The sequence below is a fragment of the Streptomyces albidus (ex Kaewkla and Franco 2022) genome (assembly GCF_013870515.1).
Taxonomy (GTDB): domain Bacteria; phylum Actinomycetota; class Actinomycetes; order Streptomycetales; family Streptomycetaceae; genus Streptomyces; species Streptomyces albidus.
The window spans coordinates 1-45,411 of record NZ_JACBXA010000021.1 but is presented as its reverse complement, the minus strand read 5'-3'; the positions used below and the strand labels follow the sequence as shown (position 1 = coordinate 45,411).

Below are 45,411 nucleotides of genomic sequence, written 5' to 3'. Positions count from 1 at the left end.
TCGTTGAAGAAGGACGCGGCGGAGCGCTCACCGCTCTCCACCGCCTTTACCGCCGCGAGGAGTTCGGCTGCCTTGTCGTCCGTCACAGCACGCTCCAGTCCTGGTCGGGGTAGCTGTGCACCGGCGCTGACACATCGTCGAGCGCTCGGCAGATCTCGTCAGGAAGGCTAAGCCCCTCCACTGACAGCGCCTCCAGGAGCTGCTGGGACGTGCGTGCGCCGACGATCGGCGCCGCGACGCCCGGCCGGTCCCGTACCCATGCCAGAGCCACCTGCAGCGGCGAGACGGCCAGCCCGTCGGCGGCCGTCGAGACGGCGTCGACGATCCGGTCGGCCGCCTCGTCGAGATAGGGGGCGACGAACGCCGCCAACTGGCCTGAGGCGCCTCGCGAGTCGGGCGGCGGCTCGGCTCTGCGGTACTTGCCCGTCAGTACGCCGCGCCCGAGCGGTGAGGAGGGCAGCAGCCCGAGGCCGAGGTCCATGGCGGCGGGCAACAGCTCGCGTTCCACGCCGCGTTGGAGCAGCGAGTACTCCATCTGCGTGCTGGCCAGTCTGGTGCGCGTACCGGCGGAGGCGAGCTGCCAGGTGGCGGCCTTGGCGAGCTGCCAGCCGCAGAAGTTGGAGACGCCCACGTAGCGTGCCCGGCCGCTGCTCACCGCGATGTCCAGTGCCTGCAGGGTCTCTTCGAGCGGTGTCGCGGGGTCGAAGGCGTGCACCTGCCACAGGTCCACGTAGTCGGTGCGCAGCCGCTCCAGGGACGCGTCGAGCGCCGCGAGGAGATGGCCGCGGGAGCCGTCGAAGCGCCGGTCCGGGTCGGGCACGCTGCCCGCCTTCGTGGCGACGACGAGGTCCCGTCGCGGTACGAGTCCCTCCAGCAGCCGGCCCAGGAGATATTCGGCGCCGCCGTCCGCGTAGACGTCCGCGGTGTCGACCAGCGTGCCGCCCGCCTCCCAGAATGTCTTGAGCTGATCCGCGGCGTCCCTCTCCCCGGTGTCCCGGGCCCAGGTGAGGGTGCCGAGCCCGATTCGGGATACGCGCAGGCCGGTGCGGCCCAGGTGCCTTGCCTCCATGGGCGTTGAGGTTATCTGCGAGCGCGCGTACAGTCCCGGGGACAGGGACGTTACTGATCAGTAAGGGGGCCCTATGCGGCTCGGCATGAACCTCGGGTACTGGGGCGCGGGGATGGACGCGGACAACCTCGCGGTCGCCAAGGAGGCCGACCGCCTCGGCTATGAAGTGTGCTGGGCCGCCGAGGCCTACGGCTCGGACGCCCCGACGGTCCTCGCGTGGGTCGCCGCCCAGACCGAGAACATCGACGTCGGCTCGGCCATCTTCCAGATCCCCGCCCGCGCGCCCGCCATGACGGCGATGACGGCGGCCACCCTCGACTCGCTCTCCGGCGGCCGGTTCCGGCTCGGCCTCGGCGTCTCGGGACCGCAGGTCTCCGAGGGCTGGTACGGGGTGAAGTTCGACAAGCCGCTCTCCCGCACCCGCGAGTACGTCGAGATCATCCGCAAGGCGATGTCCCGCGAGCGTCTCAGCCACGAGGGAGAGCACTGGACCCTGCCGCTGCCGGACGGCCCCGGCAAGCCCATCAAGCTCACGGTGCACCCCGAGCGCGAGGAGATCCCGCTCTACATCGCGGCGATCGGCCCCAAGAACCTGGAGCAGACCGGCGAGATAGCCGACGGCGCCCTGCTCATCTTCTTCTCGCCGGAGCACGCGGAGGACACCACCCTCCAGCACCTCCGTGCGGGACGCGAGAAGGCCGGCAAGGGCCCCGGGCTCACGGGATTCGACGTCTGCCCGACCGTGCCGCTGGCGCTGGGGGAGGACGTCCCCGCGCTGGCCGACCAGTTCCGTCCCTACACCGCGCTGTACGTCGGCGGCATGGGCAGCCGGAAGCAGAACTTCTACAACCGCCTCGCGCAGCGCATGGGTTACGAGAAGGAGGCCGCCGAGATCCAGGACAAGTTCCTGGCGGGCGACAAGCAAGGCGCGGCGGCGGCCGTGCCCCACGAGCTGATCGACTCCACCACCCTCCTCGGCTCCGTCGACCGCATCGCGGACCGGATGCGCGCCTACGCCGAAGCCGGGGTGACCACACTCTCCCTCGCGCCGTCCGGCTTCACGCTCGACGAGCGCATCAGCGGGCTGCGGGCCGGAGTGGAAGCTCTCGAGCGGGCCGGGGTGGCGTCCTAGCCGGAGGCACCGCGTGCCGGGGGTCCCGCGTCGAGCGAAAGCCCCCGGACATGCCTACGGCCGTGGTGGGGGCTCGGGGGTCTTCCCCGCCACGGCCGTCACGCAGCACAACGCGGCAGCGTCCCAAGGGTTACGCGTCCGGCCGACGGGAGGCTCCGACCGGGGTACTGGGGTGCTCCCGGAGCCCCCGGACGTCACATCCAGCCGCGGCGCTTGAAGACGCGGAACAGCAGGAGGCAGGCGCCGCCGATCAACGCCAGCACCGCCGGGTACGCCCACACCCAGTGCAGCTCCGGCATGTGGTCGAAGTTCATTCCGTAGACCCCCGCGATGGCCGTGGGGATGGCGAACATCGCCGCCCACGCCGAGATCTTGCGCGTGTTGTCGTTCTGGCGGACGCTCATCTGCGCCAGGTTCGCGGAGAGGATGTCGGACAGGAGCCTGTCGAGGCTGTCGACCTGCTCGTTGACCCGGGTCAGGTGGTCGCTGACGTCCCTGAAGAAGGGCCGCGATTCCTCGTGCACGAACGGCACGCCGGGACGCACCAGCCGCTCCAGCGGCTCGGCGAGCGGCCCGGTGGCCCGGCGGAAACCCAGGACCTGCCGCTTGAAGCCGTAGATGCGGCCGGCGGTGTCGCGGCCGATCTGTCCGTCCGGGGCGAAGACGTCCTCCTCCAGGCCGTCGAGGCTGACCTGGAGATCGGCCGCCACCTCCATGTAGTGGTCCACGATCGCGTCGCTGACCGCGTACATCACGGCGGTCGGGCCGTGGCGCAGGACCTCCGGCTCCTCCTCCAGCCGCTCACGTACGGCGCCGAGCGGATTGGTCTCACCGTGCCGGACGGTCACCACGAAGGAGTCGCCGACGAACAGCATCAGCTCGCCCGCGGTGACGGTCGCCGTGGACTCGTCGTAGGAGACCGGCTTGAGCACGAGGAAGAGGGAGTCCGAGTAGACCTCCAGCTTCGGCCGCTGGTGCGCGTGGAGTGCGTCCTCGACGGCCAGGGGGTGGAGACCGAACTCACTCGTCACAAGTTCGAACTCGGCCTCGGTGGGCTCGTGAAGGCCGATCCACAGGAAGGCGTCACCCGCGGCCCTGGCCTCGTCGAGCGCGTCGGAGTAGTCGGACGGCCGCTCCATGCGGCGTCCTTCCCGGTAGATGGCGCAGTCCACGATCACGACAGGTCATTGTGCCCCGATGCGGCACACACAACCACCGCTCCGCCGCCCCGCGCGGCTCGCTTAGGGTGGCAGGCATGCCCACGCTCATCCTCGTACGGCACGGCCGCTCCACCGCCAACACCGCCGGACTGCTGGCAGGCCGCACACCGGGCGTCGCCCTGGACGAGCACGGACTGGCCCAGGCCGCGGCCCTCCCCGGACGACTTGCCGCGCTGCCGCTGTCCGCGGTGGTCAGCAGCCCGCTGCAGCGCTGCCAGGAGACCGTCCAGCCGCTGGCCGAGGCCCGCCCCGGCCTGGCCCTGCACACCGACGAGCGCATCTCCGAGTGCGACTACGGCGACTGGAGCGGGCGGAAGCTTGCCGAGCTGGGCGACGAGCCGCTGATGACCACAGTGCAGCAGCACCCCTCCGCCGCGGCGTTCCCCGGCGGGGAGTCGATGCGCGGGATGCAGGCGCGGGCCGTCGAGGCCGTACGCGAGTGGAACACCCGCATCGAGTCGGAGCACGGAGCGGACGCCCTGTACGCGATGTGCTCCCACGGCGACATCATCAAGTCCGTCGTCGCCGACGCCCTCGGCATGCACCTCGACCTCTTCCAGCGCATCGCCGTGGGCCCGTGCTCGCTGACCGTCATCCGCTACACGGCGCTGAGGCCGTTCCTGCTGCGGCTCGGCGAGACCGGTGAACTCGACTCCCTGGCACCGCCGGAGCCCTCCCCCGAGGAGGCGGAAGAGGAGGCGGCCCGCGATGCTTCGGCGCAGGCCACGGGGCAAGACAAAAGCCGCGACCAGGGCAGCAACGCGACTGTGGGAGGCGGCGCTTAAGCGCGAAGATCGGCTCGCGCAGTAGGGTGCCATTGACCGAGTAGACGTCGACGACAACGGAGCAGGACGTGTCCCGTCAGGTGTTCCTCTACGACCCGCCGGACCGATTCATCGCCGGTACGGTCGGGCTGCCAGGACGGCGCACCTTCTACCTCCAGGCGTCCGCCTCGGGCCGTACGACCAGCGTCGCTCTGGAGAAGGCACAGGTCGAGGCACTGGCCGAGCGCATCGACGAGCTGCTCGACGAAGTGGTGCGTCGCTCCGGCGGGAATGCTCCCGTGCCGGCGGTCGCCCCTACGGAGATCGACGACAAGGAGCCTCTGGAGACGCCCGTCGAGGAGGAGTTCAGGGTCGGCACCATGGCGCTGGCCTGGGACGGCGACGGCGAGCGGATGGTGGTCGAGGCCCAGGCCATCGTCGAGTTGGAGGCGGACTCCGACGAGGATCTCGCCGACGCCGAGGAACGGCTGCTCCAGGACGACGAGAACGGGCCGCCGATGCTGCGGGTGCGTCTCGAAGGCACGATGGCGCGCGCTTTCGCCAAGCGCGCCATGGAGGTTGTGAACGCGGGCCGCCCTCCGTGCCCGCTGTGCAGCCTGCCGCTCGACCCTGAGGGGCACGTGTGTCCGCGGCAGAACGGCTACCGGCGCGGCGAATGAACACGGCAGCTGATTCCGCTTCCTCCCATGGGGAGTTGACGGCTTCGCCGGCGGCCGAGGAGACGCGGCGTCATCTCCAGGCCGGCACTCTGTCCGTACGCGGCCGGATCCCGCACGCTTCGAACGCGGTGCTCTTCGGTGAGGTCGAACACGAAGGCCGGACCGTGCCGTGCGTCTACAAGCCCGTGGCCGGTGAGCGCCCGTTGTGGGACTTCCCCGACGGCACGCTCGCGCAGCGCGAGGTGGCCGCGTACGAGATCTCCCGTGCCACAGGCTGGGACCTGATTCCGGCGACCGTGCTGCGCGAGGGACCGTACGGCGAGGGCATGTGCCAGGCGTGGGTGGGGCAGGTGCCCGGCGCCGCGTCGGACGAGGCTTCCGCTGAGGACGCCGGACCCGCCGACGGCGATGCGGATGCGGATGAGGACGACGACCAGGAGGAGAGCGACGCCGCGGGCGGCCTGGACCTGCTGGCCATCGTCGAGGGCGATGTGCCGGGGGAGGGCTGGAAGGCCGTCGGCCACGTGGACACCGGCGACGAACGGCCGTCCCTGCTGGTGCACGCCGACGACGAACGCCTGAGGCGACTGGCCGTCATCGACGCGGTCATCAACAACGGCGACCGCAAGGGCGGCCACCTTCTCCCGGTTCCCGAGGGCCAGTTGTACGCCATCGACCACGGCGTCTCCTTCCACGTGGACGACAAGCTGCGCACGCTGCTGTGGGGCTGGGCCGGCGAGGAGCTGACCGCCGAGGCCGCCGCAACCCTGCGCGGGCTCTCCTCCGCGGTGGCGGACGGCGCCCCGCTGGCCGACCGGCTCTCCGAACTGATCACCCCCGCGGAACTCGAAGCCCTGCGCAAGCGCATCCACGCGTTGTGCAGGTCCGGTCGGCACCCGCTGCCCAGCGGCGACTGGCCCGCGATTCCCTGGCCGCCGGTCTAGGCCCTGTCTGGCAAATCTCGCCTTGCTCGCGACGACTGGCACGCACATCCTCCCCCGCTTCGCGGGAGGTGCCCCCAGTTGTCGGATTGACCGAGTAGCCCACTACGAGGGCGATCCTCCGCCTTGCGGCTGCACGCACCATCCGCCGCGAGCACCGCCTGCGGCGGACGGCGCCATTTGTCAGACAGGCCCTAGCCGCAGTCCGAACCAGAAGCCCCTGCCGGAACCGTCCCCGCGCGAAGAGCCGTCCCCGCTCGCGGTCAAGAGCGCCCATCAAGCCATTTCCTGATGCCCTGCACGGACCCCGACGGTCCCGTCAGGATGGCCCGCCGCCCTCCGGGTTACGCTCAAGGAATGCATGCCTGGCCCGCTTCTGAGGTCCCCGCCCTGCCTGGTCAGGGTCGCGACCTGGAGATCCACGACACAGCGACCGACGGCCGAGTCACGCTCGCCCCCGGTCCCGTCGCCCGCATCTACGTCTGCGGCATCACGCCGTACGACGCCACCCATCTGGGGCACGCGGCGACCTACAACGCGTTCGACCTCGTGCAGCGCGTGTGGCTCGACAACAAGCGGCAGGTCCACTACATCCAGAACGTCACCGACATCGACGACCCGCTCCTGGAGCGGGCGGACGCCACCGGTGACGAGTGGACGGCACTGGCGGAGCGTGAGACCGCCCTCTTCCGCGAGGACATGACGGCTCTGCGGATGCTGCCGCCCCGGCACTTCGTCGGAGCTGTCGAATCGATTCCGCAGATCGTCCCGATGGTCGAGCGGCTGCGGGACCGGGGCGCCGCCTACGAACTGGACGGGGACGTCTACTTCTCCGTCGACGCGGACCCCCACTTCGGGGAGGTCTCCCGGCTCGACGCGGAGACCATGCGGCTGCTGTCGGCCGAGCGCGGCGGCGACCCGGAGCGGCCCGGCAAGAAGAGCCCGCTGGACCCGATGCTGTGGCGCGGCGCCCGCGAGGGCGAACCTCAATGGGACGGTGCCTCGCTCGGCCCCGGCCGGCCCGGCTGGCACATCGAGTGCGTCGCCATCGCCCTGGAGCACCTCGGGATGGGCTTCGACGTGCAGGGCGGCGGCTCCGACCTCGCCTTCCCCCACCACGAGATGGGCGCCTCGCACGCCCAGGCGCTGACCGGCGAGCATCCCTTCGCGCAGACCTACGTGCACGCCGGGATGGTCGGCCTGAACGGCGAGAAGATGTCGAAGTCCAAGGGCAACCTGGTCTTCGTCTCGCAGCTGCGCCGGGACGGGATCGATCCGGCCGCGATCCGTCTCGTGCTGCTCTCGCTCCACTACCGGGCGGACTGGGAGTACACGGAGTCCGTCCTCGACGAGGCCCGCTCACGTCTGGCGCGTTGGCGTGCCGCCGTCTCGCGGCCGGACGGTCCGCCCGCCGAGACCGTGGTGGAGGAGATCCGGGCGGCACTGGCCGACGATCTGGACGCCCCCGCCGCCCTTGCCGCCGTCGACCGCTGGGTGGCGGCTCAGGAGGCCGGGGGAGGCACGGACACCGGGGCACCCGGCGTGGTCTCGCGTGCCGTGGACGCGCTGCTGGGCGTCGCCCTCTAGGCCAGCCCCGAACTGCCCGGCGCTGTCTGCGACTTGCGTCAGCCGCCCGGAGAAAGACGAAGGGCCGCCCGCTGCTCGAAAGCAGTGGGCGGCCCCTTCTACGCGCTCAGGAGGTGGAGGAAGGAGCGGTCACTCGTCGGAGTCCTCGTCCGGCTCGCTCTTCGGGGGTTTCGCGGGCTTCTCCTCCGACTTGCCGCCGTCCTTCGCCGTCCTGCTGTTCTTGGTGTTTCGGGTGGTGCGGCTGCTTCTGGTGCTCTTGCTCTTGGGGCTCTCGTCCGCGGCGCCGTCAGCGGGCTTGTCCTTGCTGCTCTTGCTGTTCCTGGTGCTCTTGCCGTTCTTGCTTTCCTTGGCGCTCTCGCTGCCGCCCTCGGCACCCTCGTCGTCCTTGGAAGGTCTGGAGCTCTTCGAGCCCTTGGTGGACCTCGAACTCCGGGTGCTCCGCGTGGGCTTGGGGCTCTTCGTGGCTTCGGTGTCCTTGCTCCCGGCGTCGGCGGGAGCTTCGCCGTCGGCCTTCTCCGGTGCGCTCTTCTCCGGCGTCTCGGGGGTCTCTGCCGTCTCGTCGTCGGCAGCCGTCCCGGCGTCTTCGGCGCTCTTGTCGGCCTTGCCGTCGTGCTCCTGGTCCTGCTTGTCGTCCTGCTCGTGCTGGACGTCGTCCGTCTCCTTGCCGTCCTTCGCCGCCGGCTTCGAGGCGCGGCTGCGTCCGCCGCTCTTGCCGCGCTTGTACGAACTCGGCCCGGATTCCCGCGCGTTGCCGCCCGAACCCGCCGGACCGGCCGCCGTACCGCTCTCGGGCCCCCCGTCCCGGCGCCGCAGATAGCGCTCGAACTCCTTGGCGATGGCCTCTCCCGAGGCCTCCGGAAGCTCGGCGGTGTCCCGCGCCTCCTCCAGGGACTGCACGTACTCCGCGACCTCGCTGTCCTCGGCGGCCAGCTGGTCCACGCCCACCTGCCAGGCGCGGGCGTCCTCGGGCAGTTCGCCGAGCGGCACGCTGAGCCCGAGCAGGTCCTCCAGGCGGTTGAGCAGCGCGAGGGTCGCCTTCGGGTTCGGCGGCTGGGAGACGTAGTGCGGGACGGACGCCCACAGGCTCACGGCCGGTACGCCTGCGTGCGTGCACGCCTCCTGGAGGATGCCGACGATGCCGGTGGGGCCCTCGTAGCGCGACTCCTCGAGGTTCATGGTGCGGGCGAGGTCCGGGTCGGAGGTCACTCCGGTCACCGGGACCGGGCGGCTGTGCGGGGTGTCGCCGAGCAGGGCCCCCAGCACCACCACCATCTCCACACCCAACTCGTGGGCGAAGCCCAGGATCTCGTTGCAGAAGGACCGCCAGCGCATGCTCGGCTCGATGCCGCGTACCAGGACGAGGTCTCGCGGCCCTCCCTTGCCGTCCGCGTTGTCGACGCGTACGACGGAGAGCCGGGTCGTCGGCCACGTGACCTTGCGCACGCCGCCGTCGTGCCACACCTGCGGCCTGTTGACCTGGAAGTCGTAGTAGTCCTCGGCGTCCAGCGCGGCGAAGACCTCGCCCTTCCACTCCCGCTCCAGGTGACCGACCGCGGTGGAGGCTGCGTCGCCGGCGTCGTTCCAGCCTTCGAACGCGGCCACCATGACCGGGTCGATCAGCTCGGGTACTCCCTCGAGCTCGATCACCCAGCGCCTCCTTCCGGCCGGGACGAAGCGCCTGCTCCGTGCCCGGCTGCCGTTCCTGTTCCGTGCGGCCACAAGCCTACGGCGTGACGAGGCCGGAGCCGCAGCCCTGGCCGCCCCCGAATGCCTGACCAGGAACCCGCACGGCCTGCACGACCGCTTTCGCCGTCCGCTCCGATCACCGGTCCGGCCGTGCCTTCGCGGGTGCGCTCGTCGTCCCGCGAGCGACCAGCTGCGTCTCCAGCTGCACCTGGGGCTCGGCCACGGCCCTCCGCCGAACCGCCTCGACGAGCAACCGGCCCGCGATCAGCCCCTGTTCGTGTACGGACTGGCCGACCGTCGTCAGGTCGAGCAGCTCGGCGACGGGACTGTCGTCGAACCCGACGACCGACATGCCCGCCGGGACCGCCACACCGGAGCGCCGCAGCGTGCGCAGCGCCCCGACGGCCACGTCGTCCGCCTCGGCGAACACGGCGCTCGGCGGCCTTCGGAGCGAGAGCAGTTCTCCCATCGCGCGGGCACCGCCGTCGACGCCCCACGGCGCCGAGACGACCGCGTCCCGCGCGACGGGCAGGCCCCGCTCCTCCATGGCGGAGCGGAATCCCTCCAGGCGACGGCGTGAGACGCCCTGGTGGATGCCCTCCTCGTCCGTCGTGCGGATCATGCCGATGTGCTCGTGCCCGAGATTGGCGAGGTGGTGTACGGCCTTGGCGGCTCCCTCCACGTCGTCGATGCCGACGCTGGGGTGCCCGCCGGGGCGGGTGCTCGCGCCCACGACCGGGATGCCGAGCTCGCCGAGCCGTTCCGTCTCCTCGTCCGTGAGCGACAGGGCGATGACGACCAGGCCGTCGGCACGGCGCCGTACGGGCAGCGTCCCGAAGAACTCCCGGCGCTCGGCCGTCCCCTCGACGTGGTGGAGCACGATCTCGAATCCGGCGCCGCGCAGCACCTGATGGACGGCCGACAGGACCCGCGCGTGGAACCAGCGGGAGATGAACGGCACGAGCACGGCCACCGAGCCCGTCCGGCCCGTCACGAGGCCGGAGGCGGCGGGTGAGACGACGTAGTCCAGGTCCTCGGCCGCACTGACGATGCGGCGGCGCACGGCGTCCGATACGCCGGACTGCCCGCGCAGCGCGCGCGAGACCGTGCCGGTCGAGACACCGGCGGCGCGTGCGACGTCCGCCATGGTCGCGGACGAGGGGCGCTCCTGACTCATCACGGCAGGCTAGCAGCCGTCGCGCAAGCCTTTTAGCAGTCAGGACTTGACGTGTGCCTTCTTGATTCCCAGGATTGCGCAAGCGCTTTAGCAACGCCGCGGACGGAGACGAGGAGACAGCAGTGCAAGGAACGTGGTGGCGCGAGGCCGTCGTCTATCAGGTGTACGTGCCGAGCTTCGCCGACTCCGACGGGGACGGAATGGGCGACCTGCGCGGCATCACAGGCCGGCTCGGCCACCTCGCGGGCCTCGGCGTCGACGCCCTCTGGCTGACGCCGTTCTTCCCCTCGCCGTGGGCCGACGGCGGCTACGACGTATCCGACTACCGCGGCGTCGACCCGCGGCACGGCACCCTCGACGACTTCCGTGACCTGCTGGCGAGCGCCCACGACCACGGCCTGAAGGTCATCATCGACATCGTGCCCAACCACTGTTCGGACCGGCACCCCTGGTTCACCGAGGCGCTGGCCTCCGCACCCGGCTCGGCCGCCCGCAACCGCTTCCACTTCCTGGACGGCTCAGGGCCCGGGGGAGAGGAACCGCCCGCGGACTGGCAGTCCAAGTTCGGCGGCGGCGCCTGGGAGCGTACGCCGGACGGGCAGTGGTACATGCACATATTCGCGGCCGAACAGCCAGACCTGAACTGGGAGAACCCCGAGGTCGCCGCGGACTTCGAGCGGACCCTGCGCTTCTGGCTCGACCTCGGCGTCGACGGCTTCCGCGTCGACGTCGCACACGGGCTGCGCAAGGACCTGGAGCCACCTCTGCGCGACACCCGCGGCAACGACGCCGCACCGCTCAACTCCCCGCCGCAGGGCGACGACCACCCCTTCTGGGACCGCGACGAGGTGCACGAGATCTACCGCTCCTGGCGGAAGATCCTGGACGCGTACGAGCCGCCCCGCATCGCCGTCGCCGAGGCCGGCGTCAGTGCCGCCCGGCTGCCCCTCTACACGCGGCCCGACGAGCTCCACCAGGCCTTCAACTTCTTCCACCTGCGCTGCCCCTGGGACGCCCGCTCCTTCCGCGAGGTCGTCGACACCTCACTCGACGGAGCCCGCTCCGTGGGCACCCTGCCGACGTGGGTGCTCTCCAACCACGACGTCGTACGGCACGCGACCCGCTACGCGCTCCCCGAAGGCACCGACCTCACCGGATGGCTCGCGACCGACGGGCGTGAGCCCGCCCCGGACCACGGCCTCGGACGACGCCGTGCCCGCGCCGCCGCACTGCTGACCCTGGCCTTGCCCGGGACCGCATACCTCTACCAGGGCGAGGAGTTGGGCCTGCCGGAGGTCGCGGACCTGCCCGCCGGCGCACTGCGCGATCCGATGTGGGAGCGCACAGGGCACGAGCTCAAGGGGCGTGACGGCTGCCGCGTACCGCTGCCGTGGCAGCGGGAGGGATCCTCGTACGGCTTCGGGCCCTCCGGCAGCTGGCTCCCGCAGCCCGAGGGCTGGGGGAGCCACTCCGCCGAGGCGCAGAGCGGCCAGGCCGGCTCCTTCCTTGAGCTCTACCGCACCGCGCTGCGGCTGCGCCGTGGCTTCCGCGGGAGCGGGAGCCTTCAGTGGCTGGACGCGGAGGACGGCGAACTGGCCTTCCGCAGGGGCGAGTCCCTGGAATGCCGGATCAACCTCGGCGACCGGCCGCTGCCGCTCCCGGAAGGCGCCCGGACGCTGCTCACCAGTGACGAGGGCGGTACGGGCGGCGGCATGCTCGAACCCGACACCGCGGTCTGGCTCGAACCGGCACCGAGCAGGGGTTGAACCTGCCGCGACGGGAGGTTCTAGCGTGCCGGGCGTGACCGGGAATGAGCAGCCCGCACGGCGGTGGAGCATCGGCGAGGTGGCGAGGGCGAGCGGCATGACCGTACGCGCGCTGTACCACTACGACGAGGTCGGCCTGCTGAGGGCGAGTGAGCGCACGGCGTCGGGCCACCGCCGCTACACGGAGGCCGACCTGCGGCGGCTGTACAGGCTGCGGGCGCTGCGCTCGCTGGGGCTGTCGCTGGAGGAGATCGCCGGCGTGCTCGCGGCCTCCTCGGACGGGCTGGCGGCGATACGCGACCTGCTCGCCGCCCAGCTGCGGATGCTGGAGGACGAGGCCGAGCGGAGCCGGCAGCTGCGGCACCGGCTCCGTGGGCTGCTCCAGCAGATCGACGACGCCTCGATGCCCGGTCCGGAAGAGTTCATGACGACCCTGGAGATGATCTCTGTGTTCGAGACCTCGTTCACGACGGAGCAGCGGGAGCAGCTGGCACGGCGCCGGGCGGAGCTCGGCCCGGACGCCGTCGAGGCGGCCAAGACCGAATGGGCCGGTCTGGTCGAGGAGTTGATGCGCCACGCCCAGGAAGGGACCCCCGTCGAGGATCAGCGGGTGCAGACCCTGGCAACGCGCTGGGACGCGCTGGCCGACCGGTTCCACGCGCCCGGTGCCGAAGGCGAGCGGACCAAGGCGACCGCGCAGCGCATGTGGGACGAGAACAGCGAGGAGATCGGCCGGAGCCTGCCCTGGCCGACGGAGCGGATGCGTGAACTGCTGCAGTACCTGGAGCGGGCCCGGCAGGCCAGGTGAGTTCCGGGACCCACGTGCAAGACCCCCGGACGGACAGGAGGCCGCCGTGCGGGCTCAACACCCGCACGGCGACCTCCGGTTACGCCGTCAGCCGGACCGGCCGGCGGGCCGGTCCGGCAGTCGGTCAGCTGCGCCGCTCCGACAGGAGCATGCCGACGCGCTCACGCACGTCCTCGGTGTCCAGGCCGCGGATGGTCAGGGTGGTGCGCCGTCGCAGCACGTCGTCCACGGTCTCCGCCCACTCGTAGTCGCGTGCGTGGACGACCTGCGCCCAGATCTCCGGACCGTCGGGGTGGATGCGCTCGCCGAGCGACGGGTCCTCGTTGACCAGCCGCGCGATGTCGAAGGAGAGCGAGCCGTAGTGGGTGGCCAGCTGGCGTGCGGTCAGCGGGTCCATGCGCGGACCCGGCTCCCGCTCCCGGTCCACCAGCAGCCGGTGCGCGACCGCGTTGGGGTTGGAGATGCCCGGCAGCGGGGTGCGCCGCACCAGTTCGCCCACGGGCTCCATGTCCTGCGCGATCGAACCCCCGGGCAGCTTCGCCAGCTTGTTCATCACGGCGCGGCCGATGTGCCTGTACGTCGTCCACTTGCCGCCCGCGACCGAGAGCATCCCTCCGATGCCCTCGCTGACGACGGTCTCCCTCCGGGCAGCCGTCACACCGCCTGGCCCGCCGGGCAGCACCCGCAGGCCCGCGAAGGCGTAGCTGATCAGATCCCGTGAGAGGTGCTCGCCGCGTACGGAGTACGCGGCCTCGTCCAGGATCTGCTGGATGTCGGCCTCGGTCGCCGTGACGTCGCCCGGGTCGCCCTCGTACGCCTCGTCCGTGGTGCCCAGCAGGAGCTGGTCCTCCCAGGGGAGGGCGAAGGTGATGCGGTACTTGTCGATCGGCGTCGCCATCGCCGCCCGCCACGGCGACCTGCGCCGCAGCACGAGATGCGCGCCCTTGGAGAAGCGGACGCTGGGCGCGGCTCCCTTGTCCTCGAGCCTGCGCACGTGGTCCACCCACGGTCCGGTCGCGTTGAGCACCAGCCGTGCGTCGACCCCGAACTCCTTCCCGTCCAAGCGGTCGCGGAGCTCGGCTCCGGTGACGCGGCCGCCCATGCGGCGCAGCCCCGTCACCTCCGCGTGGTTGAGCACCACCGCGCCCGAGTCGACGGCGGCACGGACCGTCATGACGGCCATGCGGGAGTCGTTCATCTGGTGGTCGCCGTATACCGCGACCGCCTTCAGGTTGTCCGTACGCAGGCCCGGGTTGTCGGCCGCCGCCCGGGAGGGGGAGACCAGACGCCCGACGCCGTCGCCGAACGCGGAGAGCGCACTGTAGGCGAACACCCCCGCGCCCAGCTTCGTCGCACCGTGCGGGCCGCCCCTGTAGACGGGCAGATAGAACTTGAGCGGGTTGACCAGGTGCGGGGCCACGTCCTTGGCCAGCACCCGACGCTCGTGGTGATTCTCCGCCACCAGCTTGACCGCGCCGGTCTGCAGGTAGCGCAGACCGCCGTGCACGAGCTTGGAGGAGGCGGACGAGGTGGCGCCGGCGAAGTCGCCGGCGTCCACCATCGCCACCCGCAGCCCCGACTGCGCGGCGTGCCAGGCGACCGAGGTGCCGAGGATTCCGCCGCCGATCACGAGGAGGTCGTACGTCGCGTTGGCGAGCAGTTCCCTGGTCTCGGCGCGGCTCGGGTTGCCGCCGGCAGCCGGATGCGTCCCGAGAGTGGGGACGCTCTGCAGGGTGTTCATTTCTTTCAGTTCTCCTCTTCGATCCAGCCCATGGTCCGCTGGACGGCCTTGAGCCAGTTCTTGTACTCGCGGTCACGATCGGCCGCGTCCATGCTGGGCGTCCATTCGGCCGCCCGCTTCCAGTTGGCGCGCAGCTCGTCGGTGTCGGACCAGAAGCCGACTGCGAGCCCTGCCGCGTATGCCGCGCCGAGGCAGGTGGTTTCGGCGACCATCGGGCGAACGACGGGGGCGTCGAGGAAGTCCGACATGGTCTGCATGAGCAGGTTGTTGGACGTCATGCCGCCGTCGACCTTCAGGGCCGTCAGCTCGACGCCGGAGTCCTTCTGCATGGCGTCGACGATCTCGCGGGTCTGCCAGGCGGTCGCCTCCAGGACGGCGCGCGCGATGTGCGCCTTGGTCACGTACCGGGTCAGGCCCGCGATCACGCCACGGGCGTCGTCGCGCCAGTAGGGCGCGAACAGGCCGGAGAAGGCCGGCACGAAGTAGGCGCCGCCGTTGTCCTCGACGGAGCTCGCCAGCGTCTCGATCTCGGCTGCGGAGTTGATCAGACCCATCTGGTCGCGCATCCACTGCACCAGCGAACCGGTGACCGCGATCGCGCCCTCGAGGGCGTAGACGGGACGGTCGTCGCCGATCTGGTAACCGACCGTCGTCAGCAGGCCGTTGTAGGAGTTGACGGCTTCGTGGCCGGTGTTGAGCAGCAGGAACGTGCCCGTGCCGTACGTCGACTTGGCCTCGCCCTCGGCGTAGCAGGTCTGGCCGAACAGCGCTGCCTGCTGGTCGCCCAGGGCCGAGGCCACCGGCACACCGGCGAGGTCGCCGGTCGCCTCGCCGTACACCTCGGCGGAGGAACGGATCTCGGGCAGCACGGACATCGGGACGCCCATGGACTGGCAGATCTTCTCGTCCCAGCTCATGGAGTGCAGGTTCATCAGCATGGTGCGCGAGGCGTTGGTCACGTCCGTGACGTGTCGGCCGCCGTCGGGGCCGCCGGTGAGGTTCCAGATGACCCAGGAGTCCATGGTGCCGAAGAGGAGTTCGCCGCGCTCGGCGCGCTCCCGCAGCCCGTCGACGTTGTCGAGCAGCCAGCGGATCTTCGGGCCGGAGAAGTAGGAGGCCAGGGGAAGGCCGGTCTCACGGCGGAAGCGGTCCTGGCCGACGTTGCGCCCCAGCTCGCGGCAGAGCGTGTCGGTGCGGGTGTCCTGCCAGACCAGGGCGTTGTGCACGGGCTCGCCGGTCGCCTTGTCCCAGAGCAGCGTCGTCTCACGCTGGTTGGTGATGCCCAGTGCCTTCACATCGGCCTTGGTGATGCCCGCGTTCTGCAGGGCGCCGGCGACGACCTGCTGGACGTTGGTCCAGATCTCGGCCGCGTCGTGCTCGACCCATCCCGGCTTCGGGAGGATCTGCTCGTGCTCCTTCTGGTCGACGGCGACGATCCGGCCGTCCTTGTCGAAGACGATGCAGCGGCTGGAGGTGGTGCCCTGGTCGATGGCGGCGATGAAGGGGCCCTCGCCGTGGGAGGAGGCGCCCGTGGACCGGTTCTCGGTTTCGCTCATGTCCTGCTCTCCAAGTGGTTCGGTGGGAAAAGCTCTGGGCCCGGGCCGTGACGGCCGGCCTGCGCGTACGAGGCCGGGTCACGGACCGGGCGGCGAGCGGAGCGGGCGTACGTCTCAGGCGAAGGCGACGTGGTGGACGCCTGCGGCGATGGCAGCGCCGACGAGGGGGCCGACGATCGGGACCCAGGAGTAGGACCAGTCGGAGCCGCCCTTGTTCGGCAGCGGAAGCAGCGCGTGCACGATGCGGGGACCGAAGTCACGGACCGGGTTGATGGCGTACCCCGTCGGGCCACCGAGCGACAGACCGATGCCGAGGACGACCAGCGCCACGAGCAGCACTCCGATGCCGGAGAGGCCGACGCCCTTGTTCAGGCCCTGCGTCAGGATCGCGATGACCAGTACGAACGTGCCGATGATCTCCGTCGCCAGGTTCTGCGCGGCGTTGCGGATCTCGGGCGAGGTGAAGAAGACGCCGTGGACCGGGCCGGGGTTCTCACCCTTGCGCTCCGCCATCGCCGGTTCGCTGAGGTCGGCGTGGAACTGGCCGTAGTAGGCGAGCCAGACGAGTACGGCGCCGATCATCGCGCCGAGCAGTTCGGAGGCGAAGTAGAGGGGGACGTCGCTCCACTTGGTGGTTCCCTCGATCGCGAGGGCCAGGGTGACCGCCGGGTTGAGGTGTGCGCCGGAGACGCCTGCTGCCACGTAACCGCCGGTCAGGACGGCCATGCCCCAGCCGAACGTGATCACGATCCAGCCGGAGGCGTGCGCCTTGGAGCGTTTGAAGGTCACGGCAGCACAGACACCGCCACCGAGCAGGATGAGCAGTGCGGTACCTATCACTTCACCGAAGAAAATGTCGGAGCTGGACACCCGCGACTCCTTTGTCTTGTCCAGATGGGGAGGGCGGGTCGGTCCCGTCCGGTGTTCGACAATGCCGACCGCCGACTTGGCAGTTTTCTCCCTGGTGGAGGTCACGTCAAGGGGTGTGACTCAGGACTCCCTCAACCCGTTCGTCCGGGGCCGCGATGATCTCGATTCGCGGAGCGGGAAGGTCTGTCGGAGACGTACTGACAACGCTCGCTCGGGGCTCTCTCAGAACCGCCGGGCTCCAAGATCACGCGAGACGGCCCGCGCGCAGTCCCGCACGGCCGCCACCAGCATCGGCCGCAGCTCAACGTCCCCTGCGGCACCACTCGTCACGTTCGTGACGCCGGTCGCCGTGGTCGCGGCGGCGCCCGCCGCGACGGCGACCGGGACGTCCTCGCAGACCCGCTCCACGGCTCCCGTCACGCCCACCGCTCCGACCGGCATGCGGCGGCGGTCGCGGATGGGCGCGGCGATCGAAGCGAGGCCTTCCCAGGTCTCCTCGACATCCGCCGCCCAGCCACGCGTACGGGTCGCCTCCAGCACGTCCTCGAACTCGGCGAGACCGGTGACCGTGCGCTCCGTGAACCGCTTCCGTTCGCCGTCGACCGCCTCGCTGTGCGCCACGGGGTCGAACGCCGAGAGCACCTTGCCCAGGGCCGTGCTGTGCAGAGGCTGCATCGCGCCGACCTCCAGCACCTGACGGCTGTTGTCCGGACGGAAGACGTGGTGCACGATCAGCACGCCCTGCAGGTGGAAGACGCCCAGATAGACGCTCTCCCCGCTGGACCGCGCCAGGTCGTCCGCCCAGACCAGAGCCCTGGAGCGCAGCTCGTGGACGTCCAGATAGCTCGTGCCCAGGCGCAGCAGCTCCGCGCCCAGCTGGTACTTGCCCGTCGCGCCGTCCTGCTCCACGAAGCCCTCTTGCTGGAGGGTGCGCAGGAGGCCGTGAGCGGTGCCCTTGGGCAGCTCCATCGAGGAGGCGATGTCGGAGAGGCCGAGCCGGCGTTCACCGCCCGCCAAGAGCCGCAGCACGGCGGCAGCGCGTTCGAGCGACTGGATGGTCCGGGCCATCTGGCACCTCCCTGACCTGCTCTCCGCGAGCCGCTGTGAATCGGGTTCGACAATGTCGAACGGTATCGCTTGATGTCGACGTGCGGTAGCCCAGTCCGGCGTCTTCCCACTTCCGGGGGACGGAGGGAGAGCCTCCGCTCTGTCCGCCGTACGGAATGTCCTGCTGCACTCTTGTGCCCGCCCGATACCCTGATCAGGTGCGCCGTCCTCTTCGAAGCCGCGGACCGCGCATAGCCGACAGCCGTCGCACTCTAGGGAGAACCCTTCATGGCCTCGCCGAGCAGTACGCCCACATCCGCCTTCCCGCGGGCAGCCGCCCTGCGAAAAGCGCTCAAGGAGCGCGTGATCGTCGCTGACGGCGCGATGGGCACGATGATTCAGGCGCAGGACCCCAGTCTCGACGACTTCGAGCAGCTCGAAGGCTGCAACGAGATCCTGAACGTGACCCGCCCCGACATCGTCCGGTCGGTCCACACCGAGTACTTCGCCGCGGGCGTGGACTGCGTGGAGACCAACACCTTCGGCGCGAACCACGCCGCCCTGGGCGAATACGACATCACCGACCGCATCTTCGAACTCTCGGAGAAGGGCACCCGCATCGCCCGCGACGTGGCGGACGAATTCGAGGCCGACGGCCGCGAGCGCTGGGTGCTGGGCTCCATGGGCCCCGGCACGAAGCTGCCCACGCTGGGCCACGCCCCGTACGCGACCCTTCGCGACGCCTACCAGGTGAACGCCGAGGGCATGATCGCCGGCGGCGCCGACGCCCTGCTGGTCGAGACCACGCAGGACCTCCTGCAGACCAAGGCGGCGGTCATCGGCGCCCGTCGCGCAATGGAGGCGGTGGGTGCGCACGAGCTGCCGCTGATCTGCTCGGTCACCGTCGAGACCACCGGAACGATGCTCCTCGGCTCCGAGATCGGCGCCGCCCTGACGGCCCTGGAACCGCTGGGCATCGACATGATCGGCCTGAACTGCGCGACGGGCCCCTCCGAGATGAGCGAGCACCTGCGCTATCTCGCGCAGCATTCGAGGGTGCCGATCTCCTGCATGCCCAACGCGGGCCTGCCGGTGCTCGGGAAGGACGGAGCCCACTACCCGCTGACGCCCGAGGAGCTGTGCGACGCCCACGAGGGCTTCGTACGCGACTACGGCCTGTCCCTGGTGGGCGGCTGCTGCGGTACGACGCCGGAGCATCTGAGGCAGCTCGTGGAGCGCGTACGCGGCAAGGAGCCGGCCAGGCGCGAGCCCACCCCGGAGCCGGGCGCCGCGTCCCTCTACCAGATGATCCCCTTCCGCCAGGACACCTCGTACCTCGCGATCGGCGAGCGCACGAACGCCAACGGTTCGAAGAAGTTCCGCGAAGCGATGCTGGACGGCCGCTGGGACGACTGCGTGGAGATCGCCCGCGACCAGATCCGCGAGGGCGCCCACATGCTCGACCTGTGCGTCGACTACGTGGGCCGTGACGGCGCCGCGGACATGAAGGAGCTGGCCGGGCGCTTCGCGACGTCCTCCACGCTTCCCATCGTGCTGGACTCCACCGAAGTCGACGTGCTTCAGGCGGGGTTGGAGATGCTCGGCGGTCGCGCCGTGATCAACTCCGTCAACTACGAAGACGGCGACGGCCCCGAGTCGCGCTTCCAGCGCGTGGCCGCCCTGGCCCGGGAGTACGGCGCCGCGCTGATGGCCCTGACCATCGACGAGGAGGGCCAGGCCCGTACGGCCGACCACAAGGTCGCCATCGCCGAACGGATCATCGAGGACCTCACCACCAACTGGGGAATCGACGAGTCCAGCATCCTGATCGACTGCCTGACCTTCACGATCTGCACAGGCCAGGAGGAGTCCCGCAAGGACGGGATCAACACCATCGAGGCCATCCGGGAGCTCAAGCGGCGCCGGCCGGACGTGCAGACCACGCTGGGCCTGTCCAACATCTCCTTCGGTCTCAACCCGGCCGCGCGGATCGTCCTCAACTCCGTCTTCCTCGACGAGTGCGTCAAGGCGGGCCTGGATTCGGCGATCGTCCACGCGAGCAAGATCCTGCCGATCGCCAGGCTGGAGGAGGAGCAGGTCAAGACCGCGCTCGACCTGATCTACGACAGGCGCAGCGAGGGCTACGACCCGCTGCAGCACCTGCTCGAGCTCTTCGAGGGCGTCGACACCAAGGCGATGAAGGCCGGCAAGGCCGAGGAACTGCTGGCACTGCCGCTGGACGAGCGGCTGCAGCGGCGCATCATCGACGGCGAACGCAAGGGTCTGGAAGAGGACTTGGACGCGGCGCTGGAAGAGCGTCCCGCGCTGGAGATCGTCAACGAGACCCTGCTCGAGGGCATGAAGGTCGTCGGTGAGCTCTTCGGCTCGGGCCAGATGCAGCTGCCGTTCGTGCTGCAGTCCGCCGAGGTGATGAAGACCGCGGTGGCACACCTCGAGCCGCACATGGAGAAGTCCGACGACGAGGGCAAGGGCACCATCGTGCTGGCCACAGTGCGCGGGGACGTGCACGACATCGGCAAGAACCTCGTGGACATCATCCTGTCCAACAACGGCTACAACGTGGTCAACCTGGGCATCAAGCAGCCCGTCAGCGCGATCCTGGACGCCGCCGAGGAGAACAAGGCGGACGTCATCGGCATGTCCGGTCTGCTGGTGAAGTCCACGGTGATCATGAAGGAGAACCTGCAGGAGCTCAACCAGCGCAAGATGGCCGCCGACTTCCCCGTCATCCTCGGCGGCGCCGCGCTCACCCGCGCGTACGTCGAGCAGGATCTGCACGAGATCTACGAGGGCGAGGTCCGCTACGCACGGGACGCGTTCGAAGGCCTGCGCCTGATGGACGCCCTCATCGGCGTCAAGCGCGGCGTCCCCGGCGTGGAGCTGCCCGAGCTGAAGCAGCGCCGCGTACCCAAGCGCCCCGCCTCCGCCGCCGGCGAGGTGCCCGAGGCCGAGGTCAACGACGGCTCGATCCGCTCTGACGTCGCGACCGACAACCCGGTGCCCACCCCGCCCTTCTGGGAGAGCAGGGTGATCAAGGGCATCGGCCTGAAGGACTACGCGTCGTGGATCGACGAGGGCGCGCTGTTCAAGGGCCAGTGGGGCCTCAAGGAGTCCCGCAAGGGCGACGGTCCCAGCTACGAGGAGCTGGTGGAGACCGAAGGCCGCCCCCGGCTGCGGGGCTGGCTGGAGAAGCTCCACACGGACAACCTGCTCGAAGCCGCTGTGGTCTACGGCTACTACCCCTGCGTCTCCAAGGGCGACGACCTGATCCTGCTGAACGAGGACGGCAGCGAGCGGACCCGCTTCACCTTCCCCCGCCAGCGCCGCGGCAGGCGCCTGTGCCTCGCGGACTTCTTCCGTGCGGAGGAGTCGGGCGAACAGGACGTGGTGGGGCTGCAGATCGTCACCGTCGGCTCCAAGATCGGCGAGGCCACCGCCGAACTCTTCGCCGACAACGCCTACCGGGACTACCTGGAGCTGCACGGCCTGTCCGTCCAGCTCGCCGAGGCCATGGCGGAGTACTGGCACGCGCGGGTCCGCTCCGAGCTGGACATCGCAGCGGAGGACCCGACCGCGATGCAGGACATGTTCGATCTGAAGTACCGCGGAGCCCGCTTCTCCCTGGGCTACGGCGCCTGCCCGAACCTCGAGGACCGGGCGAAGATCGCGGAGCTGCTGAGGCCGGAGCGCATCGGCGTCGAGCTCTCGGAGGAGTTCCAGCTGCACCCGGAGCAGTCCACCGACGCGATCGTCATCCACCATCCGGAGGCCAAGTACTTCAACGCTCGATGACGGTCCTAAGCGAACCGTCGTAGAATGGTCGGTCCGGTACAGGCCGGTCGTCCGCTCCCCAGGAGCGGTCGGCCGGCCTTCTCGTCCCTTACGGAGGTGTACGCGGATGACCAGCTCCATCCCCGCGCTCAGCACTCTTACGGCCGAAGGCTCGTCGCTGCAGGCGGTGCTCCTCGACATGGACGGCACCCTTGTCGACACGGAAGGCTTCTGGTGGGACGCCGAGAGCGAGGCCTTCGCGGAGCTCGGTCACGTGCTGAAGGACGAGTGGCGGGAAGTCGTGGTGGGCGGCCCGATGACTCGCAGTGCGAGCTTCCTCATCGAGGCGACGCAGGCGGACATCACGGTGGAGGAGCTGACCGTCCTGCTCAACGCCAAGTTCATCGAGCGGCTGCGGCGCGGCGTCCCGCTGATGCCGGGGGCGATGCGGCTGCTCAAAGAGCTGTCGGTGCACGGAGTGCCCGCGGCGCTGGTCTCGGCGTCACACCGCAGCGTGGTGGACGAGATGCTGGTCTCGCTGGGCGAGAAGCACTTCGCCCTCACCGTCGCGGGGGACGAGCTGAAGCGTACGAAGCCGCACCCCGACCCGTATCTGACGGCCGCCGCGCGGCTGGGTGCCGACCCGGCGCGCTGCGCCGTCGTGGAGGACACGGTGACGGGTGTCGCCTCCGCCGAGGCGGCGGGCTGTCAGGTGGTGGCGGTGCCCTCCGTCGCCCCCATCGAGGCCGTCGAGGGGCGCACCATCGTGAATTCACTCGAAGAAGTGAATCTGGCCTTTCTGCGTTCACTGATCATGGTGGCTCATTAGGCCTTTCCCACTGGGTAAGGTGACCTCCGGGGTCGAATACGCGACATGCCCTCTTGACGCATCGCGACCACGGCAGTGACATTCATCGCGCACTTCGCTTCGGTGTCGCCAAACGGTGTGCCGCAGACCCCCTGAAGTGCACCGCAACTACCGCTGTGTCCGCATTGGTTCACTGACGGGCAGTACTCTCCGCTGCCCGTCGAAACGGGTGGGAGGTGATCCCGATCGGACTCCGAGTTCGTCAGCAGAGCGATCTGTTCAGGATCGTCCTTGTTGAGACAACTGCGTCTTCTTCCCGGTCTGACGCCCTGTGAGGACTCCGGCCGGACGAGAGGACCGTCATTCATGATCCGCAAGACCGTCGTGCTGCCCGCCATAGCCGGCCTTCTCGCATCCATGCTCGTCGCATGCGGGGGAGAGAGTGCCGACGAAGCGGGGATAGTCGTCGGCACGACAGATTCCTTCGCCGTCAGCAAGGCCACGCCGGCGCCCTTCGACCCGGCCGCCTCCTACGACGTGAGCGCCTGGAACGTCATGCGCAACACCTTCCAGACGCTGATGCGCATGCCCCGTTCCGGCACGCGCCCCGTGATGGACGCCGCCCAGCGATGCGGCTTCACGGACGTCCAGAACGAGCAGTACCGCTGCACCATGCGTGAGGGGCTGACCTTCTCCAACGGTCACGAGCTCAACGCCAAGGACGTGGAGTTCTCGGTCAAGCGGATCCTGGGCATCAACTACGCCAACGGCCCCGTCTCGCTGCTCAGCGGCATCGCGAAGGTCAAGGCGACGAGCGACCGCGAGATCGTCTTCCAGCTCAGGAAGCCGGACGCCACCTTCCCGTACAAGCTCGCGACGCCTGCCGCGTCGATCGTCGACAGCGAGACCTATCCCGGGGACGGGTTCATCAAGGGCTTCAAGCTGACCGGCTCGGGCCCGTACCTCCTCGACAGCCTGGACTCCAAGCGAGGCAAGGCCTTCTTCACCCGCAACCCCGACTACAGGGGCGGGCTGAAGATCCAGAACGAGAAGGTCGAGCTGCGGTTCTTCCCGAACTCGCGCTCCATGGAGAAGTCTCTGCGCGCCGGCGACATCGACGTGATGAACCGGACGATCTCCCCCAAGCAGATAGAGAAGCTGGAGTCCGTTCCGGACGACCGCATCGACCTCGTCGAGCAGCCCGGCCAGGAGATCCGGTATCTCGTCTTTAACACCGACGACGACACCGCCGGCCGCCGCTCCGTGCGACGGGCCATGGCCGAGATCGTCGACCGCAAGGCGCTCGTACGTGACGTGTACTCACGCACCGCCGAACCGCTCTACTCCCTGGTGCCCTCCGGCGTGACCGGCCACCGCAACTCCTTCTTCAACGAGTACGGCGAGCCCGGAGCCGGTGCCGCCCGCGACATCCTCGAGGACGCCGACGTCTCCATCCCCGTGAAGCTGGACCTCACCTACACCACGGACCACTACGGCAGCGTCACCGCCAAGGAGTTCGAGAACCTCAAGGACCAGCTGAACGGCAGCGGGCTGTTCGACGTCGACATCAAGGGCGTGCCCTGGGACAAGTACCGGACCGAGGCGCTGGAGGGCGAGTACGAGGCCTACGGCTACGGCTGGTTCCCCGACTTCCCGGACGCGGACAACTACATCGCCCCCTTCTTCGAGAAGGACAACTTCCTGGGCAGCAAGTACAACAACACCGAGATCCGCGACCGGCTCATTCCGCTCACGCGCCGCGTGGCCGACCGGGTCCGTACGGCAGGCGGCTTCGGCCGCGCGCAGGACATCGTCGCGGACGACGTGCCCGTCCTGCCGCTGTGGCAGGGCAAGCAGTTCATCGCCGCACGCGACGACATCACAGGCGTCGAGTGGGCGCTGAACTCCTCGTCCGTGCTTCAGCTGTGGGAGCTGGGCCGGGGCTCCACCAGCTGACCGCCGGTCAGCGACCGGGCCGCCCGTGAGGGCCGGCCCGGCCTCAGGCCCCGGGCCGGACCAGGCCGCTCTCGTACGCGTAGACGGCGGCCTGCACGCGGTCGCGCAGCCCCAGCTTCGTGAGCACGTGGCCGACGTGCGTCTTGACGGTCGTCTCGCTGACGAACAGATCGGCGGCGATCTCCGAGTTCGACAGGCCGCGCGCCACCAGCTTCAGAACCTCCACCTCACGCTCCGTCAGCTGGTGCAGCGTGTCGGGCACGGGCTCCTCGCCCGAGGGCAGCTTGCCCGCGTACTTGTCGAGGAGCCGGCGGGTGATGCTGGGGGCCAGCATCGCGTCGCCCTCGGCCACGACGCGGATCGCCTGCACCAACTCGACGGCCGGGGCGTCCTTGAGGAGGAAGCCGCTGGCGCCCGCACGCAGCGCCTCCACGACGTACTCGTCGAGGTCGAAGGTCGTCAGCACCAGCACCTTCGCCGGGCCGTCCTTCGCGGGGCCGGTGATGCGGCGCGTCGCCTCCACGCCGTCCATGCGCGGCATGCGGATGTCCATCAGCACGACGTCGGGCTGCAACGCCCGTACCTGGTCCAGCGCCTGCAGCCCGTCGCCGGCCTCACCGACGACGGCGATGTCCTGCTCCGCCTCCAGAATCATCCGGAAACCGGTGCGCAGCAGCGGCTGATCGTCGACCAGCAGTACGCGGACAGCCACGGAATCTCCTTCGGGCGGGCGGCAGGGCACCCCCATTCTTGCTCAAGCCGGCTCAGGCCTCAGCTTCGGCTTCTTCCGACCCCTCCGTGCGAGGTTCGGGCAGACGCGGCTGCACGGTGAGCGGGTACGGCGGGGGAGAGCCGCCGAACTCGGGGCAGTGCGCCTGGTGGTCGCACCAGTTGCAGAGCTTGCCGGGGCTGGGCCGCCAGTCGCCCGTCTCCGTCGCCCGCGTGATCGCCTCCCACAGGGCCAGCAGCTTGCGTTCGACCCGCAGCAGATCGCTCTCGTCCGGGTCGTAGGTGAGTACGTCGCCGCTGCCCAGGAAGACCAGTTGGAGACGCCGGGGCACCACGCCGCGCAGCCGCCACACCACCAGTGCATAGAACTTCATCTGGAAGAGCGGGCCGTCGGAGAACTGGGGCGGCGGCGCCTTGCCCGTCTTGTAGTCGACGATGCGCACCTCGCCGGTCGGTGCGACGTCGACGCGGTCGATGATGCCGCGCAGACGCAACCCCGATTCGAGCTTGGTCTCCACGAACAACTCCCGCTCCGCGGGCTCCAGCCGGCTCGGATCCTCGAGCGCGAACCACCGCTCGACCAGACTCTCCGCCTCCGCCAGCCAGCGTGCGAGCTCCGCGCCGTCCTCCGCGAACAGCTCCCTCAGCTCCGGCCGCCTGGCCAGCAGCCGCTCCCACTCGCCCGCGACGAGAGACCGTGCCCGCGGCAGGCTGCGCTGCTCGGCCGGGGCGTCGAAGAGCCGCTCGAGCACCGCGTGCACGACCGTCCCCCGCGTGGCGGCGGGAGAAGGTTTCTCGGGCAGTTTGTCGATCACCCGGAAGCGGTACAGCAGCGGACACTGCATGAAGTCGCTGGCGCGGGAAGGCGAAAGGGAGTTGGGCGGCGATGCGACTCGGGTCTCCATGGAGGACGACCCTAGAGCCCCGCACTGACAACGCACGCATACCATCGAGGACGACGCACCCGCACTGCACGATCATGGGAACAGGCAGTGCAGCGGAGTGCGAGGAGCGGCAGAGGGGAACCCGTGTCGGACACGGACAACGGCGGCAAGCCGCACAGCGGTGGCGGCTCCGGTGGACCCGGCGACTCCGGAAGTGAGGGAGAAGGCGTGGACCGTCTCCCGGAGCGTCCGGAATCACCGGCACAGCCGGACGAGAAGCCGGAAAGCAGCGTGACGCCCGAGAAGGACTCCGGCGACGGCCCCGCACACGGGCTCGTCAAGGGCCCCGAGAGCGGCACCGGCACGCCGGAATCACCGCAGAGCCCCCAAGGGCGGGAGCAGCCCGAGCAGCGGCCCACGCCGCCCCCTGCGCAGGATCCCGGCGGCCCCGTTGCACCTGGCGGTCCCGCCAAGCCTCGCCGCGCCCGCCCCTTCGGCGGCGGCATCCTCATGGGCAAGCCGTTCGGCGTGCCCGTCTACGTGGCTCCCAGCTGGTTCCTCGTCGCCGCTCTCATCACGTGGGTCTTCGGCGGCCAACTCGACCGCGTGCTCCCGGACCTGGGGGCCGTGCGGTACCTCATCGCGCTGTTCTTCGCCGTGGCCTTCTACGCGTCCGTCCTCGTGCACGAACTGGCCCACACCGTCGCCGCGCTGCGCTTCAAGCTGCCCGTACGCCGCATCCAGCTCCAGTTCTTCGGCGGAGTCTCCGAGATCGAGAAGGAGGCGGAGACCCCGGGACGTGAATTCGTCCTCGCCTTCGTCGGACCGCTGCTCTCCCTCGTGCTCGCAGGTGTCTTCTACGGAGGCATGAAGGCCGTCGAGCCCGGCACCGTGCCCGGCGTCCTGCTCGCGGGGCTGATGATCTCCAACCTCATCGTGGCCGCGTTCAACCTCCTGCCCGGACTGCCCCTGGACGGCGGGCGGATGCTGCGCGCGCTGGTCTGGAAGGTGAGTGGCCGGCCCATGACCGGGACGGTGTTCGCCGCGTGGACGGGCCGCGCACTCGCCGTCGCCGTGCTGATCGGGCTCCCGCTGGCGACCCACGCGGGAGGCTTCACCCAGCAGAGCCTCAGCGGCGTCGACTCCCTGACGGACGCACTGCTGGCGGCGATCCTGGCCGCCATCATCTGGACCGGCGCCGGGAACAGCCTGCGCATGGCCCGGCTCCGCGAGCACATGCCGGACCTGCGCGCCCGCGCGCTCACGAGGCGTGCCGTGCCGGTCCCCAGCGACACCCCGCTGTCGGAGGCGCTTCGCCGCGCAAATGACGCCGGGGCCCGCGCCCTTGTGGTCGTCGACGGTGCCGGCGGCCCGATCTCGCTCGTACGTGAGGCCGCCATCGCCGGCGTCCCCTCGCACCGCCGCCCCTGGGTCGCCGTCTCCACCCTCGCCCAGGACCTCAAGGAGGGCATGCGCGTTCCCGCGGAGCTGGCCGGTGAGGAACTGCTCGAGCACCTGCGCGCGACGCCCGCCACCGAGTACCTGGTGGTCGAGGAGACCGGCGAGATCTACGGAGTACTCTCCACCGGGGACGTCGAGCGTGCCTTCGTCAACGCCATGGCCAAGCCCTCGGCGTAAGGAGTGCGGCGCACACCCGTTAGTCTGTGCACATGTCCGAACCGACCGGTGCCGCCCGCCGTCGCGGGCCCTTCAAGGTCGGGGACCAGGTCCAGCTCACCGATCCCAAGGGACGCCACTACACCTTCACGCTCGAAGCCGGGAAGAGCTTCCACACCCACAAGGGTGCCTTCCCGCACGACGAGCTGATCGGCGCCCCCGAGGGCAGTGTTGTCCGTACCACGGGAAACGTCGCCTATCTCGCGCTGCGCCCCCTGCTCCCCGACTACGTCCTGTCCATGCCGCGCGGAGCCGCCGTCGTCTATCCCAAGGACGCGGGGCAGGTGCTGGCGATGGCCGACATCTTCCCCGGCGCGCGCATCGTCGAAGCGGGCGTGGGCTCCGGCTCGTTGAGCACCTTCCTGCTCCGCGCCATCGGCGACCAGGGCATGCTCCACAGCTACGAACGGCGCGCCGACTTCGCCGAGATCGCCCAGCAGAACGTCGAGCGCTACTTCGGCGAACCGCACCCCGCCTGGACCCTCACCGTCGGGGACCTCCAGGACCACCTCTCGGACACCGACGTCGACCGCGTCATCCTCGACATGCTCGCCCCCTGGGAGTGCCTGGAGGCCGTCGCCAAGGCGCTGGTCCCCGGCGGCATCGTCTGCAGCTACGTGGCCACCACGACCCAGCTTGCCCGCATGGTCGAGTCGATCCGCGAGCACGGCACGTTCAACGAGCCGCAGGCGTGGGAGACCATGGTGCGCAACTGGCACGTGGAGGGCCTGGCGGTACGGCCCGACCACCGCATGATCGGGCACACCGGCTTCCTGCTCACCGCCCGCCGTCTCGCCGACGGCGTCGAGCCGCCGCTGCGCCGCCGCCGCCCTGCCAAGGGCGCCTACGGCGAGGACTACAAGGGCCCGGGGAGCACCTCGGGCGCTTCCTGAGCAACGCACTGGGCTCCGCCGCCCAGCCACTAACTCGGTGGCGGAGCCGCAGCGTTGACGGAACCCCGCCGGGCAGACGCCGAGCAGGGCCGGGCAACGACGGCGCGCCGGGCGGAGAGTGACGGGGCGTCAGAAAAGTCCCGCAGAACTGCGGACCCGGCCGTTCCGATGCCGTGTGACGTATGGCACGATGCTGGGCACCCCCAAGCACACTTCTCACAGGAGTCACCCGGCGTGACGGAACTGCCGCACACCCGTACCCGCATGGTGCACTGGCTGAGCACTGCCGTGGCTCTCGCCGCCGTCGTCGGCGCCTCGGCGCTGATCCAGCCCGCGGACGCCACCGCCCAGCCCACCCTCACCACGACCTCCGCCGCGCCGGGCCCGAACCCGAAGAAGGCCGATTTCCCGGTGAATTGCGGCCGCGGCCCGCAGGCCAAGGTCGTTGTCGTGGACCAGGGTTCCGCCGATTTCGACGGCGACGGACGCAGCGAGACGGTCGCATCCGTGCGCTGCCACTCCGGTACGGGCTCGCCGCCCAACGCCCTCTTCGTGCTGGCTTCCGCCGCCGAACCCGACAAGCCCCCGCGCGTGGTCGCCACGATGCTGCGCACCAAGGAGCGGATGACCGTGCAGGACCTGAAGGTCCGCGGCACCACCGTCTCCGCGAAGCTTCTCGGCTACTCGTCCCCGTCCGTGCCGAGCTGCTGCCCGGACAAGCAGCGGAAGGTGAAGTGGGAGTGGAAGGACGGGAAGTTCGCGCTCGAGGCCGCTCCCGTCGCCGGGAGCCCGGAAAGCGTCTGAGGAGCCAACAGACCCTTCCCGGCCCTTCCGTTCGGCTACCGAACGTGCTCCGCCGTCACTCCCCGTGTCATTCCGCCTCGGGTCCGTAGACCTCGACGCTGTCCGAAACCCGGCGGACGTGGATGCAGTCCCCGGGGCACTCCTTGGCGGAATCCACCACGTCGTTGAGGAGTGGAAGGGGCACGGGAGTGGCCGCGCCCTTGTCCTGGAGGAGCTCGTCCTCGCCGTTCTTCACATAGGCCAACCCGTCGATGTCCAGCTCGAACACCTCGGGTGCGTACTGCGCGCAGATGCCGTCGCCGGTGCACAGGTCCTGGTCGATCCAGACCTCGAGTGCGTCGTTCCCGGAGCTCATCCTGTCGCCTGCCGTTCCTGCGTTCGTGATGGAAAGCTGCCGCCCATCAAGGGGTGTTGACCATCTCGACCCTACAACCGGCCGCTTTCGGATGGTCATGGGTGGGTATTCCCTGGCGTGAGGGAGCGCGCAAGGGTGAAGATCAGACACACCATGACCGTCTTTGTGATCTAGGGTTTCAACCCGTACCGGTCCAGGTAGGGTCAGGAACGTCCAGCTCCCCCTGGAGGAGGTGAGGACCGTGGCAGCCCACGACGACGACATCAACCGCGGCATCCGGCCTGGTCGGGGTTCAGAAGACCCCGCCGGCCAGGTCGCGTATCTCGAGCAGGAAATCGCCGTCCTGCGCCGCAAGCTCGCCGACTCTCCGCGACACACTCGGATTCTTGAGGAGCGGATCGTCGAGCTGCAGACCAATCTGGCCGGAGTCTCAGCGCAGAACGAGCGACTCTCCAACACTCTCCGTGAGGCCCGCGATCAGATCGTGGCTCTCAAGGAAGAGGTCGACCGTCTTGCTCAGCCGCCGGCCGGCTTCGGAGTTTTTCTGCAGGCGAACGACGACGGCACGGCGGACATCTTCACCGGTGGCCGCAAGCTCCGTGTGAACGTCAGTCCCAGCGTCGAGCTCGAGGAGCTCCGGCGCGGCCAGGAACTGATGCTCAACGAAGCGCTCAACGTGGTCGACGCCATGGAGTTCGAGCGTGCCGGAGACATCGTCACGCTCAAGGAGGTCCTCGAGGACGGCGAGCGTGCTCTCGTCGTCGGGCACACCGACGAGGAGCGCGTGGTGCGCCTCGCCGAGCCGCTGCTCGAGTCCACTCTCCGCGCCGGTGACGCGCTGCTGCTCGAGCCCCGCTCCGGCTACGTCTTCGAGATCGTTCCGAAGAGCGAGGTCGAGGAGCTGGTCCTCGAAGAGGTCCCGGACATCGACTACGCCAAGATCGGTGGGCTGCGCGGGCAGATCGAGATGATCCGCGACGCGGTCGAACTCCCGTACCTGCACCCGGATCTCTTCAAGGAGCACGAACTCCGCCCGCCCAAGGGCGTCCTGCTCTACGGGCCTCCCGGTTGCGGTAAGACCCTCATCGCGAAGGCGGTCGCCAACTCGCTGGCGAAGAAGGTCGCAGAGGTCACCGGCAAGCCCCAGGGCAAGAGCTACTTCCTCAACATCAAGGGCCCGGAGCTCCTCAACAAGTACGTGGGCGAGACCGAGCGGCACATCCGCCTGGTCTTCCAGCGGGCGAGAGAGAAGGCGAGCGAGGGCACGCCCGTCATCGTCTTCTTCGACGAGATGGACTCCCTCTTCCGCACTCGCGGCTCGGGCGTCAGCTCGGACGTGGAGAACACCATCGTTCCGCAGCTGCTCTCCGAGATCGACGGTGTCGAAGGCCTCGAGAACGTGATCGTCATCGGTGCCTCCAACCGCGAGGACATGATCGACCCGGCGATCCTGCGCCCGGGCCGACTCGACGTGAAGATCAAGATCGAGCGTCCCGACGCCGAGGCCGCGAAGGACATCTTCTCGAAGTACCTCACCCCGAACCTCCCGCTGCACACGGACGACGTCTCCGAGAACGGCGGCAACGCCAACGCCGCGGTCGACGCCATGATCCAGTCCGTCGTGGAGCAGATGTACGCGGAGTCCGAAGAGAACCGCTTCCTCGAAGTCACGTACGCCAACGGCGACAAGGAAGTTCTCTACTTCAAGGACTTCAACTCCGGCGCCATGATCGAGAACATCGTCGGCCGGGCGAAGAAGATGGCCATCAAGGCCTACCTCGACCAGAACCAGAAGGGTCTGCGCGTCTCCCATCTGCTCGCCGCTTGCGTGGACGAGTTCAAGGAGAACGAGGACCTTCCGAACACGACCAACCCCGACGACTGGGCCCGCATCTCCGGCAAGAAGGGCGAGCGGATCGTCTACATCCGCACGCTGGTCACCGGAAAGCAGGGCGCGGACACGGGTCGCTCCATCGACACCGTGGCCAACACCGGTCAGTACTTGTAAGCAGATAGCGATCCGGCTGCGGACGCCCAGTGTGGACCCTCGCCGAAGGCAGGGGGAGGGCGTCCGTGGCCGGATCGTTTTTGAGCAGTCTGAGGAAGTCCGCTGAGTGATCTCCCGACTTCAGTCCGTGCGTTCTAGGCTCGTGCGTAGTACCTCTGCGTGCAGTGCTCGGGGACGGAACGCACACGGGCACGGTGCACAGCGGGACTTGAGCGGTGGCCCATCGGTGGGCCTCCGCCGGGCAAGGAGGGCCGCATGACCGTACGGCGAGTAATGGGCATCGAGACCGAGTACGGGATCTCCGTGCCCGGCCACCCCAACGCCAATGCCATGCTCACCTCATCCCAGATCGTCAACGCCTACGCCGCGGCGATGCACCGGGCGCGCCGTGCCCGCTGGGACTTCGAGGAGGAGAACCCCCTGCGGGACGCCCGCGGGTTCGACCTGGCACGGGAATCGGCCGACGCGAGCCAGCTCACCGACGAGGACATCGGCCTCGCCAACGTGATCCTCACCAACGGAGCCCGCCTCTACGTCGACCACGCCCACCCCGAGTACAGCTCGCCGGAGATCACCAACCCCCTCGACGCCGTCCTGTGGGACAAGGCGGGGGAGCGGATCATGGCGGAGGCCGCCGAGCGCGCCGCCGAGGTCCCCGGCACCCAGCCGATCCACCTCTACAAGAACAACACCGACAACAAGGGCGCCTCCTACGGCACGCACGAGAACTACCTGATGAAGCGGGAGACCGCGTTCTCCGACATCGTGCGGCACCTGACGCCCTTCTTCGTCTCCCGGCAGGTGGTCTGCGGTGCGGGGCGAGTCGGACTCGGCCAGGACGGCAGCGAGCACGGCTTCCAGCTCAGCCAGCGCGCCGACTACTTCGAGGTCGAGGTCGGCCTCGAGACGACGCTGAAGCGGCCGATCATCAACACCCGGGACGAGCCCCACGCGGACGCGGAGAAGTACCGCCGGCTGCACGTGATCATCGGGGACGCGAATCTCTCCGAGATCTCCACCTACCTCAAGCTGGGCACCACGGCGCTGGTCCTGTCGATGATCGAGGACGGCTTCATCGCCGTCGACCTCGCCGTCGACCAGCCCGTACGCACGCTCCACCAGGTCTCGCACGACCCCACGCTGGGCCGTCTGATCACACTGCGCAGCGGCCGCACGCTCACGGGCGTGCAGTTGCAGATGGAGTACTGCGAGCTGGCGCGCAAGTACGTCGAGGAGCGCTGGGGCGCCGACGCCGACGAGCAGACCAAGGACGTGCTGACCCGCTGGGAGGACGTGCTCTCCAGGCTGGAGCAGGACCCGATGAGCCTCTCCAGTGAGCTGGACTGGGTCGCGAAGCGTGAGCTGATGGAGGGCTACCGCCGCCGCGACCAGCTCGAATGGGACGCGGCGCGGCTGCACCTCGTTGACCTGCAGTACGCCGACGTAAGGGCCGACAAGGGCCTGTACAACCGCCTCGCGAACCGCGGCAACATCCAGCGGCTGCTCGACGAGTCGGACGTGCAGCGGGCGGTGGGCAAGCCCCCGGAGGACACCCGCGCCTATTTCCGTGGCCGCTGCCTGGAGCAGTACGCGGACGACGTGGCCGCTGCTTCGTGGGACTCGGTCATCTTCGACCTCCCCGGCCGTGACTCTCTGCAACGGGTACCCACACTCGAGCCGCTTCGGGGTACCCGGGACCACGTGAAGGAGCTTTTGGACCGCTGCAGCACCGCGGAGGACCTGGTGAGAGTGCTTTCCGGAGGCCGATGAGGGCTATCGGCCGCCGGAAACGGGAATCACCGGGGTGGCCCTCTGACGTTGGGAGAAGTGAAGGGCCGATGTCAGTCCCTGCTTGTAGGGTCTGATCTTGTACGTCACGCGTACACCGAACCGAGCGGGGTGAGGGATATGGCGACCAAGGACACAGGCGGCGGCCAGCAGAAGGCCACACGTCAGACCGAGGACACCGAGGAGCAGGCGGAGGAGACGCAGGTCTCCGAAGACCTCAAGGAGCGTCAGGAGGCGCTCTCGGATGACGTGGACTCCGTTCTCGACGAGATCGATGACGTCCTTGAAGAGAACGCCGAGGACTTCGTGAGGTCGTTCGTTCAGAAGGGCGGAGAGTAAGGCGCGTGATCACCGTCCTGCGTCCCCGTCGCCGGGGGCGCAGGACGGATGACATTCGTGCCTCCGGGTATGGTCCGTGCAGCATTCCAAGATCTCCTCTGACTCGACTTCCGACTCGTGGAAGGAAACGTGTGGAAGCCAACACTCGTGACACAGGGCGTCTGCCGGCTGCCTTCCTGACGCCAGGCTCGTCCTCGTTCATGGATTTCCTGTCCGAGCACGCCCCGGACGTGCTGCCAGGCAGCCGCCCCATGCCCCCCGTCGAGGGTGCCGTCCAGGTCCCGCACGGCACCACCATCGTCGCGGCGACCTACCCCGGCGGCGTGGTGCTCGCGGGGGACAGGCGAGCGACCATGGGCAACGTCATCGCTCAGCGGGACATCGAGAAGGTGTTCCCGGCTGACGAGTACTCCGCAGTCGGAATCGCCGGCACGGCCGGCCTCGCGGTGGAGATGGTCAAGCTCTTCCAGCTCGAGCTGGAGCACTTCGAGAAGGTGGAGGGCTCGGGTCTCTCCCTGGAGGGCAAGGCCAACAGGCTCTCCACGATGATCCGCAGCAACCTCGGCATGGCGATGCAGGGTCTCGCGGTCGTCCCCGTCTTCGCGGGTTACGACGTGGACCGTGCGAAAGGCCGGATCTTCTCCTACGACGTGACGGGCGGCCGTTCCGAGGAGACAGGGTTCTCCGCCGTCGGATCCGGTTCGGTCTTCGCCCGCGGTTCGCTGAAGAAGCTGCACCGGGACGACCTGACGGAGCAGGAGGTCTGCACGGTCGTGCTCCAGGCCCTCTACGACGCGGCGGACGACGACTCCGCGACGGGCGGCCCGGACATGACCCGGCGGATCTACCCGATCGTCACGGTCATCGACGACGAGGGCTGCCGCAGGCTGAGCGAGGACGAGGTCGCCGAGCTCGTCCGCACGATGCACGAAGGCCGGCTCCAGCGGCCCGACGGGCCGCAGGCCCCGATCTCCTAATGGCCACGGGGGTCTTCTGCGCCCTCTCAGACAGGACAGGAAGGGACGGATAGCCGGTGTCGACGCCGTTCTACGTCTCACCCCAGCAGGCCATGGCGGACCGCGCCGAGTACGCCCGCAAGGGCATCGCGCGGGGCCGCAGCGTGGTCGTGCTGCAGTACACCGACGGCATCGTGTTCGTCGCCGAGAACCCCTCGCGGTCGCTGCACAAGATCAGCGAGATCTACGACCGCATCGCCTTCGCCGCGGTCGGCAAGTACAACGAGTTCGAGAACCTCCGTATCGGCGGCGTGCGTTACGCGGATCTGCGGGGCTTCACCTACGACCGGGCCGACGTGACGGCTCGCGGTCTGGCGAACGTCTACGCGCAGACGCTGGGCACCATCTTCTCCAGTGCGGCCGAGAAGCCGTACGAGGTGGAGCTGATCGTCGCCGAGGTCGGTGCCGCGCCCGAGGACGACCAGATCTACCGGCTGCCCCACGACGGCTCGATCGTGGACGAGCACGGTTCGCTCGCCGTCGGCGGCAACTCCGATCAGATCAACAGCTACCTGGAACAGCGCCATCGCGACGACATGACGCTGGCGGAGGCCGTCAAGCTCGGCATGGAGTCCCTGGCGAGGGACAACAACGGCGGTGAACGGGAGCTGACCGCGGACCAGTTGGAGGTCGCTCTGCTCGACCGCAGCCGTCAGCAGCAGCGCAAGTTCAAGCGTGTGCTGGGCAGCCAGCTCGCGCGTCTCCTCGGGGAGGACGGTGCCGGCTCGTCCTCCGGCGACGGCGGATCCAAGGACTCGTCGGACTCCGACTCGGAGGAGTAGCGAGCTCTCATCTCAGCGCGTCACGTGCCCCGGCAGGTCTCAACACCTGCCGGGGCACGTCGCATTGTGCGGTGAGGAGGGACGGCCCGCCGCGCGAGGCACCGGCACCGTTCACGCGTCGGCGGGAGCGGCCGTGGAGCCCCGCCTTACCAACTGGACGGGGAGCACGGGGGAGTTGGCCCGTCGTCCGTCCAGGACGGCCAGCAGTGCGCGCATGCCCTCCGCGCCGACTTCCTCCGCGGGCAGCCGCACGGTTGTCAGCTCCGGCTCCAGAGCCGTGGCCAGGCTCAGATCGTCGAATCCCGTCACGGACACGTCCTCGGGCACACGAAGCCCCAGCCGCCGTGCCGCCTTGCAGGCTCCCGCGGCCAGCAGGTCGTCGTCACAGATCAGTGCGGTGGGCCGGGGCCGCGCCGCCAGAGCCCGTGTGGCGGCCTCCAGCGCGTCCTCGACGCTCAATCCGGAGCGCTCGGTCCCCACGAGCCTCCCCGCGGTGCCTGCGACGGCCCGTGCCAGCGCGCGCGCCCGTACGCCGAAGGTCCAGCTGTCCACCGCGGCGGCGATGTGAGCGATGCGCCGGTGGCCCAGGCCGAGCAGGTGGGCGGCGGCCTGGTGCATGCCGTCGGCGATGTCGAGGTTGACGGTGGCGGCCGCGCGGTCGCCCTCCGGATCGCTGTCGAGCATGACCAGGGGCAGCTGGCCGCCGTCGCGGAGTGCGGCCAGCGCCTCCGGAGCCATCGACGAGGCGATCACGCCGTCGAGCGCCGCTCTTGCGGACCCGAAGGGGTCGACGGCCGGCCCCGTTCCCTCGGGGGAGGGGTAGAGCACCACGCCGAAGTCGTGCTCGGTGGCGACGCGTGAAGCGCCCGTGTGGACCCGCGCGAAGTAGTCGTGGGTCAGCGCCGGGACGACGAGCAGCGCGGTGCGGGTGCGGCCGAGCCGCAGACTGCGAGCGGCCAGGTTGGGCCGATAGCCGAGTGTGCGGGCGGCGGAGCGAACGGTTTCAGCCGTTCCGGGTGAGACCCGGCCCTGCCACTTCCCGCCCAGTACGAGGGAGACCGTCGCCTGGGAGACGTTCGCGTGCCGGGCGACGTCACGACTGGTGGGACGGGCGCCGGCTGAGGCACCGGCTGCCGGGTCCGCTGCTGCGGACCTCCCGGGAGACGGCCCGGTGCGTGGCTCCGCCTCGGTTCCCGGCCGCCGCGTGCTCGCCATCCGTACCGCTCCTTCCGCCCGTCGCACATCGTGCCCGGGGTGGACCGTGGGTCAGCGACATGGTACGTATGACGTCGAGGTTATACGTACAACGTGTCCTTGCGGCGCGGAGAGGAGCCGAGTGATGGCTACGGGCTATGCCGAACTGCTGCGCGCCCGGCACGCGATGCGGCTGCTCGTGGGCACGCTGATCGGACGGCTTCCCAACGCCACGGGCCCGCTGGCGATCGTGCTCTTCACCCGCGCCGAGGGCGGTGGCTACACCCTCGCGGGCGCCCTGTCCGCCGTGTACGGGCTCGCGACAGCTGTGGGGCAGCCGCTCCTGGGGCGGCTCGTCGACCTCCACGGTCAGCCGCGCGTGATGTTCCCCGCCGCACTGCTCTCGGGCCTGGGCATGGCGCTGTTCGCGGTGGTCGGGATCGATCCCGTCCCCATGGCTGCTCTCGCCGTGCTGGTCGCCGGTCTGGCCACGCCCCCGCTGGAGGGCGGTCTGCGGGCGCTGTGGCCCGGCGTCCTCAAGGGGCCCGACAAGGTGCACAGGGCGTACGCGCTGGACGCGGTGGCCCAGGAAGTCATGTTCGCCGTGGGGCCGCTGCTGCTGACCTTGTTCGTCGCCTACTGGAACGAGGCCGCCGGGCTCCTGGTCATCAACATTCTCGGCGTGCTCGGTGCGGCCTCGGTCCTGGTCTCGCCGCCGTCCCGCGCCTGGCGCTCGGCGCCGCGCGAGGCGCACTGGCTGGGCGCGCTGCGCTCCTCGGGGCTGCTCGCACTGCTGGGTTCCTTCTTCTTCGTCGGTCTGGCGCTCGGCTCCATCGCGGTCGCCGCCGTCAGCTACGCCGACGGCTACGGTGACGCCCTCATCTCCAGCTATCTCCTCTCGGCGCTGGGCTTCGGTGCTCTCCTCGGCGGAGTCGTCTACGGAGCGCGGCACTGGCCGGGGGTGCCGGAGCGGCGACTCGTATGGCTGGTTCTCGCTCTTGCCGTCGGCTACCTTCCGCTGGCCCTGGTGCCCGGCGTGGTCTCGATGACGGCGCTGGCGGGCGTCGCCGGCGTCTTCCTCGCCCCGGCCCTGGCGTGTGCCTTCGTGGTGGTGGACCGGCACGCTCCCTCCGGCACCGTCACGGAGGCCTTCTCCTGGCTCGTCACCACCTTCGGGGTGGGCGCGGCTGGGGGTACGGCCGTCGTGGGCCCGGTCATCGAGTGGGGCGGTGCCTCCGCGGGGTTCGGGGTCGCGGGTGTCGGGGGCGTCGCGGCGCTCGTGGTGCTGCTGCTGACGGCGCGCGCCCTGTCGGTGACCCCTCCCGGTTCCGGCGCGGCTCCCGTCGTCGGACTTGCCGCAGGTCCTGGCCACGCGTCAGCGCCGGTGGCGGGGGCGGAAAATGATCGCAATGCTGCCCCCGAACCCGGTTTCAGAACAGGCCGTCAGGCGTAATGTTCAGTCATGGACCGCCGAATCTTCGGGCTTGAGAACGAGTACGGCGTCACGTGTACGTTTCGGGGACAGCGACGCCTGTCCCCCGACGAAGTGGCGCGGTACCTCTTCCGCCGTGTCGTGTCATGGGGCCGCAGCAGCAACGTCTTTCTGCGCAACGGGGCCCGCCTCTACCTGGACGTGGGCTCGCACCCCGAATACGCGACACCCGAGTGCGACAACGTGACCGAGCTGGTCACCCACGACAAGGCGGGCGAGCGCATCCTCGAGGGCCTCCTCGTCGACGCCGAACGCCGCCTGCACGAGGAAGGAATCGCAGGCGACGTCTACCTCTTCAAGAACAACACCGATTCGGCGGGCAACTCCTACGGCTGCCACGAGAACTATCTCGTGGCGCGGCACGGGGAGTTCTCACGTCTCGCGGACGTGCTCATCCCCTTCCTCGTCACCCGCCAACTCGTGTGCGGCGCGGGCAAGGTGCTGCAGACGCCGCGCGGTGCCGTCTTCTGCGTCAGCCAGCGTGCCGAGCACATCTGGGAGGGCGTCAGCTCCGCGACGACGCGTTCCCGCCCGATCATCAACACCCGCGACGAACCGCACGCAGACGCCGAGCGCTACCGCCGTCTGCACGTCATCGTCGGCGACTCGAACATGTCGGAGACGACCATGCTGCTCAAGGTCGGGGCCACCGACCTCGTGCTGCGCATGATCGAGGCCGGCACGGTCATGCGCGACCTGACCCTGGAGAACCCGATCCGGGCCATCCGCGAGGTCAGCCACGACATCACGGGGCAGCGGAAGGTGCGCCTGGCGAGCGGCCGCGAGGCGTCCGCCCTCGAAGTCCAGCAGGAGTACTACGAGAAGGCGCTGGACTTCTGCGAGCGCCGCGGTATCCGTACGGGCAGGGTCGAGCGCGTTCTGGAGCTGTGGGGCCGTGCGCTGGACGCGATCCGCACCGAGGAGCTCGACAAGATCAACACGGAGATCGACTGGGTCATGAAGTACCAGTTGATCGAGCGCTACCGGAACAAGAACAACATCACGATGTCCCACCCCCGGGTCGCGCAGATAGATCTCGCGTACCACGACATCCACCGCCGCCGCGGGTTGTACTACCTGCTGGAGCGGAACGGTCAAGCGGCCCGTATCTGCAACGATCTCAAGATTTTCGAGGGCAAGTCGGTGCCGCCGCAGACCACTCGGGCCCGGCTTCGCGGGGACTTCATCAGGCGGGCCCAGGAGCAGCGGCGGGACTTCACCGTCGACTGGGTCCACCTCAAGCTCAACGACCAGGCGCAGCGCACCGTGTTGTGCAAGGACCCCTTCCGGTCGGTCGACGAGCGAGTGGAGAAACTCATCGCGGGGATGTGAGACGTGTCGGCGGTGGCGGGGATGGCCGGGCGGGGTCGTAGGGTTGCCCCGACCGCCCGGACATCCCTACACCGCGAGTTGGACACATGCTGCAGACTCCCGGGGGAACAACCCCCCACCCCAGGAAGCCCTACGTGCGTCGCTTCGCTGCGGCGCTGGCCGTACCCGTGCTGGCCGTCTCCGTCGCCGCCTGCGGCAGCGACGACGGCTCCGAGTCGAAGAACGGAGCCCTCCCGAAGGTCACCGGCGCCACGGACAAGAAGCCCAAGGTGGCCAAGGGCGAGGGCAAGCCGCCCAAGCAGCTGAAGGTCAAGGTCCTCAAGGAGGGCGACGGGCAGAAGGTCAAGAAGGGCGACTCGCTCAACGCGAACTACCTGGGCCAGCTGTGGAAGGGCAAGGAGTTCGACAGCAGCTGGAAGCGCGGGCAGGCCGCCACCTTCCAGATCGGCACCGGCAAGGTCATCAAGGGCTGGGACGAGGCCCTGGTCGGCAAGAAGGTCGGCAGCCGCGTCGAGATGGTGGTGCCGCCGGCGAAGGGTTACGGCAAGCAGGGTCAGCCCCCGCAGATCCCGGCCAACGCCAGCCTCGTCTTCGTCGTCGATCTCGAGAAGATCATGCCGAACAAGATCGACGGCGAGCCGGTGAAGGGCGACCACAACCCGGCTCTTCCCGAGGTCAGCAGCGAGGTCCTGAAGAGCAAGGGGCCGACGATCACGATGCCCAAGGGTGTCGAGGAGGCGCCGGACGAGCTCCTCGACGAGACCGTGGTCAAGGGCGACGGCAAGAAGATCACCAAGAAGAGCACGATTCTGACCAACTTCACGGCCAAGATGTGGAAGGACGGCAAGCAGCTGGACGACACATGGCGGCAGGGCGGTCCGCAGGAGATCCCGGTCTCCAAGATCCCCGGCTGGGCCGAGGCGCTGGAGGGCAAGAAGGCCGGCAGCCGCGTGGTGATCTCCGTGCCCAAGGACGAGTTCCCCAAGCAGCAGCGCAAGCAGTTCAAGTCCGGGGTCGTCTTCTCGGTCGACGTGCTGAGCGTGAACTGAGCACCGCCAGGCGTGAAACACTGGCGCGGTTGTCCGAATGATTCGTTGGTAGGAGCCATTTCGTGAGCATCGACAAGCCCGAGGTCGACTTTCCCGAGGGCGCGCCGCCTGCCGACCTGGAGATCGTGGATCTCTGGGAGGGCGACGGTCCCGAGGCCAAGGCCGGCGACAACGTCTCCGTCCACTACGTGGGCGTCTCCTTCTCCAGCGGCGAGGAGTTCGACGCCAGCTGGAACCGCGGCAAGCCGCTGCAGTTCCAGCTCGGTGCCGGTCAGGTCATCCCCGGCTGGGACCGTGGCGTGCAGGGTATGAAGGTCGGCGGTCGCCGTCGGCTGACCATCCCGTCCCACCTCGCGTACGGAGAGCAGGGTGCGGGCGGCGGCCGTATCAAGCCGAACGAGACGTTGATCTTCGTCTGCGACCTGGTCTCCGTCTGACCGGACCGGCCGCGCAGCTCCCGAGGACCCCGCCCCGTGCGGGGTCCTCGGTCTTTGCTTTGGCCGGGCAGCCGACGAGCGGTACCGTCGAGTGCTCAGAAGAGCACAGAGCAGTACGAGAGAGGCACGAGGGAGCCCATGGCGATTGCCAAGGCCGAGCGGCTGATGAACCTGGCGCTGTGCCTGCTCGGGACCCGGCGCCCGCTGACCAAGCGTGAGCTGCGTACGTCGATCGAGGCGTACCTGGAGGCGGGCAACGACGAGTCCTTCAACAGGATGTTCGAGCGCGACAAGGACGATCTGCGCGAACTCGGCCTCGTCATCGACACGGTGGAGGGCCTGGACGGCGATGTGGGGTACCGGGCCCAGCACGACAGCAACAGGCTGCCGCCCATCGCCCTCGACGCCGAGGAAGCCACAGCGCTGGGCCTGGCCGCACGCGTGTGGCAGCAGGCCCGTCTCGCCGGTGCGGCCAGCGGCGCCCTGCAGAAGCTTCACGCGGCGGGTGGGATGCCGCAGTACGACGGGGACGGGGAGGGCCACGGGCCCGCGATCCCGCACAGCACGCTGGAGCCCCATATCCCCGCCCGCGAGGCCGCGTTCGAGCCGCTGATGCTCGCCTGCCGCGACCGCCGGCCCGTCGTCTTCGACTACCGCAAGTCCAACGCGGCCCGCCCAGAACGCCGTCAGGTCGAGCCCTGGACGCTGGAGTGCTGGCGCGGTCACTGGTACCTCGCGGGCTTCGACAGGGACCGGCAGGCCGAGCGCGTCTTCCGCATCTCCCGCATCACCGGCCCCGTACGGTCCCGCGCGACGGCCTTCACCGCGCCCGTGCCGGACCAGGTCACCGTGCGGGAGACCGTCGAGCGCTGGGCCGGTGAGAGCGCGTCCCGCACCGCGCGCATCCGCCTGCGTCCCGGCTCCGGCTATCCGCTGCGGGCGAGGGCGACGCAGGTGCGGGAACTGGCCGACGGCTGGGCGGAGTTGGAGATCCCGTACGGACACGGGCTCGACGCCTGGCTCGTGGAGTTCGGGCCGGACGTGATCGTGCTGGAACCGGCCGAGTTGAGGGCCGAAGTGGTGGACCGGCTGCGCGCCGTCGCCAAAGGCTGAGGGGGAGCGCAGAAGTGGCATCGAACGCCATCGACCAGACCCGCAGGATGCTGTCGCTGGTGACCTATCTCCGCGACCGGCCCGGCGCCCGCATCGACGACGTGGCGCGCGCATTCGGCATCACGGCCGACGAGTTGATCTCCGATCTGGACGTGCTGCCGATGTGCGGCACCAGCTTCCGCGGCGGCGACCTGCTGGAGATCGACACGGACGGCGAGCGCATCTGGTGGCGCAACGCCGACGCCCTAGGCAGCGACACGGCGCAGCCGCTGCGCCTCGCCTCCGACGAGGCGACGGCCCTGCTCGTGGCCGCCCGCGCGGTCGCCACCCTGCCGGGGCTGCGGGAGAGCGACCGTGACGCGTTGCAGCGCGCCACCGCCAAGCTGGAGGCCGCGGCGGGGGAGAGCGCGGGAGCAAGCTCCAGGCTGTCGGTCACCTTCGAGTCGGAGGGCGGGGTCTTCGCCGACGTGGACCGCGCCATCGCGGAGCGGCGCAGGCTCTGGCTGCGCTACTACTCACCGGCACGCGACGAGCTGACCGAACGCGAGGTCGACCCCATCCGTCTCTTCGCCGTCGGCCACACCTACCTGGAGGGGTGGTGCCGGCTCTCCGAGGCCCGCCGCACCTTCCGGCTGGACCGGGTCGCGGAGATCAAGCTGCTGGACGAGCCGGCCGATCCGCCGCCGGTGGAGCTGCGCGATCTGAGCGAGGGTCTGGTCCAGCCCGCCGCGGAGGACCCCGAGGTCGTCATCGAGGTCGGTCCGGGAGGGCGCTGGGTCGCCGAGTACTACCCGTACGACAGCGCGGAGGAGCTGCCCGACGGCGGTCTGCGCGTCACCCTGCGCACCCCCGACCCGGCTTCGCTGCGCCGGCTGGCTCTGCGGCTGGGCCGCGACGGCCGGATCGTGGCACCCCGTGAGCTGGCTGAGAACGCGAAGGAAGCGGCCCGGCTGGCGCTGGCGGCGTACGGGGAGTGAGCCGGGTGCGGCCTCCTGCGAAGGCCTCCTGCGAAGGAGGCGCGGACTCCGCTTCGCCGTGAGCCACTAGGCTTCGCGCATGCTCTGGCCCATGTTCTATCTCGCACTCGCCTTCTGCGGAATCGCCGTGCTCGGTGTGCTGGCCGTCCGGGTCGGTGTGGAAGTGCGCCGTTTCACCCGGGCCGTGGGGGACAGCTCCGAGCGGATCACCCGTGCCGCCGAGGACCTGGAGCGGGCCGCGGTGCCGCTCGCCGGGCGGGCCGGTGCGACTGGAGGTGCGGGCGAGGCCGCTGAGCACGCGAAGGGACGGGCTTCCGGCCGGGTCCGGCCGTGACGGGGGGCGGTGCCTACGCGCACTGCCTGGCCCGTACCTATGGACGGTAAGCTGCAGAGTGCCGCGTCGTCGGTGAAAGGCGACCGCAACCCCGAGTGGGTACGGGCATTGCCCCTCGTTCACTCCTCAGGGTTACGATCGCTGGCAGTACTCGCTTGACGCAGCCCGTCCGATTCACACGGCAGGCAAGCACACACGCCGGCCCCGGCGAGAAGGTAGTGGCACATGATCGGCAATTTGAAGCCCCTGGAGATCGTTCTGATCGTCCTGGTCATCCTGCTGCTGTTCGGCGCCAAGAAGCTTCCGGACATGGCTCGTTCGCTGGGCAAGTCCGCCCGCATCCTCAAGAGCGAAGCCAAGCAGATGAAGAAGGACGGCGGCGACGACAACGACGCCGGGACCTCTGCCGACTCCACCCAGCAGGCCCCGCGCACCATCCAGGCCTCACCTGGGGACGTCGCCAGCTCGCGCCCCGTCTCCGAGCCGACCAATCAGCAGAAGCAGTCCTGAACTGCCGCCTGACTCCGGCACATCCTGCCTGTCCGGCGAATGTGCAATTCCGACACTTCAGACAATGAGGACGTGGGTTGCTCAAGTCAGCCCGTAATGAGGGCAAGAGGGAGAAGGATCCCGAGGGGCGGATGCCCCTCGCGGAGCATCTGCGGGAGCTGCGCAACCGGCTCATGAAGGCGGTGCTGGCGATTCTCGTCGTCACCGTCGTGGCGATGATCTACTACAAGCCCATCGCCGGCTTCCTCACCGACCCGGTGCGCGAGTCCGTTGGCTGCACCGAGGGGTTCGGGCGTGCCGCCCAGGACGGCGAGACCTGTGCCGAGATCACCATCAACGGCCTGATCGCGCCGTTCACGATCATGCTCAAGGTCGCCCTCACGGTCGGTGTGGTCGCAGCGTCCCCCGTGTGGCTCCACCAGCTCTGGGGATTCCTCGCTCCCGGGCTGCACAGGCACGAGAAGCGCTACGCGCGGGCCTTCGTCGGGGCGGGCGTCCCGCTCTTCCTCGGCGGCGCATACCTCGCGTACCTGATCCTGCCGAAGGCGGCCGCGACGCTGCTCGACTTCAGCCCGGACGGCACCGGCAACCTGATCCCGCTGGACGACTTCCTCGACATCGTCACCCGGCTCGTGATCGTCTTCGGGCTCGCCTTCGAACTGCCGCTGCTGCTGGTCCTCCTCAACCTCACCGGCGTCCTCGGGGGGCGCCAACTGCTCGGCTGGTGGCGGATCATGGTGCTCTGCATCACGATCTTCTCCGCCGTCGCCACCCCGACCGGTGACCCGCTGACGATGACCGCGCTGGCCGCGCCGATCGTCCTGCTCTACTTCGGGGCCGTGGGCATCTGCCTCTTCAACGACCGACGCCGAAGCCGGAACGATCCCTATGCGGGCATCGACGACGACGAGGCGTCCGAGATCGACACCCCCGACGCCCTCGACGACGCCGAGACCGTACCGGCCCAGCGTTCGCTGACGGACGGGGAGCCCGAAGGCAAGGGCGAGCTCGGACCGTCGGGGCGCGACGGTTACGGGGACGCGACCTGACGTTGTAGGGTCCGCGCGTGACCAGCGAGATCACTCTTTTCGTCAATCC

General features: G+C 69.5%; 38 protein-coding genes and 1 pseudogene. 27 read left to right on the top strand and 12 right to left on the bottom strand.

The genetic code is table 11. From position 1 onward, the window contains the following. Positions 1-82: 82 nt before the first annotated feature. Complete coding sequence (locus H5J26_RS06250) at positions 83-1,069, bottom strand: aldo/keto reductase (protein ID WP_181764695.1); 987 nt, start codon at positions 1,067-1,069, stop codon at positions 83-85. A gap of 73 nt (positions 1,070-1,142) precedes the next feature. Here H5J26_RS06250 and H5J26_RS06245 point away from each other — a divergent pair, with 73 nt between their 5' ends. Beyond that, positions 1,143-2,201 (top strand): LLM class F420-dependent oxidoreductase, encoded by a 1,059-nt coding sequence (locus H5J26_RS06245; protein ID WP_181764694.1) that lies wholly within the window; start codon positions 1,143-1,145, stop codon positions 2,199-2,201. A 194-nt stretch (positions 2,202-2,395) separates the two neighbouring features. On the opposite strand, the gene H5J26_RS06240 is transcribed toward H5J26_RS06245, so the two are convergent. Beyond that, entirely contained in the window at positions 2,396-3,379 is a 984-nt protein-coding gene (locus tag H5J26_RS06240) for a magnesium and cobalt transport protein CorA (RefSeq protein ID WP_309237800.1), read from the bottom strand. Between the two features lie 77 nt (positions 3,380-3,456). Here H5J26_RS06240 and H5J26_RS06235 point away from each other — a divergent pair, with 77 nt between their 5' ends. From H5J26_RS06235 to mshC, 4 genes are all read left to right on the top strand, one after another. After that, positions 3,457-4,206, top strand: a complete 750-nt coding sequence (locus tag H5J26_RS06235; protein WP_181764693.1) for a histidine phosphatase family protein — start codon at positions 3,457-3,459, stop codon at positions 4,204-4,206. 68 nt (positions 4,207-4,274) lie between these two features. Continuing rightward, the gene (locus tag H5J26_RS06230; RefSeq protein WP_181764692.1) at positions 4,275-4,865 is read left to right on the top strand and encodes a DUF3090 domain-containing protein; all 591 of its coding nucleotides are present in this window, start codon (positions 4,275-4,277) and stop codon (positions 4,863-4,865) included. Then, positions 4,829-5,809, top strand: coding sequence for an SCO1664 family protein (locus tag H5J26_RS06225; protein ID WP_419183755.1), 981 nt, complete (start codon positions 4,829-4,831; stop codon positions 5,807-5,809). Before H5J26_RS06230 ends, H5J26_RS06225 begins: the two co-directional genes overlap by 37 nt. Before the next feature lie 354 nt (positions 5,810-6,163). Continuing rightward, complete coding sequence (gene mshC, locus H5J26_RS06220; RefSeq protein WP_181764690.1) at positions 6,164-7,393, top strand: cysteine--1-D-myo-inosityl 2-amino-2-deoxy-alpha-D-glucopyranoside ligase; 1,230 nt, start codon at positions 6,164-6,166, stop codon at positions 7,391-7,393. Positions 7,394-8,079: 686 nt separating this feature from the next. On the opposite strand, the pseudogene H5J26_RS06215 reads toward mshC, so the two are convergent. Beyond that, a pseudogene (locus H5J26_RS06215) lies at positions 8,080-9,040 on the bottom strand (PAC2 family protein); the annotation flags it as partial. A gap of 175 nt (positions 9,041-9,215) precedes the next feature. Continuing rightward, complete coding sequence (locus H5J26_RS06210; RefSeq protein ID WP_235980436.1) at positions 9,216-10,256, bottom strand: LacI family DNA-binding transcriptional regulator; 1,041 nt, start codon at positions 10,254-10,256, stop codon at positions 9,216-9,218. A 122-nt stretch (positions 10,257-10,378) separates the two neighbouring features. Between H5J26_RS06210 and H5J26_RS06205 the strand changes: the two genes are divergently transcribed. Beyond that, positions 10,379-12,022 carry a glycoside hydrolase family 13 protein gene (locus H5J26_RS06205; RefSeq protein WP_309237799.1) on the top strand — a complete coding sequence of 548 codons (1,644 nt, stop codon included), beginning with the start codon at positions 10,379-10,381 and terminating at the stop codon, positions 12,020-12,022. A 34-nt stretch (positions 12,023-12,056) separates the two neighbouring features. After that, the gene (locus H5J26_RS32205; RefSeq protein ID WP_181764689.1) at positions 12,057-12,830 is read left to right on the top strand and encodes a MerR family transcriptional regulator; all 774 of its coding nucleotides are present in this window, start codon (positions 12,057-12,059) and stop codon (positions 12,828-12,830) included. Between the two features lie 124 nt (positions 12,831-12,954). Here the strand turns inward: H5J26_RS32205 and H5J26_RS06195 are convergent, their stop codons facing one another. The 4 genes from H5J26_RS06195 to H5J26_RS06180 all read right to left on the bottom strand — a co-directional run bounded on the left by H5J26_RS06195 (position 12,955) and on the right by H5J26_RS06180 (position 18,065). Further along, positions 12,955-14,571 carry a glycerol-3-phosphate dehydrogenase/oxidase gene (locus tag H5J26_RS06195; protein WP_181764688.1) on the bottom strand — a complete coding sequence of 539 codons (1,617 nt, stop codon included), beginning with the start codon at positions 14,569-14,571 and terminating at the stop codon, positions 12,955-12,957. A 5-nt stretch (positions 14,572-14,576) separates the two neighbouring features. Next, the gene (gene glpK / locus H5J26_RS06190; RefSeq protein ID WP_181764687.1) at positions 14,577-16,127 is read right to left on the bottom strand and encodes a glycerol kinase GlpK; all 1,551 of its coding nucleotides are present in this window, start codon (positions 16,125-16,127) and stop codon (positions 14,577-14,579) included. A 114-nt stretch (positions 16,128-16,241) separates the two neighbouring features. Then, on the bottom strand, positions 16,242-16,997 hold the full coding sequence (locus H5J26_RS06185; protein WP_181764686.1) for an MIP/aquaporin family protein: 756 nt from the start codon (positions 16,995-16,997) through the stop codon (positions 16,242-16,244). A gap of 222 nt (positions 16,998-17,219) precedes the next feature. Continuing rightward, the gene (locus H5J26_RS06180; RefSeq protein WP_181764685.1) at positions 17,220-18,065 is read right to left on the bottom strand and encodes an IclR family transcriptional regulator; all 846 of its coding nucleotides are present in this window, start codon (positions 18,063-18,065) and stop codon (positions 17,220-17,222) included. A gap of 267 nt (positions 18,066-18,332) precedes the next feature. Between H5J26_RS06180 and metH the strand changes: the two genes are divergently transcribed. The 3 genes from metH (at position 18,333) to H5J26_RS06165 (ending at position 24,600) form a co-directional block, all read left to right on the top strand. Next, on the top strand, positions 18,333-21,857 hold the full coding sequence (gene metH / locus H5J26_RS06175; RefSeq protein WP_181764684.1) for a methionine synthase: 3,525 nt from the start codon (positions 18,333-18,335) through the stop codon (positions 21,855-21,857). 106 nt (positions 21,858-21,963) lie between these two features. After that, positions 21,964-22,665: an HAD family hydrolase gene (locus H5J26_RS06170; RefSeq protein ID WP_181764683.1), complete on the top strand. Its 702-nt coding sequence runs from the start codon at positions 21,964-21,966 to the stop codon at positions 22,663-22,665. Positions 22,666-23,010: 345 nt separating this feature from the next. After that, positions 23,011-24,600 (top strand): ABC transporter substrate-binding protein, encoded by a 1,590-nt coding sequence (locus tag H5J26_RS06165; protein WP_181764682.1) that lies wholly within the window; start codon positions 23,011-23,013, stop codon positions 24,598-24,600. A gap of 43 nt (positions 24,601-24,643) precedes the next feature. Here H5J26_RS06165 and H5J26_RS06160 read toward each other — a convergent pair whose 3' ends face one another. Next, positions 24,644-25,312, bottom strand: a complete 669-nt coding sequence (locus tag H5J26_RS06160; protein WP_181764681.1) for a response regulator — start codon at positions 25,310-25,312, stop codon at positions 24,644-24,646. A gap of 52 nt (positions 25,313-25,364) precedes the next feature. Further along, positions 25,365-26,234 (bottom strand): RecB family exonuclease, encoded by an 870-nt coding sequence (locus H5J26_RS06155; protein ID WP_181764680.1) that lies wholly within the window; start codon positions 26,232-26,234, stop codon positions 25,365-25,367. Between the two features lie 123 nt (positions 26,235-26,357). On the opposite strand from H5J26_RS06155, the gene H5J26_RS06150 reads away from it, so the two are divergent. The 3 genes from H5J26_RS06150 (at position 26,358) to H5J26_RS06140 (ending at position 29,587) form a co-directional block, all read left to right on the top strand. Then, positions 26,358-27,851 carry a site-2 protease family protein gene (locus tag H5J26_RS06150; protein WP_181764679.1) on the top strand — a complete coding sequence of 498 codons (1,494 nt, stop codon included), beginning with the start codon at positions 26,358-26,360 and terminating at the stop codon, positions 27,849-27,851. A gap of 32 nt (positions 27,852-27,883) precedes the next feature. Beyond that, positions 27,884-28,783 carry a tRNA (adenine-N1)-methyltransferase gene (locus H5J26_RS06145; protein ID WP_181764678.1) on the top strand — a complete coding sequence of 300 codons (900 nt, stop codon included), beginning with the start codon at positions 27,884-27,886 and terminating at the stop codon, positions 28,781-28,783. Positions 28,784-29,017: 234 nt separating this feature from the next. Continuing rightward, a complete protein-coding gene (locus H5J26_RS06140) occupies positions 29,018-29,587 on the top strand; it encodes a hypothetical protein (RefSeq protein WP_181764677.1) in 570 nt (189 codons plus the stop codon). 67 nt (positions 29,588-29,654) lie between these two features. Here the strand turns inward: H5J26_RS06140 and H5J26_RS06135 are convergent, their stop codons facing one another. Then, positions 29,655-29,942 carry a ferredoxin gene (locus H5J26_RS06135; RefSeq protein ID WP_181764676.1) on the bottom strand — a complete coding sequence of 96 codons (288 nt, stop codon included), beginning with the start codon at positions 29,940-29,942 and terminating at the stop codon, positions 29,655-29,657. Positions 29,943-30,183: 241 nt separating this feature from the next. Between H5J26_RS06135 and arc the strand changes: the two genes are divergently transcribed. The 5 genes from arc to prcA all read left to right on the top strand — a co-directional run bounded on the left by arc (position 30,184) and on the right by prcA (position 35,875). Next, entirely contained in the window at positions 30,184-31,950 is a 1,767-nt protein-coding gene (arc, locus tag H5J26_RS06130; RefSeq protein WP_181764675.1) for a proteasome ATPase, read from the top strand. Between the two features lie 255 nt (positions 31,951-32,205). Then, complete coding sequence (gene dop / locus H5J26_RS06125; RefSeq protein ID WP_181764674.1) at positions 32,206-33,720, top strand: depupylase/deamidase Dop; 1,515 nt, start codon at positions 32,206-32,208, stop codon at positions 33,718-33,720. A 138-nt stretch (positions 33,721-33,858) separates the two neighbouring features. After that, entirely contained in the window at positions 33,859-34,077 is a 219-nt protein-coding gene (locus tag H5J26_RS06120) for a ubiquitin-like protein Pup (RefSeq protein ID WP_181764673.1), read from the top strand. Between the two features lie 131 nt (positions 34,078-34,208). Next, positions 34,209-35,054, top strand: a complete 846-nt coding sequence (gene prcB, locus H5J26_RS06115) for a proteasome subunit beta (protein WP_181764672.1) — start codon at positions 34,209-34,211, stop codon at positions 35,052-35,054. Positions 35,055-35,110: 56 nt separating this feature from the next. Further along, entirely contained in the window at positions 35,111-35,875 is a 765-nt protein-coding gene (prcA, locus tag H5J26_RS06110; RefSeq protein WP_181764671.1) for a proteasome subunit alpha, read from the top strand. A 111-nt stretch (positions 35,876-35,986) separates the two neighbouring features. On the opposite strand, the gene H5J26_RS06105 is transcribed toward prcA, so the two are convergent. Beyond that, on the bottom strand, positions 35,987-37,090 hold the full coding sequence (locus H5J26_RS06105) for a LacI family DNA-binding transcriptional regulator (protein ID WP_181764670.1): 1,104 nt from the start codon (positions 37,088-37,090) through the stop codon (positions 35,987-35,989). A 124-nt stretch (positions 37,091-37,214) separates the two neighbouring features. Here H5J26_RS06105 and H5J26_RS06100 point away from each other — a divergent pair, with 124 nt between their 5' ends. From H5J26_RS06100 to tatC, 9 genes are all read left to right on the top strand, one after another. Further along, positions 37,215-38,522 (top strand): MFS transporter, encoded by a 1,308-nt coding sequence (locus H5J26_RS06100; protein WP_181764669.1) that lies wholly within the window; start codon positions 37,215-37,217, stop codon positions 38,520-38,522. Between the two features lie 9 nt (positions 38,523-38,531). After that, positions 38,532-39,893 (top strand): Pup--protein ligase, encoded by a 1,362-nt coding sequence (gene pafA / locus H5J26_RS06095; protein ID WP_181764668.1) that lies wholly within the window; start codon positions 38,532-38,534, stop codon positions 39,891-39,893. Between the two features lie 134 nt (positions 39,894-40,027). Continuing rightward, positions 40,028-40,942, top strand: coding sequence for an FKBP-type peptidyl-prolyl cis-trans isomerase (locus H5J26_RS06090; RefSeq protein WP_309237798.1), 915 nt, complete (start codon positions 40,028-40,030; stop codon positions 40,940-40,942). A gap of 62 nt (positions 40,943-41,004) precedes the next feature. Beyond that, positions 41,005-41,379, top strand: coding sequence for an FKBP-type peptidyl-prolyl cis-trans isomerase (locus H5J26_RS06085; protein WP_181764666.1), 375 nt, complete (start codon positions 41,005-41,007; stop codon positions 41,377-41,379). 138 nt (positions 41,380-41,517) lie between these two features. Then, the gene (locus H5J26_RS06080; protein WP_181764665.1) at positions 41,518-42,492 is read left to right on the top strand and encodes a helix-turn-helix transcriptional regulator; all 975 of its coding nucleotides are present in this window, start codon (positions 41,518-41,520) and stop codon (positions 42,490-42,492) included. Between the two features lie 14 nt (positions 42,493-42,506). Beyond that, positions 42,507-43,469, top strand: coding sequence for a helix-turn-helix transcriptional regulator (locus H5J26_RS06075; protein WP_181764664.1), 963 nt, complete (start codon positions 42,507-42,509; stop codon positions 43,467-43,469). 79 nt (positions 43,470-43,548) lie between these two features. Continuing rightward, the gene (locus H5J26_RS06070) at positions 43,549-43,803 is read left to right on the top strand and encodes a hypothetical protein (RefSeq protein WP_235980435.1); all 255 of its coding nucleotides are present in this window, start codon (positions 43,549-43,551) and stop codon (positions 43,801-43,803) included. 225 nt (positions 43,804-44,028) lie between these two features. Further along, on the top strand, positions 44,029-44,313 hold the full coding sequence (gene tatA, locus H5J26_RS06065) for a Sec-independent protein translocase subunit TatA (protein WP_181764663.1): 285 nt from the start codon (positions 44,029-44,031) through the stop codon (positions 44,311-44,313). Between the two features lie 77 nt (positions 44,314-44,390). Next, positions 44,391-45,362: a twin-arginine translocase subunit TatC gene (gene tatC, locus H5J26_RS06060; RefSeq protein ID WP_181764662.1), complete on the top strand. Its 972-nt coding sequence runs from the start codon at positions 44,391-44,393 to the stop codon at positions 45,360-45,362. The last annotated feature ends 49 nt before the right edge of the window (positions 45,363-45,411 follow it).

What these genes read in the sequence shown, in the direction of transcription:
- H5J26_RS06250 (WP_181764695.1), bottom strand. Translation starts at nt 1,069, where the DNA reads ATGGAGGCAAGGCACCTGGGCCGCACCGGCCTGCGCGTATCCCGAATC.
- H5J26_RS06245 (WP_181764694.1), top strand. Translation starts at nt 1,143, where the DNA reads ATGCGGCTCGGCATGAACCTCGGGTACTGGGGCGCGGGGATGGACGCG.
- H5J26_RS06235 (WP_181764693.1), top strand. Translation starts at nt 3,457, where the DNA reads ATGCCCACGCTCATCCTCGTACGGCACGGCCGCTCCACCGCCAACACC.
- mshC (WP_181764690.1), top strand. Translation starts at nt 6,164, where the DNA reads ATGCATGCCTGGCCCGCTTCTGAGGTCCCCGCCCTGCCTGGTCAGGGT.
- H5J26_RS06210 (WP_235980436.1), bottom strand. Translation starts at nt 10,256, where the DNA reads ATGAGTCAGGAGCGCCCCTCGTCCGCGACCATGGCGGACGTCGCACGC.
- H5J26_RS06195 (WP_181764688.1), bottom strand. Translation starts at nt 14,571, where the DNA reads ATGAACACCCTGCAGAGCGTCCCCACTCTCGGGACGCATCCGGCTGCC.
- glpK (WP_181764687.1), bottom strand. Translation starts at nt 16,127, where the DNA reads ATGAGCGAAACCGAGAACCGGTCCACGGGCGCCTCCTCCCACGGCGAG.
- H5J26_RS06180 (WP_181764685.1), bottom strand. Translation starts at nt 18,065, where the DNA reads ATGGCCCGGACCATCCAGTCGCTCGAACGCGCTGCCGCCGTGCTGCGG.
- metH (WP_181764684.1), top strand. Translation starts at nt 18,333, where the DNA reads ATGGCCTCGCCGAGCAGTACGCCCACATCCGCCTTCCCGCGGGCAGCC.
- H5J26_RS06170 (WP_181764683.1), top strand. Translation starts at nt 21,964, where the DNA reads ATGACCAGCTCCATCCCCGCGCTCAGCACTCTTACGGCCGAAGGCTCG.
- H5J26_RS06165 (WP_181764682.1), top strand. Translation starts at nt 23,011, where the DNA reads ATGATCCGCAAGACCGTCGTGCTGCCCGCCATAGCCGGCCTTCTCGCA.
- H5J26_RS06155 (WP_181764680.1), bottom strand. Translation starts at nt 26,234, where the DNA reads ATGGAGACCCGAGTCGCATCGCCGCCCAACTCCCTTTCGCCTTCCCGC.
- H5J26_RS06145 (WP_181764678.1), top strand. Translation starts at nt 27,884, where the DNA reads ATGTCCGAACCGACCGGTGCCGCCCGCCGTCGCGGGCCCTTCAAGGTC.
- H5J26_RS06135 (WP_181764676.1), bottom strand. Translation starts at nt 29,942, where the DNA reads ATGAGCTCCGGGAACGACGCACTCGAGGTCTGGATCGACCAGGACCTG.
- dop (WP_181764674.1), top strand. Translation starts at nt 32,206, where the DNA reads ATGACCGTACGGCGAGTAATGGGCATCGAGACCGAGTACGGGATCTCC.
- H5J26_RS06120 (WP_181764673.1), top strand. Translation starts at nt 33,859, where the DNA reads ATGGCGACCAAGGACACAGGCGGCGGCCAGCAGAAGGCCACACGTCAG.
- H5J26_RS06105 (WP_181764670.1), bottom strand. Translation starts at nt 37,090, where the DNA reads ATGGCGAGCACGCGGCGGCCGGGAACCGAGGCGGAGCCACGCACCGGG.
- H5J26_RS06100 (WP_181764669.1), top strand. Translation starts at nt 37,215, where the DNA reads ATGGCTACGGGCTATGCCGAACTGCTGCGCGCCCGGCACGCGATGCGG.
- pafA (WP_181764668.1), top strand. Translation starts at nt 38,532, where the DNA reads ATGGACCGCCGAATCTTCGGGCTTGAGAACGAGTACGGCGTCACGTGT.
- H5J26_RS06080 (WP_181764665.1), top strand. Translation starts at nt 41,518, where the DNA reads ATGGCGATTGCCAAGGCCGAGCGGCTGATGAACCTGGCGCTGTGCCTG.
- H5J26_RS06070 (WP_235980435.1), top strand. Translation starts at nt 43,549, where the DNA reads ATGCTCTGGCCCATGTTCTATCTCGCACTCGCCTTCTGCGGAATCGCC.
- tatA (WP_181764663.1), top strand. Translation starts at nt 44,029, where the DNA reads ATGATCGGCAATTTGAAGCCCCTGGAGATCGTTCTGATCGTCCTGGTC.